The 57,671-nt window shown below is 65.3% G+C and carries 47 protein-coding genes and 1 pseudogene (1 of these 48 running past the window's edge); 27 read left to right on the top strand and 21 right to left on the bottom strand.

Annotated elements, in window-relative coordinates; genetic code table 11:
* Positions 1-621, top strand: the 3' portion of a protein-coding gene (locus QM712_RS23210; RefSeq protein ID WP_415025471.1) for a S1C family serine protease. The gene continues 405 nt to the left of window position 1, outside the view; 621 of the gene's 1,026 nt are visible here — the last part of the coding sequence; its start codon lies beyond the left edge, outside the window; it ends in the stop codon at positions 619-621.
* Positions 622-732: 111 nt separating this feature from the next.
* Positions 733-2,466, top strand: coding sequence for an FAD-dependent oxidoreductase (locus QM712_RS23205; protein ID WP_415025470.1), 1,734 nt, complete (start codon positions 733-735; stop codon positions 2,464-2,466).
* A gap of 256 nt (positions 2,467-2,722) precedes the next feature.
* Here QM712_RS23205 and QM712_RS23200 read toward each other — a convergent pair whose 3' ends face one another.
* Positions 2,723-6,199, bottom strand: coding sequence for an indolepyruvate ferredoxin oxidoreductase family protein (locus QM712_RS23200; RefSeq protein ID WP_415025469.1), 3,477 nt, complete (start codon positions 6,197-6,199; stop codon positions 2,723-2,725).
* A 164-nt stretch (positions 6,200-6,363) separates the two neighbouring features.
* Between QM712_RS23200 and QM712_RS23195 the strand changes: the two genes are divergently transcribed.
* The 3 genes from QM712_RS23195 to QM712_RS23185 all read left to right on the top strand — a co-directional run bounded on the left by QM712_RS23195 (position 6,364) and on the right by QM712_RS23185 (position 10,013).
* Complete coding sequence (locus tag QM712_RS23195; protein ID WP_415025468.1) at positions 6,364-7,317, top strand: hypothetical protein; 954 nt, start codon at positions 6,364-6,366, stop codon at positions 7,315-7,317.
* Between the two features lie 319 nt (positions 7,318-7,636).
* The gene (locus tag QM712_RS23190) at positions 7,637-8,341 is read left to right on the top strand and encodes a cysteine hydrolase family protein (RefSeq protein WP_415025467.1); all 705 of its coding nucleotides are present in this window, start codon (positions 7,637-7,639) and stop codon (positions 8,339-8,341) included.
* Positions 8,342-8,345: 4 nt separating this feature from the next.
* Positions 8,346-10,013: a regulator gene (locus QM712_RS23185; RefSeq protein ID WP_415025466.1), complete on the top strand. Its 1,668-nt coding sequence runs from the start codon at positions 8,346-8,348 to the stop codon at positions 10,011-10,013.
* On the opposite strand, the gene QM712_RS23180 is transcribed toward QM712_RS23185, so the two are convergent.
* From QM712_RS23180 to QM712_RS23130, 11 genes are all read right to left on the bottom strand, one after another.
* Positions 10,014-10,838, bottom strand: coding sequence for a carbohydrate ABC transporter permease (locus QM712_RS23180; protein WP_415025465.1), 825 nt, complete (start codon positions 10,836-10,838; stop codon positions 10,014-10,016).
* The gene (locus tag QM712_RS23175) at positions 10,835-11,773 is read right to left on the bottom strand and encodes a carbohydrate ABC transporter permease (protein ID WP_415025464.1); all 939 of its coding nucleotides are present in this window, start codon (positions 11,771-11,773) and stop codon (positions 10,835-10,837) included. The genes QM712_RS23180 and QM712_RS23175 overlap by 4 nt, the downstream gene beginning before the upstream one ends.
* Complete coding sequence (locus QM712_RS23170; RefSeq protein WP_415025463.1) at positions 11,770-13,092, bottom strand: ABC transporter substrate-binding protein; 1,323 nt, start codon at positions 13,090-13,092, stop codon at positions 11,770-11,772. Before QM712_RS23170 ends, QM712_RS23175 begins: the two co-directional genes overlap by 4 nt.
* A 78-nt stretch (positions 13,093-13,170) precedes the next feature.
* Positions 13,171-13,950 (bottom strand): sulfur oxidation c-type cytochrome SoxA, encoded by a 780-nt coding sequence (gene soxA, locus QM712_RS23165; protein ID WP_415025462.1) that lies wholly within the window; start codon positions 13,948-13,950, stop codon positions 13,171-13,173.
* The gene (gene soxZ / locus QM712_RS23160; RefSeq protein WP_415025461.1) at positions 13,947-14,264 is read right to left on the bottom strand and encodes a thiosulfate oxidation carrier complex protein SoxZ; all 318 of its coding nucleotides are present in this window, start codon (positions 14,262-14,264) and stop codon (positions 13,947-13,949) included. The genes soxA and soxZ overlap by 4 nt, the downstream gene beginning before the upstream one ends.
* Positions 14,264-14,731 carry a SoxY-related AACIE arm protein gene (locus QM712_RS23155; RefSeq protein ID WP_415025460.1) on the bottom strand — a complete coding sequence of 156 codons (468 nt, stop codon included), beginning with the start codon at positions 14,729-14,731 and terminating at the stop codon, positions 14,264-14,266. The genes soxZ and QM712_RS23155 overlap by 1 nt, the downstream gene beginning before the upstream one ends.
* 7 nt (positions 14,732-14,738) lie before the next feature.
* Entirely contained in the window at positions 14,739-15,185 is a 447-nt protein-coding gene (soxX, locus tag QM712_RS23150) for a sulfur oxidation c-type cytochrome SoxX (RefSeq protein ID WP_415025459.1), read from the bottom strand.
* Entirely contained in the window at positions 15,178-16,461 is a 1,284-nt protein-coding gene (locus QM712_RS23145) for an FCSD flavin-binding domain-containing protein (protein ID WP_415025458.1), read from the bottom strand. The genes soxX and QM712_RS23145 overlap by 8 nt, the downstream gene beginning before the upstream one ends.
* Before the next feature lie 42 nt (positions 16,462-16,503).
* A complete protein-coding gene (locus tag QM712_RS23140) occupies positions 16,504-18,687 on the bottom strand; it encodes a molybdopterin cofactor-binding domain-containing protein (protein ID WP_415025457.1) in 2,184 nt (727 codons plus the stop codon).
* A gap of 10 nt (positions 18,688-18,697) precedes the next feature.
* A complete protein-coding gene (locus QM712_RS23135; protein ID WP_415025456.1) occupies positions 18,698-19,147 on the bottom strand; it encodes a (2Fe-2S)-binding protein in 450 nt (149 codons plus the stop codon).
* A 267-nt stretch (positions 19,148-19,414) separates the two neighbouring features.
* On the bottom strand, positions 19,415-20,803 hold the full coding sequence (locus QM712_RS23130) for an MFS transporter (protein WP_415025455.1): 1,389 nt from the start codon (positions 20,801-20,803) through the stop codon (positions 19,415-19,417).
* A 168-nt stretch (positions 20,804-20,971) separates the two neighbouring features.
* Here QM712_RS23130 and QM712_RS23125 point away from each other — a divergent pair, with 168 nt between their 5' ends.
* Entirely contained in the window at positions 20,972-22,033 is a 1,062-nt protein-coding gene (locus QM712_RS23125) for an isocitrate/isopropylmalate dehydrogenase family protein (protein ID WP_415025454.1), read from the top strand.
* Between the two features lie 400 nt (positions 22,034-22,433).
* Here the strand turns inward: QM712_RS23125 and QM712_RS23120 are convergent, their stop codons facing one another.
* Entirely contained in the window at positions 22,434-24,563 is a 2,130-nt protein-coding gene (locus QM712_RS23120; RefSeq protein WP_415025453.1) for a caspase family protein, read from the bottom strand.
* 321 nt (positions 24,564-24,884) lie between these two features.
* Here QM712_RS23120 and QM712_RS23115 point away from each other — a divergent pair, with 321 nt between their 5' ends.
* Complete coding sequence (locus QM712_RS23115; RefSeq protein WP_415025452.1) at positions 24,885-26,900, top strand: autotransporter outer membrane beta-barrel domain-containing protein; 2,016 nt, start codon at positions 24,885-24,887, stop codon at positions 26,898-26,900.
* 87 nt (positions 26,901-26,987) lie between these two features.
* On the opposite strand, the gene QM712_RS23110 is transcribed toward QM712_RS23115, so the two are convergent.
* Positions 26,988-27,989: a helix-turn-helix transcriptional regulator gene (locus tag QM712_RS23110; protein WP_415025451.1), complete on the bottom strand. Its 1,002-nt coding sequence runs from the start codon at positions 27,987-27,989 to the stop codon at positions 26,988-26,990.
* Positions 27,990-28,019: 30 nt separating this feature from the next.
* Between QM712_RS23110 and QM712_RS23105 the strand changes: the two genes are divergently transcribed.
* Both QM712_RS23105 and QM712_RS23100 read left to right on the top strand, forming a co-directional pair.
* Positions 28,020-28,250: a hypothetical protein gene (locus tag QM712_RS23105; protein ID WP_415025450.1), complete on the top strand. Its 231-nt coding sequence runs from the start codon at positions 28,020-28,022 to the stop codon at positions 28,248-28,250.
* A gap of 124 nt (positions 28,251-28,374) precedes the next feature.
* Complete coding sequence (locus QM712_RS23100; RefSeq protein WP_415025449.1) at positions 28,375-29,037, top strand: class I SAM-dependent methyltransferase; 663 nt, start codon at positions 28,375-28,377, stop codon at positions 29,035-29,037.
* Positions 29,038-29,110: 73 nt separating this feature from the next.
* Here the strand turns inward: QM712_RS23100 and QM712_RS23095 are convergent, their stop codons facing one another.
* Positions 29,111-29,494: a YidH family protein gene (locus QM712_RS23095; RefSeq protein WP_415025448.1), complete on the bottom strand. Its 384-nt coding sequence runs from the start codon at positions 29,492-29,494 to the stop codon at positions 29,111-29,113.
* Positions 29,495-29,801: 307 nt separating this feature from the next.
* On the opposite strand from QM712_RS23095, the gene QM712_RS23090 reads away from it, so the two are divergent.
* Genes QM712_RS23090 through QM712_RS23065 form a run of 6 tightly spaced genes read left to right on the top strand, consistent with a single transcriptional unit; the run spans position 29,802 to position 36,256 of the window.
* Entirely contained in the window at positions 29,802-30,674 is an 873-nt protein-coding gene (locus tag QM712_RS23090) for a branched-chain amino acid ABC transporter permease (RefSeq protein ID WP_415025447.1), read from the top strand.
* 2 nt (positions 30,675-30,676) lie between these two features.
* The gene (locus QM712_RS23085; protein ID WP_415025446.1) at positions 30,677-31,819 is read left to right on the top strand and encodes a branched-chain amino acid ABC transporter permease; all 1,143 of its coding nucleotides are present in this window, start codon (positions 30,677-30,679) and stop codon (positions 31,817-31,819) included.
* On the top strand, positions 31,816-32,574 hold the full coding sequence (locus QM712_RS23080) for an ABC transporter ATP-binding protein (protein WP_415025445.1): 759 nt from the start codon (positions 31,816-31,818) through the stop codon (positions 32,572-32,574). Before QM712_RS23085 ends, QM712_RS23080 begins: the two co-directional genes overlap by 4 nt.
* 2 nt (positions 32,575-32,576) lie before the next feature.
* Positions 32,577-33,329: an ABC transporter ATP-binding protein gene (locus QM712_RS23075; RefSeq protein WP_415025444.1), complete on the top strand. Its 753-nt coding sequence runs from the start codon at positions 32,577-32,579 to the stop codon at positions 33,327-33,329.
* Positions 33,316-35,022, top strand: a complete 1,707-nt coding sequence (locus QM712_RS23070; protein WP_415025443.1) for an AMP-binding protein — start codon at positions 33,316-33,318, stop codon at positions 35,020-35,022. Before QM712_RS23075 ends, QM712_RS23070 begins: the two co-directional genes overlap by 14 nt.
* Positions 35,023-35,050: 28 nt before the next feature.
* The gene (locus tag QM712_RS23065; protein WP_415025442.1) at positions 35,051-36,256 is read left to right on the top strand and encodes an ABC transporter substrate-binding protein; all 1,206 of its coding nucleotides are present in this window, start codon (positions 35,051-35,053) and stop codon (positions 36,254-36,256) included.
* Between the two features lie 201 nt (positions 36,257-36,457).
* Here QM712_RS23065 and QM712_RS23060 read toward each other — a convergent pair whose 3' ends face one another.
* The gene (locus QM712_RS23060; protein ID WP_415025483.1) at positions 36,458-37,201 is read right to left on the bottom strand and encodes an SDR family NAD(P)-dependent oxidoreductase; all 744 of its coding nucleotides are present in this window, start codon (positions 37,199-37,201) and stop codon (positions 36,458-36,460) included.
* A 143-nt stretch (positions 37,202-37,344) separates the two neighbouring features.
* Between QM712_RS23060 and QM712_RS23055 the strand changes: the two genes are divergently transcribed.
* The 5 genes and pseudogenes from QM712_RS23055 (at position 37,345) to QM712_RS23035 (ending at position 43,617) form a co-directional block, all read left to right on the top strand.
* Positions 37,345-38,115, top strand: a complete 771-nt coding sequence (locus QM712_RS23055; protein ID WP_415025441.1) for a methyltransferase domain-containing protein — start codon at positions 37,345-37,347, stop codon at positions 38,113-38,115.
* A gap of 198 nt (positions 38,116-38,313) precedes the next feature.
* Positions 38,314-39,315 carry a TRAP transporter substrate-binding protein gene (locus tag QM712_RS23050; RefSeq protein WP_415025440.1) on the top strand — a complete coding sequence of 334 codons (1,002 nt, stop codon included), beginning with the start codon at positions 38,314-38,316 and terminating at the stop codon, positions 39,313-39,315.
* An 89-nt stretch (positions 39,316-39,404) separates the two neighbouring features.
* Positions 39,405-39,920: pseudogene (locus QM712_RS23045) on the top strand (TRAP transporter small permease); the annotation flags it as partial.
* A 240-nt stretch (positions 39,921-40,160) separates the two neighbouring features.
* Positions 40,161-41,444, top strand: a complete 1,284-nt coding sequence (locus QM712_RS23040; RefSeq protein ID WP_415025482.1) for a TRAP transporter large permease — start codon at positions 40,161-40,163, stop codon at positions 41,442-41,444.
* Positions 41,445-41,733: 289 nt separating this feature from the next.
* On the top strand, positions 41,734-43,617 hold the full coding sequence (locus QM712_RS23035; RefSeq protein ID WP_415025481.1) for an alkyl/aryl-sulfatase: 1,884 nt from the start codon (positions 41,734-41,736) through the stop codon (positions 43,615-43,617).
* 180 nt (positions 43,618-43,797) lie between these two features.
* Here QM712_RS23035 and QM712_RS23030 read toward each other — a convergent pair whose 3' ends face one another.
* Entirely contained in the window at positions 43,798-44,868 is a 1,071-nt protein-coding gene (locus QM712_RS23030) for a glycosyltransferase family 4 protein (RefSeq protein ID WP_415025439.1), read from the bottom strand.
* 276 nt (positions 44,869-45,144) lie between these two features.
* Between QM712_RS23030 and QM712_RS23025 the strand changes: the two genes are divergently transcribed.
* Genes QM712_RS23025 through QM712_RS23010 form a run of 4 tightly spaced genes read left to right on the top strand, consistent with a single transcriptional unit; the run spans position 45,145 to position 51,052 of the window.
* The gene (locus QM712_RS23025) at positions 45,145-46,908 is read left to right on the top strand and encodes an ABC transporter ATP-binding protein (RefSeq protein ID WP_415025438.1); all 1,764 of its coding nucleotides are present in this window, start codon (positions 45,145-45,147) and stop codon (positions 46,906-46,908) included.
* A gap of 58 nt (positions 46,909-46,966) precedes the next feature.
* Positions 46,967-49,171, top strand: a complete 2,205-nt coding sequence (locus QM712_RS23020; RefSeq protein WP_415025437.1) for a glycogen debranching N-terminal domain-containing protein — start codon at positions 46,967-46,969, stop codon at positions 49,169-49,171.
* Positions 49,172-49,190: 19 nt separating this feature from the next.
* Positions 49,191-49,706, top strand: a complete 516-nt coding sequence (locus QM712_RS23015; protein WP_415025436.1) for a PRC-barrel domain-containing protein — start codon at positions 49,191-49,193, stop codon at positions 49,704-49,706.
* Positions 49,707-49,729: 23 nt separating this feature from the next.
* On the top strand, positions 49,730-51,052 hold the full coding sequence (locus QM712_RS23010) for an MFS transporter (RefSeq protein ID WP_415025435.1): 1,323 nt from the start codon (positions 49,730-49,732) through the stop codon (positions 51,050-51,052).
* 36 nt (positions 51,053-51,088) lie between these two features.
* On the opposite strand, the gene QM712_RS23005 is transcribed toward QM712_RS23010, so the two are convergent.
* The 4 genes from QM712_RS23005 to fixL all read right to left on the bottom strand — a co-directional run bounded on the left by QM712_RS23005 (position 51,089) and on the right by fixL (position 54,551).
* Entirely contained in the window at positions 51,089-51,790 is a 702-nt protein-coding gene (locus tag QM712_RS23005; RefSeq protein ID WP_415025434.1) for a helix-turn-helix domain-containing protein, read from the bottom strand.
* A 103-nt stretch (positions 51,791-51,893) separates the two neighbouring features.
* Positions 51,894-52,310, bottom strand: a complete 417-nt coding sequence (locus tag QM712_RS23000) for a response regulator (protein ID WP_415025433.1) — start codon at positions 52,308-52,310, stop codon at positions 51,894-51,896.
* A gap of 103 nt (positions 52,311-52,413) precedes the next feature.
* A complete protein-coding gene (fixJ, locus tag QM712_RS22995) occupies positions 52,414-53,031 on the bottom strand; it encodes a response regulator FixJ (protein WP_415025432.1) in 618 nt (205 codons plus the stop codon).
* Positions 53,032-53,033: 2 nt separating this feature from the next.
* A complete protein-coding gene (fixL, locus tag QM712_RS22990) occupies positions 53,034-54,551 on the bottom strand; it encodes a sensor protein FixL (protein ID WP_415025431.1) in 1,518 nt (505 codons plus the stop codon).
* A 206-nt stretch (positions 54,552-54,757) separates the two neighbouring features.
* On the opposite strand from fixL, the gene QM712_RS22985 reads away from it, so the two are divergent.
* The 3 genes from QM712_RS22985 to ccoN all read left to right on the top strand — a co-directional run.
* Positions 54,758-55,591: a universal stress protein gene (locus tag QM712_RS22985; RefSeq protein WP_415025430.1), complete on the top strand. Its 834-nt coding sequence runs from the start codon at positions 54,758-54,760 to the stop codon at positions 55,589-55,591.
* A 34-nt stretch (positions 55,592-55,625) separates the two neighbouring features.
* Positions 55,626-56,051, top strand: coding sequence for an HPP family protein (locus QM712_RS22980; protein WP_415025429.1), 426 nt, complete (start codon positions 55,626-55,628; stop codon positions 56,049-56,051).
* Positions 56,052-56,261: 210 nt separating this feature from the next.
* The coding region (gene ccoN / locus QM712_RS22975; RefSeq protein WP_415025428.1) for a cytochrome-c oxidase, cbb3-type subunit I at positions 56,262-57,671 on the top strand (1,410 nt) is incomplete at its 3' end.

The raw sequence follows: 57,671 nt of genomic DNA, 5'->3' as shown, positions 1-57,671 counted from the left end.
CGGCGCGGGCAACTCGTGATCGCGATCGGCAATCCGCTGGGTTTCGAGTCGACCGTGACCGCCGGGGTGGTCTCGGCGCTCGGGCGCTCGATCCGCTCGGTCAGCGGGCGCACCATCGAGGACGTGATCCAGACCGATGCCGCGCTCAATCCCGGCAATTCCGGCGGCCCGCTGGTGTCGTCGAATGCCGAGGTGATCGGCATCAATACCGCCATCATCAACGGTGCGCAGGGAATCTGCTTCGCGGTCGCCAGCAACACCGCGCAATTCGTGCTGTCGGAGATCATCCGCCACGGCTACGTCCGCCGCGCCTATATCGGCGTGGCCGGGCAGACCGCGCCGGTGCCGCGGCGGCACGCGGTGCTGGCCGGCGTCGAGAACAAGATGGGCGCGCTGCTCGCGCAGATCGAGCCGGACGGTCCGGCCGCGAAGGCGGGCCTGTTGCCGGGCGACGTCGTCATCAGGCTCGACGGTGTCGAGATCAACGGTGTCGACGACCTGATCCGCGTGCTGGATCGCGACCGGATCGGCCGGCGTCTCGCCATGGACGTGCTGCGGCTCGGCCGCCTGCGGGAGATCGACATCGACCCGGTCGAGCGCAAGCCGGCGCGGAGCACGTGATCCGGAAAAGCGCAAAGCGGTCTTCCGATACGATCATGTGCAAAAAATAGAGCGCCGGGCAGGCGAGGCGGGGTATGACGGTGTCATGCCTCACCTTCGGAATTCTGCCGCATGATGCCGGCGCACGAGACCTACGACGTCATCGTCATCGGCGCCGGTGCCGGTGGCATGACGGCGGCGGCGGTGGCCGCAGCCGAAGGCCTGCGCGTGCTCGTCCTCGAAAAGACCGCCTTCGTCGGCGGCACCACCGCGTGGTCCGGCGGCATGGTCTGGATTCCCGCCAATGCCAGGATGAAGGAGGCGGGGCTCTCGGACAGCGTCACCGATGCCGTCCGCTATCTGTCGAGCACGGTTCCTGAGCCCGCGAACGCCGGCTTGCGCGCTGCCTTCCTCGCGCGCGGACCAGAGGCGATCGCGTATCTCGAAGCCAATACCGAGGTGTGCCTGCAGCCGGTGAAAGCCTATCCGGACTATTATCCGGAGCGCCTGGGCGCGACGCCCGGCGGTCGCGTCCTGGAGCCGGTGGCTTTCGACGGCACGCGGCTCGGCGCCGGCTTCGCGCGCCTGCGCGCGCCGCTGCCGGAATTCACGCTGTTCGGCGGGATGATGGTCAATCGTCAGGACATCCCGCATCTGCGCAAGGCCGGGAAATCGTTGCGTTCGACCTTGCGCGCGGCGCGGCTCGTCTGCGAATACGCCTTGCAGCGGCTGCGGGCACCACGCGGCACGACGCTGCATCTCGGCAATGCGCTCGCCGCGCGGCTCTATGCCTCCCTGCTGGTGCGCCGGGTTGAAATCCTCTTCAGCACCGACGTCGAAGATCTGTCGATCCAAGGCGACCGCATCGGCGGCGTCGTGATCCGTCACGGCTCCCGCGATCGGCTGATCACCGCGCGCCGCGGTGTGGTGCTTGCGACCGGCGGCTTCTCGCACGACGCGGGCTTGCGCAAACGCTTCTTCCCGGCCGCAGCGGGCTTGATCTCGGCGACCAGCACATCCGGCACCGGCGATGGGCTCCGGCTTGCGACCGCAGCGGGCGCTGCGCTCGACACGGACGCGACGAGCCCGGCCTATTGGGTGCCGGCCTCGCTGTTTCGTCGTGCCGACGGCAGCCGTGGTGTCTTCCCGCACACGGTGACCGACCGCGCCAAGCCCGGTGTGATCGCCGTCAACGTCGCCGGCCTGCGCTTCGTCAACGAGGCGCTGTCCTACCATGAGTTCGTGCTCGCCATGATGCGCGACGGCAATGGTGAGCCGGACCGGCCGTTCTATCTGATCTGCGACCGCCGCTTTCTCTGGAACTATGGCCTGGGCCGCATCAAGCCGTTTACGCGCAATGTCCGGCGCCACGTGTCCAATGGCGAGTTGGTGGAGGCTGCCGACATCGCGCAACTCGCGGCCAAGATCGGCATCCAGCCGTCCGCGCTCGCTGCGACGGTCGCGGACTACAATGCCGGCGCGAAGGACGGCCGTGATCCCGAGTTCGGTCGTGGCAGCACGATCTATCAGCGGCATCTCGGGGACGCCGCCCACAAGCCCAACCCCTGCGTCGCGCCGATCCTCCGTGCGCCGTTCTTCGCGATGCGGATCTATCCGGCCGATCTCGGCACCGCCATCGGCATGAAGGTCGATGCGCAGGCGCGCGTGCTGCGCGAGGATGGAACGCCGATCCGAGGCCTCTACGCTTGCGGCAACGACATGGCCTCGATCATGAACGGCAATTATCCGGGGCCCGGCATCACGCTCGGGCCGGCGCTGACGTTCGGTTACATTGCGGGACGGCATCTGGCGGAGGGGAGCGCGATGGTCGCGGCGGAGCCAGGCATCGCGGCGACGTCGACCTGACCATCCCCGTTGCTGTCATGCCCCGCGCAGGCGGGACATCGCGTACGTCGTGACCTATCGCTTCAACCACAACGGTCGCGGCGTACTGGATCACCCGGTCAAGCCGAGCGATCACGCTGAACAGGGGCACAGCCGTCCTGCAATCCCGTCATTGCGAGCGTAGCGGCAATCCAGACTGTCTGCGCGGAAAGACTCTGGATTGCTTCGTCGCTTCGCTCCTCGCAATGACGAAGGAGAGAGCGTGGGCTTCTCCTCGCTACTCCGCGGCTGCCGCGAAGCGGCTGTTCTCCAACTCGGCTTCCAGCCGCGCTTTCTCGGCGGCGGCCTGCTTGATGTTGGCTTCCTTGACGTGGCCGAAGCCGCGGATGGTCTCGGGCACGCGCGCCAGCCTTGTCAGCAGCGGGATCTGTTCGGCCTTCAGGGCCGCGCTCCGCTGGTCGACCATCGCGATGTAGTCCTCGATCAGCCTGCGCTCGGTCCTGCGCTCCTCGGTACGGCCGAACGGATCGAACGCGGTGCCGCGCAGGAATTTCAGTTTGTTCAGAACGCGGAAGGCGTGGATCATCCAGCCGCCGAATTCCTGCTTCTGAAGCCGTCCCGTCGTCTTGTCGCGCTTGGCGAAGATCGGCGGAGCGAGGTGATACTTCAGCGTGAAATCGCCGTCGAACTTCTCAGAGACCTTCCTGGCGAAGCTGCCGTCGGTGTAGAGCCGCGCGACCTCGTATTCGTCCTTGTAGGCCATCAGCTTGAACAGGTTCTTCGCAACCGCTTCGGTGAGCTCCGTGGATGCGGGCGAGGCGGCCGCCTCTGCCTTCCGCACCTTCGCGACGGCGACGAGATAGCGATCTGCATAGGCCTTGTCCTGGTAGCTGGTCAGGAATTCGGCGCGGGTCGCGATGACGTCGTCGAGCGACTTGGTCGGTGCCGCGGCCCGGCTCTTGAACTGGAGCACGCTGCGCACCCGCGACATGTCGTGGGCGGCGAGGCGGCCCCAGGTGAAGGCGAGCTTGTTCATCTCGATCGCGGCGCCGTTGATCTCGATGGCGCGGAGCAGCGCCTCCAGCGACAGCGGGATCGCACCCTTCTGGAAGGCGAAGCCGAGCATGAAGGGATTGGTCGCGATGCTGTCGCCCATCAGCGCCGCGGCGATGCCGGTGGCGTCGATGATGTCGAGGTTCTTCTCGCCGATAGCGTCGCGGAGCACGGTCTGCATCGCGCCCATCTCGAAATCGAGATCGGGATTCTGCACGAAGCTCGCGGTCGGCTGCAGGTCGGCGTTGATGTAGGCCTTGGTCACGCCGCGCTCGGCGCGGATCAGCGCCGTCGGTCCGGCGGAGACGATCATGTCGCAGCCGAGGATGACGTCCGCGCCGCCATTGGTGATGCGGACGGCGGAGATGTCCTCCGGCTTCGGTGCGATGCGCACATGGCTCATCACCGCGCCGTTCTTCTGCGACAGCCCGGTGAAGTCCAGCGCCGAGCAGCCACGGCCGTCGACATGGGCGGCCATGCCGAGCAACGCGCCGATGGTGATGACGCCGGTGCCGCCGATGCCGGTGACGAGGATGTTGTAGGGAGCGTCGAGCTCACGGGCGGGCGGCAGCGGCAGGTCGGCGAACAACTGCCCGGAATCGACCGCCGAGGTCTTGATCCGCTTCAACGAGCCGCCATGGACGGTGACGAAGCTCGGGCAGAAGCCTTCGACGCAGGAGAAGTCCTTGTTGCAGTTCGACTGGTCGATCTGGCGCTTGCGGCCGAATTCGGTCTCCAGCGGCTGCACCGAGACGCAGTTGGAGGCTTGGGAGCAGTCGCCGCAACCCTCGCAGACGAGCTCGTTGATGAAGGCACGCTTCGCCGGATCGGGATAGAGCCCGCGCTTGCGGCGGCGGCGCTTTTCCGCCGCGCAGGTCTGGTCGTAGATGATGACGCTCAGGCCCTTGATGTCGCGCAATTCGCGCTGGACGGCGTCGAGCTCGCGGCGGTGATGGATGGTCGCGCCTTGCGGGAAGTAGTTGCCGTCCGGGTACTTGCCCGGATCGTCCGACACGATCGCGAGCCGCTTGACGCCTTCGGCCCAGACCTGATGCGCGATCTGGGCGACGTTGAAGCTGCCTTCGGCCGGCTGGCCGCCGGTCATCGCGACGGCGTCGTTGTAGAGGATCTTGTAGGTGATGTTGATGCCGGCGACGGATGCGGCGCGGAGCGCCAGCAGCCCCGAATGCGTGTAGGTGCCATCGCCGAGATTCTGGAAAATGTGCTGCTCGCTGGTGAAGGGCGATTGCCCGATCCAGTTCACGCCCTCGGCGCCCATGTGCGAGATCAGGTCGGTGCGGCGCGTCGGCATGCTCAGGGCCATGCCGTGGCAGCCGATGCCGGCCATGGCGCGACTTCCCTCGGGCACGCGTGTCGACGAATTGTGCGGGCAGCCGGAGCAGAAGAACGGCGTGCGCGCGAGCTTGATCGGCGCACTCGCGGCGACGGGGTGCTCGAAAGCTTCGAGGCGCGCGAGGCGCTGCTCCAGCACGGGGCTCTGATGGCCGAGCTTGCGCAGCCGCGCGACCAGCGCGGCCGCGACGAGGGTCGGGGTCAACTCGCCTTCGCTCGGCAGCAGCGGCGCGCCGCTCTCGTCGCGCTTTCCGGTGACAGTCGGCCGCTTCGACGCATCGATGTTGTAGAGGATGCGCATCAGCTGGTCTTCGATGAAGCCGCGCTTCTCCTCCACCACCAGAACGTCCTGAAGACCTTCGGCGAAGCGGCGCGCGCCGCTTTCCTCGAGCGGCCAGGTCAGCGCGACCTTGTAGATGCGCAAGCCCAGGTCCTGCGCATCCTTGTCGCTGATGCCGAGATCGGCAAGCGCCTGGCGCAGGTCGAGATAGGCCTTGCCGGTGGCGATGATGCCGAGCCGGGCCGGCTTGGAGTCGAGCACGATCCGATCGAGCTGGTTGGCGCGGGCGAAGGCCTGCACCGCGGCCATCTTCGGCCCGAACAGGCGCCTCTCGGCTTCCAGCGGCGGATCGGGCCAGCGGATGTTGAGGCCTCCCGGCGGCATCTCGAAATCATCCGGGAGCTTGACCTGAATGCGCTCCGGATCGCTGTAGATCGATGCCGAACTCTCGACGGTCTCGCTGATGGCCTTGAAGCCGACCCAGCAGCCGGAGAAACGCGACAGCGCGAAGCCGTAGAGGCCGAGGTCGAGATAGTCCTGCAGCGTCGCCGGATTGATCACGGGGATCAGCGCGGCCGCGAACACCTGCTCACTCTGGTGCGCCAAGGTGGAGGACTGGCAGCCGTGGTCGTCACCGGCCAGCGCGAGCACGCCGCCATGGCGCGAGGTGCCGGCCGCGTTGGCGTGCTTGAGCGCATCGACCGAGCGATCGACACCGGGGCCCTTGCCGTACCAGATGCCGAAGACGCCATCGACCTTGGCGCCGGGAAACAGGCCGACCTGCTGACTGCCCCAGACGGCCGTCGCCGCCAAATCCTCGTTCAGGCCGGGCACGAAGGCGATGTCGTGCTGCGCGAGGTGCGACTTTGCGCGCCAGAGCGCGTGGTCGTACATGCCGAGCGGGGAACCGCGATAGCCCGAGATGAAGCCGCCGGTGTTGAGCCCCTGGAGCCGGTCGCGTTCGCGCTGCAACATGGGCAGCCGAACCAGCGCCTGGGTGCCGGACAGGAAGATCCGCTTCGATTCGAGCTGGTATTTGTCATCCAGCTCGACCTGCATCAGCGTCATTTCGGAAGTCCTCGTCTTTTGCTCGGCGTGGAATTTTGCGCTGCGGGAGGGAATGCGGCTGCGCGAAGCGGATTGTGACAGTCAAGAGCATGGGTGGCCGAAGTCAATATGGCTGGTCGCATCCGTGGCGCTCCTGCTAGTCATGGCTTGTGACGGAGGAAGCCATGACTGCGAATGCGTTCGATACCGAGATCACCGAAACCGCCGACGCCCTGATCGGGCCGTGGCGCCGGCCACGTCAGATGTTGCAGGCGCAGATCTACGACGCGCACAGCTCGATCCACGACGATGCCACCGCGCAGAAGCTCGGTTTCAAGGGCGGCACCATCGAGGGGCCGACGCATTTCAGCCAGTTCGTGCCGCTCGGTGCGCGGCTTTGGGGGCAGGCATGGTTCGAGACCGGCTGCCTGTCCGCGCATTACCGCAGCGTCTGCTACGAGGGTGAGGAGGTCCAGGCTGTCCTGTCGAAGCCGCTGCCCGGCACCAGGCAATGCCAGATCCAGATGGTCAAGCGCGACGGCACGGAAGTGCTCCGCGGTACGGCCTCGGTCGGAGACCCGTCTGCCGCGACCGCGCTCGAGGCACGCCTTGCCGAACTCAAGCCGCTCGCCGATCCCGTGATCCTGCATGATGTGAAGGTGGCGCAGACGAGCAAGCGGCAGTCGGCGCGGATGGCGTTCGACCAGAACATGGGCGACCTCTATCCCTTTTCGCTGCGGCAGAAGCTCGCCGTCATCACCGAGAACTCGCCGTATTATTCGGGCGCGGACAATCCGTGGGGAAAGGCCATCATCCCGATGGAGATGCTGAGCGTGCTGTTCCAGTACCGCTCCAAGGACGATCCGCTGCCGGCCAGGGGACCGGCGGTCGGCCTGTTCGCCGACCAGGAGATCAGGCTCGTGAAGGGGCCGCTCTTCGTCGACGAGGCGTACGAGCTCGAGCGCGAGGTCGTTGCGCTCTCCGGCAGCCGCCGCACCGAGAGCGCGTGGACGAGGACGCGCGTGTTCGACAAGGCGAACGCGCTCGTTGCGACCATGCTGCTCAACATGGCGACGCTGAAGGATTCCTACGCGCCTTATGAGGAAGAGCATCGTCAGCTGTATGGGGCGGGACGGTAGGTCTCGCCTGTCATTCCGGGGCGACGTGAAGCGTTCACCCCGGAATCCATTTCCACTCGTATTACCGCGCGATGGAGTCCTGGCTCGCGACTTTATCGCGCGCCTCGCAATGGCGGCGGAGAGGAAGTCCGGCCGCTCATCCTTTGAGCAACTGCACGTCGCAAAGTCGTCGCACAGCGAATAAGCAGGCGCCCAACTTTTTCCTAAAGCCCTGACGACGCAGCGAATTCCTTTGCGGTTCAGCTCCCACCGCAATTGTACACAATGGCATGGCGCTTGCAGAACTCCCGACAAAGAGAATTCTCGCGGGGCCTGCGTCATGTTGAACTCAACCAAGCCGACACTGGGCGTCATCGGCGCCGAGCCAGAGCCGATCAAGCTCGACTGGTCGAGCACCGCGCTTCTCATCATCGACATGCAGCGCGATTTCATGGAGCCCGGCGGCTTCGGCGAGACGCTCGGCAATGACGTCGGTCAGCTCGCGCGCGCCGTGAAGCCGATCGGCGCGGTGCTGAAAGCCGCGCGTGACACCGGCATGCTGGTCATCCACACCCGCGAAGGGCATCTGCCCGATCTGTCCGATGCGCCACTCGCCAAGGTCGAGCGCGGCGCGCCCTCCTTGCGGATCGGCGATCCCGGCCCGATGGGGCGCATCCTGATCCGCGGCGAGGCCGGCCACGACATCATTCCCGAGCTCTATCCGCTCGACAGCGAGGTCGTGATCGACAAGCCCGGCAAGGGAGCGTTCTACGCCACCGAGCTCACCGACGTGCTGGAGAAATACGGCATCGAAAACCTGCTGGTGTGCGGCGTCACCACGGAAGTGTGCGTCAACACCACGGTGCGCGAGGCCAACGATCGCGGCTATCGCTGCGTCGTCATCTCCGACGGCTGCGCGTCCTACTTCCCCGAGTTTCACGAGATGGGCCTGAAGATGATCAAGGCCCAGGGCGGCATCTTCGGCTGGGTCGCGAGCTCGGCCGCTGTACTGGAGGCGTTGAAGGTTTCGACCACACAGGGGTAGTACCATGAGCACTTTGACGGGAACGGTCGGCAAATCCGGCATCGACAAGTCCGAATTCAAGCCGGTACTCTGGACGCCGGGCGACTGGAACGCGTTCTTCGGTTTCGGTACCAATATCCTCGTCAACATGCTGGTGCTCACGGGGCTGCTGCGCTTCGTGCTGAAGATGCCGGACAGTCTGGTGTTCGGCCGCATCCTGCCCGCGCTCGGGCTGATGATGTGCCTGTCGACCTTCTACTACGCGTTCCTCGCCTATCGTCTGGCGCAGAAGACCGGTCGCAGCGACGTCTGCGCGCTGCCGTCCGGCGTCAGCGTGCCGCACATGTTCATCGTCACCTTCGTGATCATGCTGCCGATCACGCTCAGGACCGGAGATCCGCTCAAGGGCTGGTCGGCCGGCCTCGTCTGGGTGTTCTTCCAGAGCTTCATTCTCATGATCGGCGGATTCATCGCGCCGTTCATCCGCAAGATCACCCCGCGCGCCGCGCTGCTCGGCACGCTCGCCGGCGTCTCCGTCACCTTCATCGCGATGCGTCCCGCGCTCGAAATGTACATGACGCCGCAGATCGGCCTGGTCTGCTTCGCCATCATTCTGGTGAGCTGGTTCGGCGGCGTGAGATATCCGCGCGGCATTCCCGCCGGTCTCGTCGCGATCGCGGTGGGGATGATCATCGCCTGGGGCTCGAACCTCTTCGGCCTCGGTCTCGGCGGCCTGAGCCTGAAGGGCGTCGGTGATGCCTTTGCCAATTTCGGCTTCTCGGTGCCGATTCCGGCGGTCGGCTACGTCTTCTCCGGTTTCGAATTCCTCGGCGTCATCATGGTCACCGCCATTCCCTTCGGCATCTATGACCTCGTCGAGGCCATGGACAATGTCGAGAGCGCGGAAGCGGCCGGCGACGAATACCCGACCACGCGGGTGCTCACTGCGGACGGCATCGTCAGCCTGATCGGCTGCCTGATGGGCAATCCCTTCATCAACGCCGTCTATATCGGTCATCCCGGCTGGAAGGCGATGGGCGGCCGCATCGGCTATTCTGCCGCGACCGGCCTGATGGTGGTCGTGCTGGCATGGTTCGGCATCATCTCGGTGCTGCTGGCGCTCGTGCCGGTGGTCGCGATCTCGCCGATCCTGCTCTACATCGGCATGCTGATCGGCGCGCAGGCGTTCCAGACCACGCCGGTCAAGCACGCGCCCGCGATCGTGCTGGCGCTGACGCCGCATCTGGCAGCCTGGGCCAAGCTTCAGATCGACACGATGCTCGGCTCGACCATGAATGCGGCGACGACCGTCGGCGGGCTCGCGGCCGACAAGGCCGATGCGGTCAAGGCGGCGGCGATCGCAGCCTTGCCGCAACAGGGGGTGTTCTATCACGGGCTCGAGGTGATGGGCGGCGGCTCCATCCTCGGCGGCCTCATCCTGGGCGCGATCGGCGTCTTCATCATCGAGCGCGACTTCGAGAAGGCATCGGCTTTCGCCCTGGTCGGGGCCGTGCTCACCTATTTCGGCTTCATGCATGGCGAAGCCGTCGGGATCGGCGGCGGCTTCGGCGTCACGCCGGCTGTGGCTTTCGCCTATGCCGTGATGGCCGCCGGACTGTTCGCGGCGGGCAAGCTCGGCGTCAGCGAGCATTATGCGGCGCATCCGGAGATGCATGCCGCACCGGCGGAATAGCTATCCGCCCTTGACGGCCCCTGCGGTGAGCCCGGCGACGATCTGTCGCTGGGCGAACACCGTGAGCAGCAGCACCGGCACGGTGACGATCAGTGCGGCCGCGGCGAGCGGTCCCCAGCTCAACTGGTCGAACGAGATCATGTTGTAGACGGCAACCGGCAGCGTGCGCGTTTCGCGTCCCGCCAGCACGATGCCGAAGACGAAGTTGTTCCAGGAGAAGATCACCGCGAGGATGAAGGCGACTGCGATGCCCGGCCGGGCGATCGGCAGCGCGACGTGGCGGAACACCTGCCAGCGCGTGGCGCCGTCGATGAGGGCGGCTTCCTCCAGCTCCATCGGCGTCGTCTCGAAATAGCCGATCATGATCCAGATCACGATCGGCACCGTCACCACCAGATGGATGATGATCTGCGGCACCAGCGTCCCGAGCAGTCCCAGCCACTGGAACAGGAGGAACAGCGGGATCAGGTAGGACAGGCCGGGCGTGATACGGGCGATCAGGATCACGATCGCGGATTTGTGCGCGGCCATGCGCGCGATGCCGTAGCCGGCGGGGACGCCGACAAGCAGCGCGAGCGCGGTCGCGCTGCCGGTCACGATCAGGCTGTTGGTGAAATAGGTCAGGAAGCGGTTGGAAGCGACCACGTCGGCGTAGTTCTTCCAGGCGAAATGTTCGGGAATGAACACGGGCGGGTAGGCGGCGTTGTCGACCTCGAACTTGAGCGAGAGCGAGAGCATCCAGAGGAAAAACAGGATCGCCGGCGACACCATGACGAACACGGCGAGCCAGAGTCCGATCCTGCCGATGATCTGACGCGGGTTCATGCCTGGCTCGCGATCTCGGTCCACAGCATCCGCTGACGCATGTAGAGCATGACGGCCGCGAGCGCGACGATCAGCAGGAAGAACACCACGGCGATCGCCGATCCGTAGCCGAGATCGTAATAGGTGAACGCGACGCTGTAGAGATAGATGTTGATCGTCTCCGATGCCGAGCCCGGGCCGCCCTGCGTGATCGCGAAGATGATGTCGAAGCTCTTCACGGCGTCGATCATGCGGATCATGCCGGCGATGAACAGGAAAGGCATGATCAGCGGCAGCGTGATGAAGCGGAAGACCTGCCAAAGGCTCGCACCGTCGATCTGTGCGCTCTCATAGGGCTCGGCCGGGATCGCAGCGAGGCCGCCGAGCACGATCAGCATGACGAGCGGCGTCCATTGCCAGGTCTCGACCAGCACCAGCGAGGGGATGACGGTTGCGGGATGAAAGACCCAGAGCTGCGGCGGGATCCCGACCAGCGACAGCAGATAGTTGAGCACGCCGAGTTGCGGATGGAACATCATGGTCCAGACCAGCGCGATCGCGACGGGAGTCGCCATCATCGGCATGATGAAGATGCCGCGCAGGAAGCCGCGGCCGGCGAACTTCTGGTGAAACACCACGGCCGCCAGCGTGCCGAGCACCAGCGGCAGCAGCACCGACAATATCGTGTAGAGCATGGTGTGGCCGACCGCTTCGATGAAACGGGGATCGCTCGTCAGCCGCAGATAGTTGGAAAACCCGACGAAGGTGGTCGACGAACCGACCTTCCACTCGTTCAGGCTCATCCAGATGGTGAAGACCCACGGGAAGATGATGATGGCGAGCACGACCACGAGCGCCGGCACCACGAACGGCCAGTAGGACGGCGGCCGCAGCTCCTTCTCCGGCGCGGCGTCGGACCGTGCCGCGGCCGGAGACGATTGTATCAACGCGCTCACGCCTTCTCGCTACGCTCCAGAATCGGACGGTACTGGTCGTTCGCCTTCTTGAGTTCGGCGGCGGGATCGGCGCCCGACAGCGTTGCGGTGAGCGCCGCGCCGACGATGTCGCGGAATTCGGCGACCGGGATCACGACGGGCAGGCCGAGCTTGCTGATCTTGCCGCAATCGATCACGGACTGCAGCCACTCCTTGGTCTTCACGCCCTTCTGGACTTCGGCATCGTTCAGGATCGAGTTGCGGAACGGCACGCCGCCGCCGGCCTGCAGCAGCCGCGCGCCCTGCGTCTTGGAGACGACCCATTGGCAGAGGAGGTAGGCGGCCTCCTTGTTCTTGCTGGCCGCAGCGATGCCGATGCCGTCGCCATAGGTCGACGAATATTGCCCCTTGGGGCCGGCGGGTACGACGGTGTAGCCGACTTTGCCGACGACGCGCGAGGCGGCCGGATCTTCCAGCGGCGGCGCCCAGCCGACGCCGTCGATCCACATCGCGGATCGGCCCTGCGTGAACGAGGCCATCGACTCCATCCAGTTGAAGCCGGCGACGCCGGGTGGTGCCGACTTCGTCAGGAGGGTCTGGTACAGCTTGGTCGCGGCAATGGCCTCCGGACCATCGGTCAGGATGTTGCCCTTGGCGTCGAGGAATTCGCCGCCATAGTTGAGGAAGAAGTTGCTCCACATCGCCATGTTGGCATTGCGCAGGCCGCGCCCGACGAAGCCGTAGGTCCCTTCCTTGGGATCGGTGAGCTTCTCGGCGGCGGCCGCCATTTCGTCGAGTGTCTTCGGGACCGCGACGCCCTTCTTCTCGAACAGCTCCTTGTTGTAGTAGAGGATGAAGTAGTCGACCGACCAGGGCAGCGAGAGCATCTGGCCCTTGTCGTTCCTGGCGTATTGCAGGCCGGCGGCCGAGAAGTCGCTCTCGACGAGATCGGGCGCGGTCAGCGTCGGGTCCTTCAGGTACGGCGTCATGTCGGCGAGCCAGCCGGCCTTCTCGAACTGCCGCTTCTGCACGTGATAGCTGAGATGGACGACGTCGAAGCTCGGCCGGCCCGAGGTCAGTTCGATCACCACCTTCTGCCGCTGCTGCTGCTCGGGGATCTGTTCGGATTCGACCTGGATGCCGGTGAGGTCGGTGAACTCCTTGACGTATTTCTGCAGGTTGTCACCGCGTGGGCCCTTGGCGAGGATCACCTCAAGCTTGGTCCCGGCGTATTTCTTCCAGTTGACCTCGGCGCGCGCCGGCATTCCGGTCAGGCTGAGCGCGCCAGCCGCGGCCGTGCCGGTCAGAAGCGTGCGACGCGAGATTTTGTGGTTGACCACCTCAAGTTCCTCCCTTTGACTCGTTTTGGAGAGGATACTAGCGGCCGTGCCGCGCCTGCCTAGCCCCAATCTGCGGAATTAGGGTCGCACCGCGGGCGTCTCCACAGTCAGGCCGCGCGCCCGCGACATCAGATAGAGCTCGAGAGCAACCAGCTCCGGCGCACCGTAGTCGAAGGCCTGAGCGCGAACGCCGGTCATGCAGCTGCGCAGCCGGCGCTCCAGCGATCCCAGCGTCTGCCATTCCAGCCGATAGAGCGGATAGCCGGTCGGCTGCCCCTGCGTGATCGGCGAGCCCGCGAGGCGCTTGTCGTACTGATCGTCGTGGCAGTTGGTGCAGGCGAGGTTGAGCTGTCCCTCGCGTTGCATGAACAGCGCGTGGCCCTGTTCGACGAAGGGCCTCAGCTGCGGATCATCGCCCGCCGTGATCGGGACGCCGCGCGACTGATGGCCGACATAGGCGGAAAGCGCCAGCAGGTCATGGCTTTCATAGGGCATCGGTGAGGCCTCCTGATGGCGGACCCGGCAGAGATTGATGCGCTGGTCGAGCGTAACGGGACGCGCTTGCGTCTTGTCGAACGCCGGGTAGCGCGCCGCGACGCCCTTCATGCTGGTTCGCGCATCGCCGTGGCAATCCGCGCAGGCTTTCGCCGCACTCCCGGTCTTCGTTATCCAGAGCGCTTCGCCGTCGAGCACGAACAGCATGCCCGGATTGGACGTGTCGTCATCCTGCATGGCCCGCGTCTGTGGCCCCATGAACGAATAGCCCGAGCGGCGCGCATCCGGCTGTATGTCTCCGGCGCTCAAGGCGGGAGCCGTGGCGAACAGCGCCGTGACCGCGATCGCGCGCCAGCGGTTCATTCGACCGTGATCGACGCCGACGCCGTCGACGAATAGCCGTTGTCGCCGACCCATTCGAACTCGAACTTGCCGCTCTCCTTGGCGATCGTGAAAAAGGACAAATAAGGATTGGCCGCGATCGCGGGGAAAAGCTCCGCGCGAAAGATCTCGGCGCCGTTGTAGCGGCAGGTGAAATTCGTGATGATGTCGCGCGGCACGAGCGCGCCGTCGGCGGTACGACGAAATCCGGTTTCCATGATGTGCGAGGTCAAGGTGCGGATCTCGATGACGTCGCCGCGCCTGGCTTTCGCCGGAACGTTGATGAGGGCGGCCATCAGTTCACCTCCTCGGTACAGGCGGCCAGCGTCACGACGACGTCGACGGCAACCTGCCAGAACGTATCGTCGGAGAGGCGCGCAATCGCCACGACCTTCTGGGTATCGGCGAGCCGGATCCGGGTCGAGACCTGGGCGCGGCCGGAGGAGGCGCCGAGATGGAAATTGCCGATGTTCGGCTGCGGATTCTTCTCGTTGAAGACGTGGATGCTCTTGACGTAATCGTCGGGTGTCATCGGACTGGCAACGCTGACCGTCATCGGCACGGTGTTGCCGTTCTCGACCAGGGGCGGAATGTCGAGCTTGACCTTGCCGGTGCGGATCGCGGCTTCGCCGACGACGTTGCGGATCGCGCTGTTGAGCATGGCGGGTGTCGCCTCGAGCGGTCGCAACGTGACGATCGGGACCGTCCCGGCGGCTGCGATGCCTCCGGCCAGACTCAGGAATTGTCGTCGCGTGGCTGGCATGGACGTCCTAGTTCCGAAGTGTTGCAAGATAGGCCACGATGTCCTCGATCTCGGGTGCCGACAGGATCGGCTTGCCGGCGACATTGCGCCCGACGCGCACGAGCCCTTCGATGCGGTAGTAAGACGGCATGATGGTCTGCGCGTTGAAATGCGACGCGTCGACCAGACGTAGCCGCAACTGGCTGACCGTCCAGCGGTTCCCCGCGCCCGCGAGATCGGGTGCGAGGTCGCCCTGGAAACGGGTCTCAGGAAATGGTCCGGAATGGCAGAGGATGCAGGTCGTGGTGCGCGCCAGTACCAGCGCGCGGCCACGCGCGGCATCTCCGGGCGAGCCCGTGAGCGACTCCGGAATGCCGTCGCCGACGATCCTGTAGGAGACAAGCTCATCCGCATGCGCAGCGCAGACGAGAGTGGCGGCGACCAGCGCTGCGATATGGATGGGTGATCTAGCCAAAGCTGTCCGCCGTGATGCTGTGAAACCACCGCTCCGCCTCGACCGCCTCACGCGCGCGAAGCTCGCGTGGCGCGTCGACCGGGCTCGTCATGCCGCCCTCGACCTCGGCAAAGATGTCGCCCTTGGGCTGGTAGTTGCCGGCAAGGGAAAAGCCGTAGCCGGGCGCTACGGTATTGTAGCAGACGCCGGTCAGGCGCGGCACCTCCGGCGGACGGCCGGCGAGCAGGTCGATGATCGCGGCAGCGCAGGCCTTGCCCTGTGCACTCGCGGCCGATGCCGATTTGGGAATGCCGCCGCCGAGGCAGGCGTCGCCGATGACGTGCACGTTCGGAACGAGCTTCGACTGGAACGTGCCGGGATCGATCGGACACCAGCCGGTCGTATCCGCGGCACCGGCGATCTCTGCAATGCGTCCAGCGCGCTGCGGTGGAATGACATTGGCGACATCAGGCGTGTAGTTGCCGAACTCGGTCACGATGGTCCTGGCGGAGGGATCGACCGACGTCACGCGACCGCCTTGGGACAGCGCCACGCGCTCGATCATGTTGCCGTAGAGTTCCTGCCATGCCTTCTCGAACAGCCGCTGCTGCGTGAAATTGTCCTTTGCGTCCAGGATCAGGACTTTTGAGCGCGGCTTCCTGTTCTTCAGGTAGTGCGCGATCAGGCTGGCGCGTTCGTAGGGCGCGGGCGGACAACGGGATGGATTGGCCGGGATCGCGATCGCGACGAGGCCGCCATCCTTCATCGCCTCCAACTGCCTGCGGAGCAGCAGCGTCTGGGCGCCGGCCTTCCAGGCGTGCGGCATCAATTCCGAAGCGGCATCGTCGTAGCCGGGCAGCCCTTCGACGTGAAAGTCGATGCCGGGCGAAAGCACGAGGCGGTCATAGGTCAGCGTCGTGCCGTCGGACGTAGTCACCTCGCGTTGCTGGATGTCGATTTCGGTCGCGGCGCGATCGACGATGGTGATGCCATCGGAGGCGAGCCTGTCGTAGCCGAATTGCTGCGCCTCGATGTCGCGCAGACCCGCGATCACCTCGTTGCTGAACGGGCACGCGGTGAAGACCTTGTTCGGTTCGACCAGAACGACCTGCAACGCCGGGTGTGCGCGCGTCAGCGCACGAGCACAGGCGGCCCCGCCGAAGCCGCCGCCGACCACGACGACGCGAGCCGCGGATTGTGCGCGCGTCAGCGAAGGTCGCGCGAGCGCCGTGGCCGCCGCGGCGATGCCGAGGACGGCGTTCCGCCGTGTCATCCGTCGCGTCGTCATGCGCGTCATCCGGACCGGGCTGCGGCGGCCGGGACCGCCGCAACCCGGCTGTCAGGCGAGGGTGATGTTCTGGTCACGGAGCGGCACCGACCGGATACGCTTGCCCGTCGCGGCGAAATAAGCGTTGAGCACCGCGGGGCCTGCAACGCCGATCGTCGGCTCGCCGACACCGCCCCAGAAGCCTCCGCTCGGCATCACGATCGAATCGACCTTCGGCATCGCCGCCATGCGCATCGAGTCGTAGGTGTCGAAGTTGGTCTGCTCGATCGCGCCGTCCTTCACCGTACATCCGCCATAGAACAGCCCGCTGAGCCCGTAGACGAACGAGCCTGCGATCTGGCGCTCGATCTGCGCCGGATTGACGGCATAGCCGGGATCGGTCGCCGCCACGATGCGATGCACCTTGATCTTGGTGCCGTCGGTGACAGAGATTTCCGCCGCGGCGGCGACGTAGCTGCCGTAGGAGGCGAAGTGAGCGAGTCCACGGAAGATGCCCTGGGGCGGCGGCTTGTCCCAGCCGATCTTGTCGGCCACGGCCTCGAGCACCGCGAGATGTTTCGGGTGGTCCTTCATCAGCTTGCGCCTGAACTGCAGCGGATCCTCGTTGGCGGCGTGCGCAAGCTCATCCATGAAGCATTCGACATAGATGGCGTTCTGGTTGACGTTCACGCCGCGCCAGAAGCCCGGAATGATGTGCGGATTGCGCATGGAGTGCTCGATCAGCAGATTGGGCACCGAATATCCAAAGGGAGCGTCGCCCTTGGCGTTGAGGCCGGCGAAGGTCGCCTGATCCATGCCGTTGACGAGAGCTTCCGGTCTGAGGCTGGCAAGGATCGACTGGCCCGAGATCCGCATGTGAAACGCCGTCAGATTGTTGTCGGCGTCGAAGCTGGCGGTCAGCCTGCACTGCGTGATCGGATGGTAGCGGCCGTGCGTCATGTCCTCTTCGCGCGTCCACAGCAGCTTGATCGGCGTGCCCGGCATCTGCTTTGCGATCAGCACGGCCTGGCGGACATAGTCGGTCTGGCCGCGCCGTCCGAAGCCGCCGCCGAGCAGCAGCTTGTTGACGTCGCATTTGTCGGCCGGAAGCTCGGAGGCCTCCAGCGTGGCGGCGAGTGCCGCCTCGCCATTCTGCGTTCCGCACCAGACCTCGCACTTGTCGGCGGTGTAGAGCGCGGTCGCGTTCATCGGCTCCAGCGTGGCGTGGTTCTGGTAGGGATAATTGTAGGTGGCCTCCACGGTCTTCGCGGCGCCCGCAAGCGCAGCCTTCGCGTCGCCGTTGGAATTGCCGACATAGGCCGGACCGCTGTTGAGGCCTTCCGAGAGCCATTTCGCGATCGAGCCGCTCGAGACTTTCGCGTTCTCGCCTTCGTCCCAGACGATCGGAAGCGCGTCGAGTGCGCTCTTGGCGTGCCAGAAGGTGTCGGCCACGACCGCGACCGCGCTGTCGCCGACCTTCACGACCTTTTTCACGCCCTTCATGCCGACGATCCTGGCCTCGTCGAAGCTTTTCAGCGTACCGCCGGTGACCGGGCAGTCCTTGATCGCGGCGTTGAGCATGCCCGGCAGCTTGACATCGATGCCGTAGACGGTCGTGCCGGTGACCTTGTCCGGGGTGTCGAGCCGCTTGACGCCCTTGCCGATCAGTTTCCAGTCCTTGGGATTCTTCAGCTTGACGTCGGCCGGCGGCGTCAGCTTGGCGGCGGCCTCGGCGACCTTCCCGTACGTGGTGGTCCTGCCCGATGCGGCATGGGTGATGACGCTGTTCGCGGCCGTGCATTCGGCCGCCGGCACCTTCCATTCGTTGGCCGCGGCCTGGATCAGCATCACGCGCGCGGTGGCGCCGCCCTTGCGAACGTAGTCGTGCGAGGTGCGGATGCCGCGGCTGCCGCCGGTCGAGTAGTCGCCCCACACGCGCTTGCGGGCGACGTTCTGTCCCGGCGAGGGGAATTCGGTGGTCACCTTGCTCCAGTCGCATTCGAGTTCCTCGGCGACGAGCTGGGCAAGTCCCGTCAGCGATCCCTGGCCCATCTCGGATCGGGCAACGCGGATCACGACGGTGTCGTCGGGTTTGATCACGACCCATGCATTGATCTCGGGCGAACCATCGGCCGCCCGGACCACGGCGGGGCCGCCGAAGGGAATGTCGAGGCCGAGCGCGAGGCCGGCGCCGGCAGCCGCGGTGCCGATGACGAAGGCGCGGCGATTCATCTGGGGCGAGACATGCTTGTTCATGGTCATCCCCTCACGCGTTCGCGATGGTGTGGATCGCCTCGCGCACCTGCTGGAAGGTGCCGCAGCGGCAGATATTGGTGATCGCCTCGTCGATGTCGGCATCGGTCGGCTTCGGCTTCTCGCTCAGGAGGGCCGCCACCGCCATGATCATCCCGCTCTGGCAATAGCCGCATTGGGGAACGTCCTGCGCGATCCAGGCTTCCTGCACCTTGTGCAGGGAGCCACCCGAGGCGAGCCCCTCGATCGTGGTGATCCGCTTGCCCTCGGCCTCGGCCACCGAAACGCCGCAGGAGCGGGTGGCGGTGCCGTCGATGTGAACTGTGCAGGCGCCGCATTGTGCGATGCCGCAGCCATATTTGGTGCCGGTCAGGCCGGCGTTCTCGCGGATCGCCCAGAGCAGCGGCGTATCCGGCTCGACGTCGAACGTGAAGGTTTTCCCGTTGATTGTAAGATTTGCCATCGCAAGTCCCCTGATTGGCCAATCCACCGATTGGACGCAGGGGTGCAGTCTGTCCGGGAGACTGGAACTGTTCAAATCAATAGTGCGAGCGGTGCCTGCGAAGATTTTTGCGGCGGCGGGAAGATGACGTCGCGACTGGTGTTGCGCCTTCTCCACGAAGCTGGTGCTGGCGCGGAACGTGCCGTCTCAGGCAGACGCGCGGATCGCTCCGGCCAGGCTTGATCGGCCGCGCCAAACGCGACACGTCATCGGCGCGCGGCGCGGCTGCTATTTCACGGCGAGCCGCAGGAAGCTCATGATGCTGCCGAGCGCGGCAAAGCCCGCGCCGAGGGCGAGCGCCATCGTTGCGCCGTTGTGGCCGGCAAGCGCGAAACAGAGGGCGGCGAGCGCCGCGCCCGTGGTCTGGCCGGTGAGGCGCGCGGTCGCGACGATGCCCGACGCGCTGCCGCTGCGGTGCGGCGGCGCGCTTCCCATGACCGCCTTCATGTTGGGGGCCTGGAAGAAGCCGAACCCCATGCCGCAAATGGCCATTCGCCAGATGATGTTGAGGATGCCCGGATTGGCCGGAAGCATCGCGAGCAGCGCCATGCCGATGCAGAGCAGGACGAGCCCGATGCCGCCGAGCAGGCCGACGGGGTAGCGGTCGGCGAGGCGGCCCGCGATCGGCGCCATGATGGCGACCACCAGCGGCCACGGCGTCAGGAAGAAGCCGGTCTCGACCTGCGAACGGCCGAGCACGTCCTCGAAATAGAACGGCAGCGAGACGAAGCCGAGGCCCTGCACGGCGAAGGAGCACACGGCGGTCGCCGCCGACAGCGCGAACATCGGGCGGCTGAACAGATCGATCGGCAGCATCGGCGCGGGATGATCGGCGTGACGGCGCGTCAGGATGAAGCCGAGCACCAGTGCCGTGACCAATTCGGCCGCGACGACGGCCGGCGGGAGATTGTGTGCGGCGCTGCCGATTCCCGTGATGAACAGGCCGAGACAGATGGCGGCCATGATCGCGCCGAGAAAGTCGAAGCCGTGATCCGCCCGCGGCGTCTTCGGCAGCATCGCAAATCCGATGCCGGTTGCGATCAGGCCGAACGGGATGTTGATGGCGAACAGCCACGGCCACGGGCCGATCGCCAGGATGGCGGAGGCGACCGACGGCCCGAAGGTGAAGGCGGTCGCGACCACGAGCGCGTTGTGGCCGAAGCCGCGGCCCTGCATCCGGCCGGGATAAACGAAGCGGACCAGCGCCGTGTTGACGCTCATGATGCCGCTGGCGCCGAGGCCCTGCAGCGTGCGGGCGAACAGCAGGCTCGGCAACGACCATGCGATGGCGCAGAACAGCGATGCGATGGTGAACAGGATGAGGCCGCCGAGATAGATGCGCTGGTGGCCGACGATCTCACCGAGCGCGCCGAGCGGCAGCAGCGTTGCCACCAGCGCGATCTGATAGACGTTGACCACCCAGACAGACTGTTCCGGGCTGACATGCAGATCGGCGGCAATCGCGGGCAGGGCGATGTTGGCGATTGCGGTGTCGAGCGAGGCCATCGCGAGCGCGGTGAAAATCGCAGCGACCGCCCAGCGTCGCTGCGCCTCCGGCAAGCCGTCGGTGACGGGATGGCCGGGCTCGCGCGCGGCGGCAGGTAACGTGATTGTCATTGCCTGCGCTTCTCTCCGGCGGCGTGGCGAATGGGGTCTCCGGCATGTACTACGGCGGGACGGCCTGCCACAGGCATATGCTTGCATGCTGTGTATGCGCCAGGGCCGGGCAATGGCGGTGTGGACCGGCGTATGATGACATGGCGCGGGCAATTCGAGGGGACCATCATGCATATCGTCGTTCTGCCGGGAGACGGAATCGGACCGGAGATCACGGCCGCCACATCGGGCGTGCTGCGCGCGGCCTCCGAACGCTTCCAGCTCAATCTGCGCCTGGAGGAGCATGCGGTCGGGCATGCCAGCCTGAAGCAGTTCGGCACGACCGTCCGGCCCGAGCTTCTCGATATCGTGCGCGCGGCCGACGGCCTCATCCTCGGTCCCACCGCGACCTTCGACTTCAAGGATGAGGCGCGCGGCGAGATCAATCCGTCGCGATACTTCCGCAAGAGCCTCGACCTCTTCGCCAATGTCCGCCCCGCGCGCACCTATGCCGGCAGGCCGGGCCGTCTCGGCGATTTCGATCTCGTCGTGGTGCGCGAGAACACCGAAGGGTTTTATGCCGACCGCAACATGGAGCAGGGCAATGGCGAGATGCTGGTCACGCCCGATGTCGTGATCTCGCTGCGCCGGATCACGCGGCTGTGCTGCGAGCGCATCGCCCACGCCGCCTGCCGTCTGGCGATGAAGCGGCGCAAGCATCTCACCATCGTGCACAAGGCCAATGTGCTGAAGATCGGCGACGGGATGTTCCTGGACATCTGCCGCGAGGCGGCGAGGGCCTATCCGGGCCTCGCGGTCGACGACATCCTCGTCGACGCCATGATGGCGCATGTGGTGCGCAGTCCCGACCGGTTCGACGTGATCGTCGCCACCAACATGTTCGGCGACATCCTGTCCGACCTCACGGCGGAATTGTCCGGCAGTCTCGGCCTCGGCGGCTCGCTCAATGTCGGCGACGGTCATGCCATGGCGCAGGCCGCTCACGGTTCGGCGCCGGACATCGCGGGGCAGGACGTCGCCAATCCAATCTCGCTGATCCTGTCGACCGCGCTGCTGCTCGCCTGGCATGGCGAGAAGAGCGGAGTCGTGCGCTACGAGGAGGCGGCGCGCGCCATCGAGAATGCGGTGGCCAGGGCGATCGGCGAGGGCAGGGCCACGCGCGATGTCGGCGGCAGGCTCGGCACGATCGCGGCGGGCGCGGCGATCGCCGAGATCCTGCAGGCGGGGTAGGCCGCTTCCGCGCGCGCCGTCCGCCTCTCCAAGGCGTCCAGAACAAAACGTCGAAAACAACCCCATGCACAGTAGAAATCGTCTCGCCGCCGGGACGGAATTCGCTCCGCGGCGGCGTTGACACGTCGGGCAAAACACCAGCACGATGCGATCATGGCGCCGATCGGGGAATGGAATCGGCGAGCGCTCCTGGGGCATGCGACCTCCGCTTCCGCCCGTGGGCAAATCACGCAGGCAAATCACAGCGAGCAGGTGATCGCACTTGCGGCAGGCCATCCGTAGGCCGACGTGGTGATCGACGCGAGCTAGGCCCGCTGCGATGCATCAGCGGTGCACAGGTCTTTCGTGACGCGTGATCCCGATCAATCGGAGCTGTCACCACGCGAGCAGGAGACAGGCACTAGAAGCCGACACCTATGATGGCATGGCTTCCCCGGCCGCTGACGATGCTCGGGCGTGCGACGGCCTGTTGTTTGGCACGAGGTGCCGCCGCGTTCGCCGGCTTGGACCGACGATCCTCGCGATCCGCCTGGGTCTTGTTTGATTTGCGGCGCGAGGCATCGTCCGCCTCGTCGTTCGGCCGTGCCCCGACGGGGGCGGAGCAGGCGCCGTTCTCCAGCGTTTCGCCGGTCCTGCATTGGACCGGGCACACCCGCGTCGCGTGCTTGGAGAGTTCGCCGACGAACGCTTCGGTGACGCTGACATTCTCCGCGGTCTGCCCCTGGATCGTCATGTAGCGCCGGAGCGCCTCGCCGGTGGCGGGGGTGAGGACGCCGTCGATCTTGTCGGCGAAACATCCGAGACGAACCAGCTCCGTCTGCGCGGCACGGATCAGTTCAGGTGAGTTCGGTGCGCGCGCGGCGCGCGCCGCCGCTTCCATCCTGAACCTGTCGAGCGTTGCGGACACGAGACCGTTGAGGCGGCCGCAGGTGACGCTGCGGCCGAAGGCCGTCAGCTCGTCGAGGCCCGTTCCGTCGCTGCCTTTGGCGATGATGTCGTCGAGCTTCGCCTGCTCGGTCTTGCAGATGGCCTCGCGAGCCGCTGCGGCCTCCGCCGCCTTGCGCGCCTCTTCGGCCAGCTTCGCCTGTTTCTCCGCGGCCGCACGCGCAGCAGCCGCATCGGCCGCGGCCTTGTCGCGCTCGGCCTGCTCCGCTTTCTGCCTGGCTGCCGCCTCCTTGCGTTCGGCTTCAGCGGCCCTGGCTCTCTGCTGCTCCTCGAGGGCCTTGGCGCGCCGCTCGTCTTCGGCGCGCTTCCTTGCCGCTTCCGCCTCCGCGGCGGCTCTGGCCTTTGCCGCGGCCTCGGCTTCGCGCGCGCGTCGCTCGTCCTCCTCGCGCTTGCGGGCGGCCTCCTGGGCGGCACGCGCCAGTTCGGCGCGCTCCCGTGCCGCGCTCTGCAGGACTTCTGCACGCCGCTGTGCGGCGATGGACAGGGGCGAGTCCGGGAAGCGCCTGATGAAGCGTTCCAGCGCCGCGACGTCGGTGGAGTCCTTGATCTTGTCCCACTCGATGGCGTCCCTGGCCGGCGTGTCGCGACCGGGGGGCGGCTGCGCGGGCAACCCGGTGAGGATCACGTCCGGAGCCTGATGACCGAGCCTTTCGATCTCCGCGCGGGCGAGGTCCGCATGGAAGCCGGTGGGATGATTGGCGAGAAACACCTCCCATGCGCGTCTCGTGCCGATCTTCTGCACCAATTCGAAATCGGCTTTGACTTCGTTGATCGGCGTATCCTGCGGCGTGACCGGTGCCGGCACCAGCGAAATGCTGCCGCCGCCGAGCGCGCCGTAGACGAACGGTTCCTGCCGATTGCCGGTACTCCTCAGCACGTCGTCCCGGACACGTCCGAACGCCAGCCGGACGTCGAGGCCGGGCACCGTGAGGTTCTTCAACACCGCCATCGTGAACGGGCTGTGTTCGCCGTCGCCGTCCTCGGCGGTCGAGCCGGCCTTCGCAGCGTAGGCGATCAGAGTGTCGGTCGAGGTCGGCTCGACCCGACCGAGTCCGGCGCTGACGGCGCGGTTGGCGGATTTGCGTTCGCGCCGCATCGTCGTCACGAAGGGATTGTCGCGGCATGCATCCAGGATGATCAGCCGCAGGCGCCGGGCACCGTCCGCCGACGATACCAGCCGTTCCAGCGGGATCGCCTCGTCCTCGGCGTCGCGATCGGAGGCGAGCCGCGCGTCGACCGGGATCAGATAGTTGATCCCGCCGATCTCCAGCCCGTGACCGGCGTAGTAGACGATCGCGATGTCGGACTGATCCGCCATCGTCTCGAACTTGCGAATGGCGCGCTTGAACTCAAGATTGCCGAGGTTGAGCTGCACGTCCACCGTTTCGAAGCCGGCGTCCTTGAACATCTTCGCGATCGCGCCGGCGTCGCGCGCCGGGTTGGGGAGCTTCGGCACACTCTGATAATTGGCGTTGCCGACGACCAGGGCGACGCGCTTTTCCGCGCGCGCCGCACCGCAGGTCGCGGCCATCATCACGACAGCTGCCCCGATCGCAGTGACCATCTGCATCACGCGCTTGATCATCGCTCTTCCTGCACGGACCGGCGGTCCGCGCATCTGCCTCGAGCCCTGCGGCCGGTGCGCCGGCCTGCTCGAACGTCGACCGCGCCGGCCGAGCATTATCGCTGCGACGTGTCGTTATCAATCGGATCGGCGTTGGTCCCGGCGTGACCGATGGAGAAGTGTGATGCACGTAACAGTCTGTCGCAGGGGTGTCGCATGTGACGCACAAGACACAACCGACTTCTTACCGAGGTGCCTATCCAAACGGGTAGTGTGGGATGGAAAGGAGTCCCTTAGCCATTCAAGTCGGTACTTTTTCGATTCCGTTGGTTGGGGACTGGAATGACGTTTGCTGAGGGTGTGAAATCGAACCTGCTGTCCGGTATTGTCTTTGCAGGTCCCGTCGCCGTGTTGTTGACGTTCGCCTCGGGAGGAGCGGTCGCGCAGGTCGCGCCGACGCCGGCGGCGCCTACGACCCCGAACTGTACGTCGAACACGGTCGGGCCGGTGCTCAACCTGAACACGCTGGCCGCACCGTCGAGTGCGGTCGCGAGCTCGCTGACCGGCGCGATCGGCAACATCAACACCATCTTCCTGACCCAGCAGGGCAGCGCGTTCGTTTCGGCGCCGCCCAATGCCGCTCCCAATCAGCCCGGCGGCGGCGTCTGGGTGCGCGCGGTGGGTGGTGAAGCCACTCTGAAGAGCACCTCGTCCTCGAACGGCACGTTCACGGTTCCGACCAACCCGGGGCAGAACTCCACGGCCACGACGAACTGCAACAACAGCCAGGCCAACAACTTCTATGGCGTGCAGGTCGGTCAGGACGTCGCGCGCCTGAACTGGAATGGATGGAACGTGCATGTCGGCGCGACGGCCGGCTACGTGTCGTCCGATTCCAAGGACAATCTCGCCGGCTTCGGCACGCGGATCGAAGTGCCGTTCGCAGGCGGTTACGTCGTCCTGACCAAGGATCGCTTCTTCGCCGACGTGATGGTGCGGCAGGAGTTCTACAACATGCGCCTGAACGATCCGGCGCTCGGCTTCTTCAACCAGCCGACCAGCGCGCGTGGGATCTCCGTCTCGGCGTCCGCCGGCTACAATTTCGCGTTGGCCAACAACTGGTTCATCGAGCCGTCGGGCGGCTTCGTGTGGTCGAAGACCCGCGTCGACGATTTCACCTCGGGCGGCACGGCCAATCCGGGCATCGCCGGCATCAACTCGGTCGATGACATCACCAGCACGATCGGCCGGCTGAGCCTGCGCGCAGGGACGACCGTCAGCTCGGGCAACATGATCTGGCAGCCGTTCGCCTCGGTCAGCGTGTTCCACGAATTCGCCGATCCCGTGATTTCGCGCTACGCATCGATCAACGCGGTGCAGACGCCGGTCGGCGGCGGACCGCCCTTCAACCCGGCGACCTATCTGCAGACGACCTCGACGTCGCGCGTCGGCACCTACGGCCAGTATTCGCTCGGAATCGCCGGTCAGGTCGCCAATACCGGCTGGCTCGGCTTTGCCCGCGTCGACTACCGCAACGGCAGCAACATCGATGGCTGGACCGGCAATGCCGGCATCCGCTACCAGTTCACGCCGGACATGGTCGCCTCGGTTCTGCCGACGAAGGCTCCGGTCAAGGCCCGCGGCGCGGTGCTGGGCCCGGTGAACTGGACCGGCTTCTACGCCGGCGGCTTCTTCGGCGCCGACTACGGCACCACCGATGTCCGCTTCCCCGGCGCGGCGAACGACGGTTCCAAGATCTGGGCATTCGGACCGATCGGCGGCGCGCAGGCCGGTTACAACTACCAGGTCAATCAATGGGTGTTCGGCGTCGAAGGCGAGATCGGCGCGGCTGCCATCAAGGGCGGCCGGACCTGCGGCACAGGCACCGGCATCGATCCCGTCACGCGGATCGCGATCCCCGGCGCGTTCAGCCCGGCCTCGTTCGCCTGCACCGTCAAGAGCGACTGGGTTGCGACCGCGACCGCGCGTATCGGCTATGCCTATGAGCGGACGCTCTACTACGTGAAGGGCGGCGCCGCATTCACGGAGACCAGCGTCAGCGCGGGTTGCGTCACCAACGCTCCTGGCGGCAATCCGCCCTGCAACAACGTGGCGGGTGTCGCGACCAACGGCTTCGGGACCTCGTCGAGCCGCACCGGCTGGACCATCGGTTACGGTGCCGAGTTCGACCTCGGCAAGAACTGGTCGGCACGCGCCGAGTACGACTATATCGACTTCGGCCGCAAGACGAGCGTGGCCGGAGACGGCACGCTGATCTCGGATCACCCGACCACGAGCCAGGCCAAGATCGGCCTCAACTATCGCTTCACTCCGGGAGCAGTGGTCGCCCGATACTGAACCTCGACCTGGCTGGCAGGTTCGCCGGTGCTGCCGCGTGACGACGCGGAGCACCGGTTTCCTGTTTCGGCGCGTCTTTATGCGGTTCTAGTTCTTCGGCGCGGGCCGATCGGGGAGCGTCGCTTTCGCTCCCGGCCGCGCCGGCTTGGCGACATCGGCCGGCTTCGCCTGCCGCGTCGGGGAATCGGCCAGCGCGAAATCGCGTAGCAGCCGCACTGCGATCCGCACCAGTTCGGCCTGGGTCTTCGCGCCGGTGCGCGCCAGCGCCGCGCGCAGGTGAAAGCGCGCGGTGTGGATGGTGACGCCTTCGGCCTTCGCAAAGCTCTTCAGATCGTCCGCGGCGGCAAGCGAGGCGACGAGACGCGCGGCGCCGTTCGGCAGTCCGAGGCCCTGCGCGAGAATATCCACGGTGGGCGCCGCTCCGATTTCCGGATCATGCACGACCACGGTCGAGCCGACCGGGCCACGCCGTTCCCATTCCGACCGGGTGGAGGGCTGCGGTGCCGGCGCGACCAGCATGACATAGTCACGTCCGCTGCTTCGCGGCACCGTCAGAATCCCGCCGACACCGCCCTTGGCGACGTCGTCCACCAGCGCATCGAAGCGCTGGCGCGCCTCGACATTGGCCGGCAGCGGGCGCCCGTTGCGATCGAGCGCGAACCCGTCGCCGCGTTGCGCGATGGCCCGCATCGCGGCATTGACGAAGAGCGCCGCGCCTTCGTAGCTCAGCAGGATGAAACCGGCCTGCAGGCGGTCGAGCGTGGCCTGCAGCCCGAGGCTCCTTGCATCGATCCGGAAGAACGAGCGGCGCAACTGCAGCGCGCGCGCGATGTGCGGCATCAGCCGTTCGAGCCGCGCGGCGTCCTCATCGTCGAAAGGCCGCCGGTCCTCGCCGCGTATCAGCGCGATCATCGCAAACGAACCCTGCTCCGAATAAAGCGGGCCGCCCAGCGTTTCGACCAGGCCGATCGGACGGAAGAATTCATTGAAGAAGCGGTCCTTCTCGCGCTCCTCGGGCGAGAACATCCGATTGGTGCTCAGTGCCTTGCCGACCGGCTGGCGCAGGTAGAGCGCCGGGGCCGGATCCATCTGCGCGTAGTCCCTTTGATAGCGTTCGACGTGCTGCTCAAGGACCCCCGAGGTCCACACGAAACTGGCGGTTGGATCCTGTGCGTCCACGGTGACCAGTGCGGCACCGCGGCATCCAAAACCTTCCTGGATCAAACGAACGGCGTTTCCGAACTCGTCCGCGTTCGTGACGCCGCGAAAAAGAACATCCAGGAAGCGCTCGTCAGCGTCATTCCCATTCACGCGCGACCAATCCCCAATCAGTCAATGCAAAATCAATGAGTGGCACAAGGCAATTGCGGTGATGCTATCCGTTTGAATAGTTTGTTGCGAATTGTTTCTGGAAGTGCCCTGGGACGTGTTGCCACAGGGGAGCCAACGAGCGTCCGCCAGCCGGAAGGTTCCGATGACCATTTTCGAAGCACTGTCGCCGGCCGAACGCGCGCGCCAACTCGCCAACCCGGAGGGTGCGATCGGGCTTGCCCTCGCCGAATGGTTGAACGACACCAACAGGCAGGCCACTACGGAACTGATCCGGCTTCTGGCCGTGGAGGCGGGGCACCGCGTCCTCGAGATCGGCTTCGGAAACGGACGCGCGGTGCCGATCGTGATGGCCCAGGCGGCGGACGTGCATTACGCCGGCGTCGATATCTCTCCGACCATGGTGGCCGAAGCACGGGACTTCAACGCCGCCCTGGTGCAGGCGGGCCGCGCCGGCTTCGATCTCGCCTCAAGCCATGCGATGCCGTTCGATACCGGGAGCTTCGACCGCGTCTTCGCAATCGGGGTCGTTCACTTCTGGGCCGAGCCGCTGGCCTCGCTCGCGGAGGTGCGACGTGTGTTGCGGCCGGGCGGCCTGATGCTGATGGGATGCCTTGCGCCGGAGGGCGCGCCGGACTTCGCGCAGGTCGAATACGGCTTTCATCTGCGCGCAGCACCCGAGTGGGACGATCTCTGCCGGAGCAGCGGCTTTGCGGATGTCGACGTCCGGCTCCTCGAGATCAGCCAAAGCGTGCCTGGCGGTTCGCCGATCAGGAGATCTTCGATCAGACTACAGGCCCGCGCCTGATGGTGCGAAGCCGCATGCAGCGTTCAAGAACGCGCGCCGCGCAATGCGCGTCGGTGCTGTCGTCAACATCCGATCACAGCGCGAAATAGACGGTCATCGCCATCACGACCAGTCCGAGGACGACGGCGAGCACCAGTTCCGCCTTGATGCCTCCGCCGGAATGCGATCGCGCGTCGTCGATCATCCGGCCGGTCCTGACGAAGCGAAACAGCGCGATGACGATGATCGCGATCCCGATCAGGATCAGCACGAGGCCGTCATAGTGGCTGAACGGGCCCGTGAAACGATCCACCTGCAGCCGGGAGCCGCCATCCAGCTTGCTGGCTTCGGCCATCGTCCGCACGAACAGATTGAATTTCTCGACGACGAAGCCGAACGCGATGATCGCAATGCCCGTCCTGACCCAGGCGAGAAAGGTTCGCTCGTTCGCCGCGTGGTCTGAGTATCGCTCGATCATCGAGATCTCCCTGGAGGTGTTGGAGGTGTTGCCTCTGCCATCGACTGCAATGTTCGCCCGCGAAACCGCGTAGGCCGTGCGAGCAATGTCACTATACCTCTCGTCGAACCGCGACGAGACTGCACGCGGGCCACGCCGGCAACGGTCCGCCGCAAGTCTTGTGGCAAGGCGCTATGCGAGGCGATTGACCACGGCTTGAAGGCTCATTCGATCGTCGCAGTCCCGAGTTAATTAGTTGCTTGACTAACATCATCGCCCGTTCTCATATCGAAAAAAATAGCAGGCGCATCGCGCCTCAGGGACGGAAATGCTGGATTTCACGCAGCAATTGATCAGTGGCGTCGCGCTCGGGTGCGTCTATGGCCTGATCGCGCTCGGATTCGTGCTGATCTACAAGGCGACCGAGGTGGTGAATTTCGCGCAAGGCGAGATCATGATGCTCGGCGCCTTCATGTCGGTCACTTTCATCACGACGCTCGGGCTGAACTACTGGCTGTCGTTCCTGCTGTGCGTGATCGCGATGGCCATTCTCGGCGCCGTCATGGAGCGGCTCGTGCTCCGTCCCATCCTCGGCTATCCGCAATTCTCGATCGTGATGGCGACGATCGGTCTTGGACTGGTGATCCGCGCGCTGGTCGGCATCATCTGGGGCACGGACGATCTGCGGATCGAGACGCCGTTCACCGACGGGGTGTTCAAGATCGGCGCGCTGGTGATCGCGTGGGACGCGCTGTCCATCATCGTCGCGACGATCCTGCTCTGCGCGGCGCTCTACGCGTTCTTCCGCTTCACGCGCGTCGGCATCGCGATGCAGGCGACGTCGCAGAACATGCTCGCGGCGTATTACATGGGGATTCCGGTCAAGCGGATGTTCTCGCTGATCTGGAGCCTTTCGGCGATGGTGGCCTGCGCCGCCGGGATCCTGCTCGCGCCGATCACGCTGATCCACGCCAATCTCGGCTTTCTCGGCATCAAGGCGTTTCCGGCGGCCGTGCTCGGCGGCTTCGGCTCGATCCCCGGCGCGGTGGCGGGCGGCATCACGATCGGCATCGTGGAGTCGCTGTCGGGGTTCTATTTGCCGGAAGGCTTCAAGGACGTCGCGGCCTATGTCGTCCTGCTCGCCGTGCTGCTGTGGAAGCCGCAGGGCCTGTTCGGCCTCAACGCCGTCAAGAAGGTGTAGGCATGGCGCATCATGTCCGCACCGATTACGGCGACAGCGATCCGCTGTTTCCGTCGAAGGCCGCAGTCTTCTGGTATGCCGTGCTGATCGCAGGCCTGATCGCCGCGCCTTACCTGCTGGAATCCTATTATCTCAGCCAGCTCGTCTTCATCATGATCTACGCCATCGTCGGGGTAGCGCTGAACATCCTCTCGGGCCAGGCCGGGCAGGTCTCGATCGGCCACGCCGCCTTCCTCGCGATCGGTGCCTATTTCACCGCCGTTGCGCAGAAGCATGGCGTTCCGCTGGTGCTTTATCTGCCGCTCGCCGGCGTCTTCACCGGAATCGCCGGCTATCTCGTCGGCCTGCCGGCGCTGCGCCTGCACGGAATCTATCTCGCCATCGCGACGCTCGCCTTCGCTTTCATCGTCGAGGAGATCATCGCGCGGTGGGAGAGCGTCACCAACGGCAACGAGGGCCTGATGCTGCAGCCGCCGTCCCTCTTCGGACTGAAGCTCGGCACGGAAGGCTTCTACTACCTCTGCCTGCTCGTCACGGTGCTGGTGATCCTCGCCGCCATCAACATCATCCGCTCCTCGACCGGGCGCGCGTTCATGGCGATCCGGGACTCCGAGACCGCCGCGCGCAGCATGGGCATCGACACCGCGCGCTACAAGACCACCGCCTTCGCGCTGTCCGCCGGCATCACCGGAATCGCGGGCGCGCTCTATGCGCACAAGATGTCGTTCATCTCGCCCGAGATGTTCAGTCTGTCGGTGTCGATCGACTTCGTCATGATCATCATCATCGGCGGGCTGGTCAGTCTCAGGGGCGCGGTGTTCGGCGCGATCTTCATGATCATGGCCGATCCGCTGCTCATCATCCTCAAGGACAAGCTGCCGCTGTGGACCGACATGGTGACGCACGGCCTGTACCTGCCCGACGCCGCGACCCAGGCCGTCCAGGCCGGCGTGCTGCGCGTGGTCAACGCGCCGGGCCTGAAGTCGCTGATCTTCGGCATCATCATCATCGTCTTCATCATCCACGAGCCGCTGGGCCTCGACGGCCGCTGGCAGCGCGTGAAGGCTTATTTCAAACAGTTCCCGCTGGCGCGGCAACGCAGCGCCCGTCCGCCCCGCATGTTCCTGAAGTCCGAGCGCCGATGACCTTCTTCGACGTCAAGAACCTGACGGTGAAGTTCGGCGGCCTCACGGCCGTGGACAACGTCTCGTTCGGAATCAACGAGGGCGAGGTCTTCACCATCATCGGCCCGAACGGCGCGGGCAAGACCACGCTGTTCAATCTCATCAGCCGGCTCTACACGCCGAGCGCGGGCCAGATCATCTTCCGCGACGAGGACGTCACGCGGCTCTCGGCCCAGCAGATCGCCGGGCGCGGCATCGCGCGCACGTTCCAGAACATCGAGCTGTTCGAGAGCGCCTCGACCCTGCAGAACCTTCTGGTCGGGCGCCACCGGCATTCGACCACGCGCGCCTGGCAGGACATCCTGCGCACCGGGAAGGTCCGCGCCGAGGAGGTCGCGCACCGGCGCGCCGCCGAGGAGGTGATGGACGTATTGCGGCTGCAGAGATACCGCGACACCACGATCGGCAATCTGCCCTATGGCGTCCGCAAGGTGATCGAGGTGGCCCGCGCGCTGTGCGTCGGTCCGACGCTGCTGCTGCTCGACGAGCCTTCGTCCGGGCTCAACGTCGAGGAAACCAATGCCATGGCGGAATGGATCCTGGAGATCAACCGCCGCCTGCGCGTCACGGTCCTGATGGTCGAGCACGACATGTCGCTGGTCAGCCGGGTGTCCGACCGCGTGCTCGCGCTGAACTACGGGAAGATGATGGCGCTCGGAACCGCCGCCGAGGTGCAGGGCCATCCCGACGTCATCGCGGCCTATCTCGGGGCATGACGATGGGCAGCACGCAACCGATCCTCCGACTGGCCAATGTCGAAAGCACCTACGGTCCGATCACCGCGATCCGCGGCATCAGCCTCGATCTCATGCAGGGACAGATCGTCACCGTGCTCGGCGCCAACGGCGCCGGCAAGACCAGCATCCTCAAGACCATCTCCGGCGTGCTCGATCCCGTGAAGGGGACGGTCGAGTTCGAGGGCCGGAAGATCCGCGCGATGGAGCCGGACAAGGTCGTGCGGCTCGGCATCAGCCATGTGCCGGAAGGACGCGAGGTGTTTCCGTTCCTCTCCGTTCGCGACAATCTGCGGATGGGTGCCTACATCCGCAACGACAGCAAGAACGTCTCCGACGACCTGGAGAAGGTGTTCGACTATTTTCCGGTGTTGCGCGAACGGCAGAACCAGATCGCGGGGCAGTTGTCCGGCGGCCAGCAGCAGATGCTGGCGATCAGCCGCGCCTTGATGAGCCGTCCCAAGGTGCTGCTGCTGGACGAGCCGTCCCTCGGGCTCTCGCCGCTGCTGGTGAAGGAGATCTTCACGATCATCCGCCGCCTCAACGCCGAGGAGGGCGTCTCGATCCTGCTGGTCGAGCAGAATGCGAAGATGGCGCTGGAGACGGCGCATTATGGCTATGTGCTGGAGGTCGGCCGCGTGGTGATGCACGATACCTGCGCCAACCTGCTGCAGTCCGATCAGGTGCGCGAATTCTATCTGGGTATGCACAGCGAAGGTGGTCATGGGCGGCGCTGAACCCGAGGCCCTGTCGGCACGTCTTGCGGCGGCGCTCGCGGCCCATGGCGGCGCAACGGTGATGCGCTCGAAGCGCTATGGGCTCTGGCAGCCGCTCAGCGGGACCGAGACGGCGGCACGCATTGCCGCGATCGCGCGCGGCTTGCGCGCCTCCGGCCTGCGGGACAAGGACGTCGCGGCCGTCTGCGGCGACACCTGCGCGGATTGGGTGCTGGCCGATCTCGGCATCATGGCGGCCGGCGGCGTCTCGGCGGGTCTCGACGCCGATGCCGACAGCGACGAGCTGGCGCGTCTCGTCGATCTCTTCGGCGTCTCCATTCTCTTCGTCGCCGGGGACGCGCATCTGCACAGGGCGCTCGGCATTCGCGGCCGCTGCCCGGGACTGCGGTTGATCGTCGTCATGCACGACCAATGGGACGATGGCGCGCGCGTGGATCATGTGATGACCCTGGCGGAGCTGCAGGCGCGCGGTGGGGACGCCGAACCCGTTGCCGTACCCGCCGACGCGGCGATCGCGGCGATCGTGATGACGTCGGGCGTCACCGCGCCGGCGCGCGGCGCTTTGCTGACCCAGGCCGCGCTTGGCCGGCAGGCCGCGCGCGCGGCCCGCGAGTTGCAGCTCGGCCCCAGCGACGAGCGCCTGTCGCTGACGCCGCTGCATCACGTGATGGAACGCGTCGTCGGCGTCTACGCCTCGCTGCTGGCAGGCTGCATCCTCAATTTCCCCGAAAGCCGTGAGACCGCGCTCGCCGATCTCCGCGAATTGCAGCCGACCGTCGTGCAGGCGCCGCCGCGCTTGTGGGGGAAGCTGAAATCCGGAGTCGAGCTGGCCGCGGCGGAGGCGACGGCGTTCCAGCGCCGCATGATCGGGCTCGCCCTGAAGCCCGGGAGCGACGGGCCGAATCCGCTTCTGGATGCGTTGGTCCTGGCGCCGCTCCGCAGCCGTATCGGCCTGTCGCGTGCTCGGCTCTGCGTCACCACCGGCGCACCGTCGCGCGCCGATGTCGGAGCCTGGTTCGCGGCGATCCGGCGGCCTTTGACCGATGCCTATGGCCATGCCGAGTCGGGCGGGGCCGTCACGCTCGCGGTGCATCGCGGCGCGTTCAGAACACTCGACGGCGTGACCCTGGAGACGCTCGCGTCCGGCGAGATCCGGCTGCGGTCCGATACACTCTTCGTCGGTTATGCCGGCGAGGGCACGAACGCGGTCCGGGACGGCTGGTGGCACAGCGGCGATGTCGTCCATGCGGGCGCGGCCGGGCAGGCCAATCCCGCCGGCCGGCTCGCGGATCTCCTCGATCGCAGCGGCGGCGCCGCCTCGCTCGCGAGCGAAGCCGATCTCGTGACATCGCCCTATGTCGCCGATGCCTTCCTGCATCGTGACGCGCGCGGGCAGGTGATCGCCGCCGTCCTGATGGACCCCGATCCCGTGATCAAGTTCGCGCAGGACAACAGCATCCCGTTCACGCACTTCCTTAGCCTTTGCCGTTCGCAGGACATCCGCGCGCTGATCGGCCGGGTGATCGCGGAGACCAACACGCGCGCACCCGTCAGGATCGACGACTTCACCCTGATCGAGCGCTCGCTCGGTCCCGGTGATCCCGAACTCAGCGCGATGCTCGTCCTGCGCCGCCGGCTGCTGTGCCGGGAAGATCGTTCCGTCGAAGAAGGCGCCATTTCACAGAGCGCATAACCAGAAGCCCCAGGGAGGATTATCAGCCATGACGTCACGTTTCCTTTTGTCAGCCGCGATCGTCGCGCTTACGGGACTGGCGGCGCAGCCCGCGCTCGCACAGTTCAAGACGCAGGGCGTCACCGACACGGAGATCGTGATCGGCACGCACATGGATCTCTCCGGACCGATCAAGTCGTGGGGTGTTCCGGCTTCGCAAGGCATGAAGCTCGCGGTCGAGCAGATCAACGCCGCGGGCGGCATCAACGGCCGCAAGATCAAGCTGATCCTCGAGGACGACAGCTACGATCCGAAGAAGGCGGTGCTGCAGACGCAGAAGCTGATCGAGCTCGACAAGGCCTTCTCGATCGTATCGGCGATGGGCTCGGCGACCACGCTGGCGCCGATGCCGCTGGTGCAGGGCGCCGGGTTGACGCATCTGTTCCCGATCACCGCCGCCGAATTCACCTTCAAGATGGACCCGGCCAAGCCCGAGGACAGGCTGAAGTTCAACATGTTCAGCCCGTACTACGACACCATGCGGCTCGGCATCAAATACGTGATTGAGCACAACGGCATCAAGAAGCCCTGCATCGTCTATCAGGACGACGAGATGGGGAAGAACTTCACCGACGCCTATTCAGACCAGCTCAAGGACCTGAAGGTGCCGGAGGCAACGCGCGTGTCGTTCAAGCGCGGTGCGACCGACTTCAATTCGCAGGTCGCGCGCATGAAGGCTGACGGCTGCGATCTCGTCGCGCTGGGCTCTGTGGTCCGCGAATCCGTCGGCATCGTCACGGCCGCCAAGAAGCTCGGCTGGACGCCGCTGTTCGTGGTGTCGTCGCCGAGCTACGTGCCGGACCTGCATGAACTCGGCAAGGACGCCGCAGAGGGCATTTTCGGTGTCGGCCAGACCGAGATCTTTTATCCGGATACCGCGACCGGCAAGGTGAAGGAATTCATCGAGGCCTACCGCAAGATGTTCGGCGTCGATCCCAACCTGCAATCGACCTCGGGCTATGACGGCGCCATGGCGTTCGCGTTCTATGCAGGCCTCGCCGGCAAGAACCTGACCACGGATTCGCTGATTGCCGCGATGGAATCGGGCAAGGTCTTCGATGACATCTTCGGCGGCGCGCCGGTGTCGTTCTCCAAGGACAACCATCTCGGCGTCTCCGCGGCGACCATCGGCCAGATCAAGAACGGCCGCTGGGTCACGATCGCGAAGAATCAGTCCTACAAGACCGAGAAGTAGTCGATGACGACGGCGATGCCTGATGGAAGACGTCAGGCATCGCCGCCGGCGCCTGCATGACTTCTTGTGCCCGGCTCTGCGAAGCACGTTGCGCCGCATCGCGTCCGGGATACGAGAAGCGCGGGACGTGGAAAAGGCGCGGTCAGCGGCCGCGCCTTTGCCATTGCTGCATTGTTCGCCTTCGCGCGGGCCCGTGAGGCCTTAGAACTGATACCTCCGCAAGCCGCCATCCACCGGGATCACCGTCCCCGTGATGTAGCGCGCCACCGGTGAGGCCAGGAACACCGCGAGCGCCGCGAGGTCCTCCGGCTCGCCCCAATACCCCACTGGAATTTCTTCCTCCGCGAAACGCTCGCGATAATCCGGCGGATAGTTGCGGCGGATCTGCTCGCTCATGATGCGGCCGGGCGGGATGCAGTTGATGGTGATGCCGTGCTCGCCGATCTCGCGGGACAGGCCCTTGGCCCAGGCATGCACTGCGGCCTTCGCCGCGAACGCCGCGTTGAGCCCTTCCGGCTCGGACTTGCCGGTGATGTTGACGATGCGGCCCCATTTGCGCTCGATCATCTGCGGCAGCAGCGCGTGCGCGATGCGGCGGTAGCTGGTGAAGTTCAGCGCGATCGCCTCGTCCCATTTGCTGTCGGGCGCATCGACGGGCAGGGGACGGCTGCCGCCGGCATTGTTGATGAGAATGTCGACATGGCCGAGTTCCCCGAGCGCGAAGGCGGCGATCTTCTCGGCCGCGTCCTTGGCCATGACGTCCTGCTCGAGCGGTGTGATCAGCCCGCCGCCGACCTCCTTGACCAGTTCGGCGAGCAGATCGGTGCGCCGGGCCACGCCCACCACGCGGACGCCTTCGGCGGCCAGGCCCTTTGCGATGGCGCGGCCGATGCCGATGCTCGCTCCCGTGACGACTGCGGTTTTCGATTTGAGCCCGAGGTCCATGTTCACACGCTCTCTTGTTCGCTTTTCGCGTTTTGGCGTTCATTTCCTGATGTGTCCCGGGTGCGGCGATTTGCCCGACCGGGAGGAGCAGTGGTAACCAAGGGGCCTCGCGAAGGAAATACGAAAAAGAAAAGGCTTGAACGATGGTATGGGATCCGCAGCAATATCTGAAATTCTCGGGCCACCGCCTCCGGCCCGCCATCGACCTGCTGATGCGGATTCCGGATTTCGCGCCGCGCGCGATTGCCGATCTCGGGGCAGGGGCTGGCAATGTCACGAAACTGATCAAGGAGCGTTGGCCGGGCGCCGTCGTCACCGGCGTCGAGGGCTCGGCCGAGATGGTGGCCGCCGGCCGGAAGGCCGCGCCCGACGTGGAATGGTCGCATGAGGATCTCGGCCACTGGCGTCCCGCGAAGCAGTATGATCTGGTCTATTCCAATGCCGCACTGCACTGGTTGCCCAATCATGCGGCACTCTTCCCCTCGGTGATGGAGAAGGTCGTGCCCGGCGGCATGCTCGCGGTGCAGATGCCGCGCAACTTCACCGCTCCCTCGCATGTCCTGATCGGCGAGACCGCGCTGAACGGACCCTGGCGGGCCAAGGTCGAACACCTCGTCACCCCGCCGCCGGTCGAGGGACCGGCCTTCTATCATGACGTGCTCGCGCCGCTCTCGGAGAACATCGATATTTGGGAGACCGAATATCTCCAGGTCCTCGAAGGCGACAATCCCGTGAAGGAATGGACCAAGGGCACCTGGCTGACGCGCTACCTCGACGTGTTGCAGGGCGAAGAGAAGGCGGCCTTCGAAGCGGCCTATGGCGAGCGGGTGGCAAAGGCCTATCCGAAGAATGGAGCGGGGCAGACGCTGTTCCCGTTCCGGCGTCTTTTCATGGTCGCCCAGCGCAAGGGGTAATCGCGCGGCGCCGATGCCGACATGCGCTCGCCCCACAAAGCTGGGCGGGCGCCTGTCGGTCAATACAACACTCGTCAAGACGGTCTGACTGCGTCAAATTGGGCTTAGGTCTAGTTGTTCGTGTGGCCGATTGCTGCCACTACTGAAGCCGGAAAACAAAAAAGAACCCGGTTTCCGAGGTTGTTGGGGAGGTCCTTCATGCGCAAACTGCTTCTTGCGGTCGCCGCGGCCGCGCTTGCTCTGGCTCCGGCCATGGTGCAGGCCCAGAGCCCGATCGTCATCAAGTTCAGTCATGTCGTCGCCAACGACACGCCGAAGGGCAAGGGTGCGCTGAAGTTCAAGGAACTGGCTGAGAAGTACACCGACGGCAAGGTCAAGATCGAGGTCTATCCGAATTCCTCGCTCTACAAGGACAAGGAAGAGATCGAGGCGCTGCAGCTCGGTTCGGTGCAGATGCTGGCACCATCCACCGCGAAGTTCGCTCCGCTCGGCGTGAAGGAGTTCGAGGCGCTCGATCTGCCCTGGCTGTTCAAGGACGACGCGACCTATTCCAACGCGATGAAGGGAACGGTCGGAAAGTGGCTGTTCCAGAAGCTCGAAGCCAAGGGCATCACCGGGCTCGCTTATTGGGACAACGGTTTCCACATGGTCTCCGCCAGCCGCCCGCTGATCAAGCCGGAAGACTTCAAGGGCCTGAAATTCCGTATCTCCGGATCGAAGATCGCCGACCAGTATTTCCGTATCCTCGGCGCGATCCCGCAGATCATGGCGTTCTCCGAAGTCTACCAGGCGCTGCAGACCGGCGTGGTCGACGGCTGCGAGAACACCGCGTCCAACTACCTGACCCAGAAATTCTACGAAGTGCAGAAGGACATCACCGTGTCCTATCACGCGCATCTGCAATATGCCGTCATCGTCAACTCGAAGTTCTGGTCCGGCCTGCCGCCGGACATCCGCACGCAACTCGAAAAGGCGATGGCGGATGCGACCGAATACACCAACCAGATCGCGCATCAGGAAAACGAGGACGCGCTGGCCGAGATCAAGAAATCGGGCCGGGCGACGCTGCACTACCTGACCGACGCTGACCGCAAGGCATGGCAGGATGCGATGCGGCCGACTTATACATGGGCAAAGGGCCGGGTCGGGCAGGAAGTGCTCGATCTGGTCGCCAAGGAACTCGACGTCAAGATGAACTGACGCGTTTTCCGGGAGAGCAATACGAACGGTCGGGAGTGTGCGCACTTCCGGCCGTTTCGCATCGATAGGGGGACTTTGATTTGCTTCGCGTGCTCAATCAGGCGCTCAATCATCTCGAAGAGTGGTTGATCGCGACGCTCATCGCGGCTGCAACCGGCCTGATCTTCATCGCCGTCGTGCACCGCTACGGCGCGGGCGAATCGATCGTCTTCGCGAGATGGGCCAGCGCGCACGGACTGACCTGGCTTGCCGCCCTGGCGCAGGGCCTGTTCACCTTCCTGTCGGAGCTCGACCTGTCCTGGGCGCAGGAACTCTGCATCTACATGTTCATCTGGATGGCGAAGTTCGGCGCGGCCTATGGCGTGCGCACCGGCATCCATGTCGGCGTCGATCTCCTTGTCAACCGGCTGCCCGAGCATTCGCGCAAGCACGTGATCCTGTTCTCGCTGCTGTGCGGCGCGTTGTTCACCGGCATGATCGCCGCTTTCGGCGCCTCCTTCGTGCGCGAGATGTTCCACACCGGCCAGCAGTCGAACGACCTCGAAGCGCCGATGTGGTTCGTCTATCTGGCGATCCCGCTCGGCTCGGGCCTGATGTGTTTCCGCTTCCTGCAGGTCTCGTGGTCCTATTACTGGACCGGCAACCTGCCGCATCACGACGAAGCCCACGTCGATGGCGTGGAAGCCGATGTCTCGCCCGCGCTGCATCCGCAACCCGCGGGCGCCGCCACCCGCGCCGCCGCACGGAAGGTCTCGCCGCTGGGCGTGATCCTGATCATGGCGCCGATCCTGATCTTTGCGCTGTGCCTTGCCGAGAAGACCGGAATCATCCTGCTGCCGCACTGGATGCGCGCCGTCACGGTGTTCGCGCTGCTGATCGCGCTCATGCTGACCGGCATCCCTGTCTCGATCGCGCTCGGTCTCACCGTGATGACGTTCCTGTTCACGCTGACCACGGTGCCGATCGAGGCGGTCTCGATGAAGCTCTTCACGGGCATCGAGGGCTTCGAGATCATGGCGATCCCGTTCTTCATCCTCGCCGGCAATTTCCTCACCCACGGCGGCGTCGCGCGACGGATGATCAACTTCGCGACGTCGCTGATCGGCCACTGGCATGGCGGACTGGGCCTTGCCGGCATCGTCGCCTGCGCGATGTTCGCGCTGGTCTGCGGTTCGAGCGTGGCGACTGTCGCCGCGATCGGCGCGATCGTGCTGCCCGAAATGGTTCGGCACGGCTATCCCATGCGTTTCGGCGCCGGGATCATCACTGTTGCGGGCTCGCTCGGTATCCTGATGCTGCCGTCGATCCCCAAGATCGTCTACGCGGTCTCGACCAACACCTCGATCGGGGCGCTGTTCGTCGCCGGCCTGCTGCCCGGCATCCTGCTGACGACCATGCTCTGCATCGTCACCTGGTGGCTCGCGCGCAAGCGCGACTATCCGCGGCTGCCGAAGGCGAGCTGGGGCGACACGGTCCGGACCTTCCGCGAGAGCATCTGGGGCTTGATGCTGGTCGTCATCATCATCGGCGGCATCTACAGCGGCCTGTTCACCGCAACCGAAGCGGCGGCAATGGCTGCAGTCTACTCCTTCGTCATCGCCGTGTTCGTCTACAAGGCGATCAAGTTCTCTGAGGTGCCGCGGGTGCTGCTGCGCGCCGCCAACACCAGCGCGATGCTGCTCTACATCGTCACCAACGCGGTGCTGTTCTCCTTCGTGCTCTCCAACGAAAACCTGCCGGCGACGCTCGCCGACTGGATCGCAGCGCAGAATCTCGGCTGGGTCGGCTTCCTGCTCGTGGTCAACGTGCTGCTGCTGCTCGCCGGCAACTTCATGGAGCCGAACTCGATCATCCTGATCATGGCGCCGATCCTGGCGCCGGCGGCCAAGAAGCTCGGCATCGACCTCGTGCATTTCGGCATCGTGATGGATGTCAACATGGAGGTCGGCCTCTGCCATCCGCCTGTCGGCTTGAACCTCTATGTCGCGTCCATGATCGCGCGCATGCGGATCACGGATCTGGCAGGGGCCGTGATGCCGTGGCTGCTCACCATGCTCGGCTTCCTCGTCATCGTGACCTATTGGCCCGATTTGACGCTGTGGCTGCCGCGCGTGCTCGGCATGCACTGAGTTGCCGCACCCTCTCCCCTGTGGGGGAGGGTGGCCTCGCGGTCGCAAAGCCGGGCGAGCGGGCATCTTTCCCCGAGCGCCTCTCACGACTGAGTTTGCGCAGCGATACCGCTGATCCGGCGCTTCGCGTCAGCCCCTCCGGCGAGCGGAGAAGGGAAATACATTTCTGCTGCCTCCACTGGCGATGGCAATCGCCCATGAGATGCGATTAGATGCCGCCCGACAGGCCGGGAGGACAGACATGACCGAGGCATCCAGCTTAGAGCCGAAGGACGCAACGCCATCCGTCATCGCGCAGCAGGCGGCGATGTTGAGCGCGCTGCCATTTTCCGACACGCGGGATTTCGACGACGCCGCGCGCGGCTTTCTCGGCACGATCGAGAACGCGGAGATCACCAGCCCGCAAGGACGGACGGTCTGGAGCCTGAAGCCGTATGGCTTCCTGTCCGCCGAGCAGGCACCGCCGACCGTCAATCCGAGCCTGTGGCGGCAGTCGCGCCTCAACATGCAGCATGGCCTGTTCGAGGTCGTGCCCGGTGTCTACCAGGTGCGGGGTCTCGACATCGCCAACATGACGCTGATCGAGGGTGATACCGGCGTCATCGTCGTCGACACGCTGACCTCGATCGAAGGCGCCCGCGCCGCGCTCGACCTCTACTACAGCCATCGCGGCACGAAGCCGGTCGCAGCCGTCATCTTCACCCACACCCACACCGATCACTGGGGCGGCGCGCGTGGCGTGCTGGAGGAGGACGCGCTCGCCACCGGCCGCGTGCCGATCGTCGCGCCGAACCTGTTCATGGAGCACGCGGTCTCCGAGAACATCATCGCCGGCCCCGCGATGCTGCGCCGTGCGCAATATCAGTTCGGCCCGTTCCTCGCCAAAGGTGTGCGCGGGCAGGTCGATTGCGGCCTCGGCAAGTCGATGGCGGCGGGCAGCGTCGCGCTGCTGCGCCCGACCGACCTGATCATGGCGACCGGGGACCGGCGCGTGATCGACGGTGTCGAATTCGAATTCCAGATGGCGCCGAACAGCGAAGCCCCCGCGGAGATGCATTTCTTCATCCCGCGCTACAAGCTGCTGAACCTCGCCGAGAATTGCACGCACAATTTCCACAATCTGCTGCCGTTCCGTGGCGCGGATGTGCGCGACGCGCTGGCCTGGTCGAAATATCTCAACGAGGCCTTGCGGCTGTGGGACGGCAAGGCGGAGGCGATGTGCGGCCAGCATCACTGGCCGGTGTGGGGGCGCGAGCGGATCGGCACCATGATCCGGCAGCAGCGCGACCTCTATAAATTCGCGCATGATCAGACCATCCGGCTGATGAACCACGGGCTGACGGCCGCGGAGATCGCCGAGACGATCCAATTGCCGAAGAGTCTCGAGGGCGCCTGGCACGGCCGCGGCTATTACGGCCACATCCGCCACAATGTGAAGGCGATCTATCAGAAATATCTCGGCTGGTACGACGCCAATCCGGTCAATCTCGATCCGCTGCCGCCGGTGGAGTCGGGCAAGAAGTATGTCGAGTATATGGGCGGCGCCGACGCGATCCTGGCGCGCGCGCGGACCGATTTTGCCAAGGGCGAATTCCGGTTCGTCGCGCAGGCGCTCGGACATCTCGTCTTTGCCGAGCCGGACAACGCGGCGGCGCGTGCGTTGCTCGCCGACACGCTGGAGCAACTCGGTTATGCCGCCGAAAGCTCGACCTGGCGCAACGCCTATCTGTTCGGCGCCCAGGAGTTGCGGCAGGGCATGCCCAAGACCCCGGCGCGCCCGCCGATGCCGCGCGAGACGCTGGCGGCGCTGCGCACCGAGCAGCTCTGGGACGTGCTCGGCGTCCGCCTCAACGGCCCGAAGGCCGAGGGCAAGCACATCGTGCTGAACTGGAGCTTTTCCGATACGGGCGAGACCTTCGTGCTCAATCTGGAGAACTGCGCGCTCACCTACACCGAGGGCGTGCAGGCGGGCGGGGCCGATGCCAGTTTCACGCTGGCGCGCGCCACGCTCGATGAGGTGATTGCGAAGCTGACGAGCTTTCCCGAGGCGGTGGCGGCCGGCAAGATCAAGCTCGCGGGCAATCCGATGCGGCTCGCCGAGCTGATGGGGCTGATGGACGAATTCCCGCGCATGTTCGAGATCGTCGAGCCTAAGCGCGCGGTGGTGACGTAGCGCACCATCGCCTTCTCGTCATTGCGAGCGTAGCGAAGAAATCCAGAATCCCTCCGCGGAGAGACGCTGGACTGCTTCGCTGCGCTCGCGATGAAGTCTTGATGGGGTGGGGCGGGATGCCAACGGCCGGGCGCCTTGAACAGGCTGCGCCCGGCCATCGCTCTTGGAAGAACTCGCCCGCTACTCCGCGCTGCTCACCAGCTTGATGCGCGGCGACTGGGTTTCGGTCAGGCCGCGATAGGCCGCCAGATAATCCAGCGCCATTCGCCGCGCGGTGAAGCGCGTTTCGAACTGCTTGCGGATGGCGGTGCGATCCAGCTGTGCAAGACGATTGACGACACCGGCCGCGCTGATCACGTCCTCGACCACGAAGCCGGTGAGGCCTTCATCGATGATCTCCGGTACCGAGCCTCGGTTGAAGGCGACGACCGGCGTTCCGCAGGCCATCGCTTCGATCATCACGAGGCCGAACGGTTCCGGCCAGTCGATCGGCAGCAGCAGGCCGAGCGCGCCACTCAGGAAATCCGACTTCTCGTGATCGCTGATCTCGCCGATGAAGTCGACCAGCGGATTGTTCTCGATCATCGGACGGATCAGCTCGTCATAGTAATCCTGGTCGGCGCGATCGACCTTGGCTGCGATCTTCAGCGGTATGCCGCAATGGGTCGCGATCTTGATCGCGCGATCGACACCCTTTTCCGGGGCGATGCGGCCGAGCACGGCGAGATATTCCTGCTTGGCCGGCTTCGGGGTCAGCAGGTTCTCCGGCAGGCCGTGGTGAATCGTCGTCACCCAGTTGGCCTGCGGCACCGGCCGCCGCTGCGCATTCGAGATCGAGATCACCGGGATCTTGGAGAAGGTGTTGAACACCGGCTGATGCTCGGGCAGATCGAGCCGGCCGTGCAGCGTGGTCACGAACGGGGTCGGCTGACGGTAGAACAGCGACCACGGATAATAGTCGAGATGGAAGTGGAGGAAGTCGAACTCCTCGTCGTCGCATTTCCGCCGGACGCGCTCCAGCATCACCATGTGCAGTGCATTGGGATCGCGCACGGAACCGTCGAGGCGAAGCGCTCTCGGCCAGAGCGCATCCAGTTTTGCCGACGTCTGCGAGTCGCCGCTTGCGAACAGCGTCACGTCGTGTCCCAGGGCAACCAGCTCCTCCGTCAACCAATGCACCACCCGCTCGGTGCCGCCATAAAGCTTGGGTGGAACAGCCTCCGTCAACGGAGCTACCTGCGCGATGCGCATCTCACCATCTCCTTTGCGATCATGATCGTTGAAACCCCCAGCGTGTGCGGCACCGGCAATGCCAGCCAAGGGAACGTTCCCGCAGTTGCGAAGTTCCTCTCACCAATCGTTACTTATTCGACACGTCACGCGCTCTGTCTCGATGCTGCCATCACATCTTCTCAGAACGTCCGCATCCGCATGACGTGATGGCTGCGCCCGGGAACCGAGGCGAACTGATCGATGTTCAGTCGGTCAGCAACAAAACTGGAAACATCACGACGGGGTTGCAGTCATATGGATCAGCTTTCCGGATACGCGCGCAGGCCATTTGCCTTTGTCTTGCGCTATCTTAAGCGGCGTCTTGCGTCGCATTTGGTGATCCTGACCGCAGTCGTGGCAGCCGTTGCCTGCTCGGTGGGCACGCAGTACGGCGTCAAATCCCTCGTCGACAGTTTGTCAGCGGGAACATCGCATGGTGGGAATGTATGGCTGGCATTCATTTTTCTCATGTCGCTCATCGCCGCTGACAATTTCCTGTGGCGCATCGCGAGTTGGACAGCGAGCTTCACCTTCGTCCGTGTCACCGGCGATCTGCGGCGTGACATTTTTCGTCATCTGACAGGGCACGCGCCGAGTTACTTCTCGGACCGTATGCCGGGCATGCTCACCAGCCGCATTACCGCCACATCCAACGCCGTCTTCACGGTCGAGAACATGTTCGTCTGGAATGTGTTGCCGCCGTGCATCGCCACAGTTGCGGCCATCGCACTGATTGGAACCGTGAGCCCCTATATGGCACTCGGTTTGATCGTGATCGCGGGCGGCATGGTGATCGCGATGTTCCACCTGGCCGCTGCCGGCAAGCCGCTGCATGACGATTTTGCGGACAAGGCGGCCGTGGTCGACGGCGAAATGATCGACGTGATCAGCAACATGCCGTTGGTCCGCGCCTTTTGCGGCATCGGTCACGAGCACGAGCGTTTCGATGCCACCGTCAATCGGGAACTCACCGCGCGTGGCCGAAGCCTCCGATACCTGGAGAAGCTCAGGCTCACTCACGCCGGCGTGACTGTCGTCCTGACCGTCGCGCTGATGGCCTGGGCCATCACCCTTTGGCAGCAGGGCGAGGCGACCACCGGCGACGTCGTGCTGGTCTGCACGCTCGGCCTGTCGATCCTGAATGCCACGCGCGATCTCGCCGTGGCCTTGGTCGACGTTACCCAGCATGTCGCGCGGCTGACCGAAGCCATCGCCACGCTACTGGTGCCGCACGAACTGCGCGACCATCCCGAGGCGGAGCCGCTGGTCAAGAGCGGCGCGGCGATCGCCTACAACAACGTGACGTTCGGCTATCCCGGCAGCGAGAAGATCTTCGAGCGGTTCAGCCTGCGCCTGCAGCCCGGCCAGCGCGTCGGCCTGGTCGGACAGTCCGGCGGCGGCAAGTCGACATTGTTCACGCTGCTCCAGCGCTTCTACGATGTCGACGAGGGCAGCGTGACCGTGGACGGACAGGACGTCGCGATGGTCACGCAGCAGAGCCTGCGCGAGGCCATCTCCGTGGTCCCGCAGGACATCTCGCTATTCCATCGCTCGATCCGCGAGAACATCCGCTACGGCCGGCCGAATGCGACGGACGATGAAGTGCTGCGCGCGGCGATCGCGGCGCGCTGCGATTTCGTGGAGAGCCTGCCCGACGGCCTCGACACCATGGTCGGCGACCGCGGCGTGAAGATGTCGGGCGGCCAGCGTCAGCGCATCGCGATCGCGCGCGCCTTCCTGAAGGACGCGCCGATCCTGCTGCTGGACGAAGCCACTGCCGCGCTCGACAGCGAATCCGAGGAAGCGATCCGCGAGGCGCTGACGCGCCTGATGCGCGGACGTACCGTGATCGCGATCGCGCACCGTCTGGCGACGCTGCGCAATTTCGACCGCGTGGTGGTCCTGAGGGCCGGCAAGATCATCGAGGACGGGGCGCCGGACCGGTTGATGCAGACCCACGGGCCGTATCGCGAGCTCGTGACGCAGGAAATGAGCCGGCTCGCGAAGTTCGCGGCATAAACTCAACGTTCGCGTTTGCGTTGGTTGCGTGTCGACACAAGGCGCAGGGGAGCAGCTCATGGCAGCCGAAGCCGTAACCCAGATCATTTCCGTGTCCCAGACAGTGGAAGCGGTCGCGGAACAGTCGTTCTACATTCCGATGACGGGCCCCGCCGCGCGGCCGCGGCGTTCGCTCAAGCACGACGACACCTTCATCGTGCTCGACAGCCATGGCGACATCGGCGCCTCGGCGGGCGGGCCGGACGGCCTGTTCCATCACGACACCCGCTATCTTGCCCGGCTCGAGCTCGTGCTCGACGATCTGCAGCCGCTGCTGCTGGGCTCGAATTTGCGTGACGACAATTCGGCGCTGACGGTCGATCTTACCAATCCCGACATCTATCGTCAGGGGCGGATCGTGCTGCAGAAGGATCTGCTGCACATCGTACGCACCATCTTCCTGTGGCGCGGCACGGCCTATCAGCGCATCGGCGTCCAGAACCATGGCGAACAGCGGGCCAGCTTCGAGCTGACGCTGCTGTTCGACAACGATTTCGCCGACCTGTTCGAGGTTCGCGGCGAGCGGCGCCCGCGCCGCGGTATCGGCGCGAGCCGGCTGCTGGGGCCGACCGACGTGCTGTTCGAGTATCGCGGGCTTGACGACACCGAGCGCACCACGGGCCTGCACCTCGACCCGCGACCGTCCCGGCTCTCGGTGAATGCGGCGACATGGGAGCTCGAACTGGAGCCGCACGAATCGAAGTCGCTGTTCGTGGCAGTGTCCTGCAACCGGCCGCTGACGCAGAAGCCCGCGCGGTTCTTCGCCAGTCTGCTGGCGCATCGCCGTGAGATGCGCCAGTCGACGATGGGTGCCGCCAGCGTCGAAACCTCCAACAACATCTTCAACGAGGTGCTGTGCCAGGCCATGGCCGACCTCAACATGCTGATGACCGAGACGCCGCAGGGGCGCTATCCCTACGCCGGCATTCCCTGGTACTCGACCACGTTCGGCCGCGACGGCCTGATCACCGCGCTGCAGATGCTGTGGATCGACCCGCGGGTCGCGAAGGGCGTGCTGCGGCGGCTGGCGTACTTCCAGGCCACCTCAGTCGATCCGCTCGCCGACGCCGCACCCGGCAAGATCCTGCACGAGATGCGCGGCGGCGAGATGGCCGCGCTGCGCGAGGTGCCGTTCGCACAGTATTACGGCAGCGTCGATTCGACCGCGCTGTTCGTGCTGCTGGCCGGACGCTATTTCGAGCGCACCGGCGACGAGAAGACCCTGACCGAGCTGTGGCCCGCGATCGAGGCGGGGCTCGCTTGGATCGACGGGCCCGGCGATCCCGACCAGGACGGCTTCGTCGAATACCAGCGCGCCACCGAAAAGGGGCTAGCCAACCAGGGCTGGAAGGATTCCTACGACGCGATCTTCCATGCCGACGGCCGGCTCGCGGAAGGCAACATCGCGCTGGCCGAAGTGCAGGGCTATGTCTTCGCCGCGAAGCATCTCGCCGCGCGCTGCGCGCAGCGGCTCGGCAAGCTCGACCGCATGAAGAAGCTCGAAGCCGAGGCGCAGGCGCTGGCGGAGCGCTTCGAGAACGCGTTCTGGTGCGAGGAGCTCGGCACCTACGCGCTCGCGCTCGACGGCAAGAAGAGGCCATGCAAGGTGCGGACGTCGAATGCCGGGCAGGTTCTCTTCAGCGGCATGGTCCGGGAAGACCGCGCCCGGCAAGTCGCCGCCGACCTGATGCGGCCGCATTTCTTTTCCGGCTGGGGCATCCGTACGGTCGCGCAGAGCGAGGTACGCTACAATCCGATGTCCTATCATGATGGCTCGATCTGGCCGCACGACAATGCGCTGATCGCGCTCGGGCTCGCGCATTACGGGCTGAAGCATGCGGTGGCGCATGTGTTCAAAGGGCTGTTCGACGCCGCGACCTACATGGATCTGCGCCGTTTGCCCGAATTGTTCTGCGGCTTCCGGCGCGAGAAGCGGCGCGGTCCGACGCTCTATCCCGTCGCCTGTGCGCCGCAGGCCTGGGCCAGTGCGACGCCGTTCACGCTGCTGGAGGCGGCGCTCGGGATCGAGTTCGATGTCGCGCGCAGCGAAATCCGGCTGCGCAATCCGCATCTGCCGGCGTTCCTGAACGAGGTCATCCTGCGCGACCTGCATCTGGGTGATTCCAGCGTCGATCTACGGGTCAGCCGCCACGGCGACGACGTTGCGCTGGAGGTGCTGCGCACGCGGGGCCGTATTCAGGTGTCGATCGTGCTGGCGCGCTAGCGGCGCGCAAGGAGGGTGCATGCGTTCCGTTGGGTTGTTGATCCTGGCTATGGCTATCGTCGCGGGCTTGACGAATGCTGGCTCGCGCGCCGCGGATGATCAGCCTGCGCCCCAGAGCGAGGTGAATGTGCCGGCGCCGCCGCCGGCCTCGACCGTGACGGTCACGCCGAAAGACGCCGCGCCGCCGCCGTCGGTGACCATCATCGGCGCAAGCGACGTCCACGGCGTGCTGGGCCGTGATGTCCGCAGCGCCGCGGACGAGGACATGGGCCACATCGTCGACGTTCTCGTTGACCGTGATGGTCATGTTCGCGCCGCCGTCATCGATTTCGGCGGCTTCCTCGGTGTCGGCAGCCGCAAGATCGTCGTGGACTGGAACGCGTTGCGCTTCGGCAAGATCGCCAACAAGAAGGACAGCATCACCCTGGAACTGACCAAAGCGCAGGTTGCGGCCGCACCGGAGTACAAGGAGGAAACGCCGATCGTCGTTCTCGGTGCGTCGGGCAGCTTGCAGCCGCTACAAGCAGTTCAGTGAGGCGCGAGGAGGGCTGGGCGCCTGTGTTGTTGTCGAAAAAGCCGAATCGTGCAGTCGACGATCGCGGTGGCCGCGTTGAACAGGACGACGTTGCCGGCGCGCCGACGGCTGCGGCCATTCCGGCGCCGTCGCGCCAGAGCCTGCGCGGTCTCGACTGGTTCATCTTCTTCCTCGCCGACGTCCAGACCGGATTTGGCCCGTTCATCTCGGTCTATCTGACGACGCAAAAATGGACCCAGGTCGAGATCGGCCTCGTGCTCTCGATCGGGGGGATCGTCGCCCTGATCGGCCAGATGCCGGGTGGAGCGATCATCGACGCCGCCAAATCCGAGCGGCTGGTCGCGGGGCTTGCGATCGTGACCATCGGCTGCTGCGCGCTCGCCTACGCGGCGATGCCGATCTTCCCCGTCGTGGTGGTCGCTGCGACCCTGCATGCGGCGGCGAGTTGCGTGCTCGGACCGGCGATCGCCGCGATCAGCCTCGGTCTCGTCGGTCCATTCGCGATCGGCGAGCGGCTCGGCCGTAACGCCCGTTTCGCGTCCCTCGGCAACGGCGTTGCCGCCGCGGTGATGGGCACCGCCGGCTATCTGCTGTCGAGCCGCTCGGTATTCCTGGTCACTTTCCTGCTCGCGATTCCGACGCTCATCGCGCTGTCGCGGATCCGCGAGCATGAGGTCGACATCGCGCGTTGCCACGGCGAGATGCCGCGCGAGTCGAGGGATCGCGGCGACACCAACATATGGCATCTGATCCGGCAGCGACCGCTCGTGATCTTCGCGCTCAGCGTGCTGTTCCTCCAGCTTGCCAACGCGGCGATGCTGCCGCTGATGGCAAGCGCGGTGACGGCGCGGTCGAGCCAGTGGGCCACGGTCCTCGTCGCCGCCTGCATCATCGTTCCGCAGGCGATCGTGGCGCTGCTGTCCCCGCTGGTCGGGCGCAAGGCCCAGACCTGGGGCCGGCGGCCTCTGCTGTTGATCGGGTTCGCCGCTCTGACGATTCGCGGCCTGCTATTCGCGACGGTGCGAGATCCCTACGCGCTCGTGCTGGTGCAGGCGTTCGACGGTCTCACCGCGGCCGTGTTCGCGGTGATGATCCCGCTGATCGTGGCCGATGTCGCCTTCGGCAGCGGTCATTTCAACCTGGCACAGGGCATCGTCGGCACCGCGACCGGCATCGGCGCATCGCTGAGCACGGCGCTTGGTGGCTATGTCAGCGACAAGTTCGGCAACGCCACCGCCTTCATCGGGCTGTCATGCGTCGCCGCAACCGGGCTCCTGCTGATCCTGCTGGTGATGCCGGAAACCCGGCGCACGCAAATGGTCGCGACAAGGGAATTGGCCGGCTGAACGCATCCAGCCGGCCAAATGGGGAGAAGAAGAAAGTCAGGCGTCTAGATTGTGCAGCCGCTGACGGTTGCGCAGGACGATCTGGCGGGCGCCGGAGAAGCCGAGGATGCCCTGGGCGTGAAGCTGCGACAGCGCGCGCGACACGGTCTCGAGCGTGAGGCCGAGATAGTCGCCGATGTCGCGGCGGCACATCGGCAGCGCCATCATGCCGGCGACGGCGAGGCGGCGGTCCATTTCGAGCAGGAACGTCGCGACGCGCTCCATCGCGGTCTTGCGGCCGAGCAGCAGCATGTGGTCCTCGGCATGGCGCAACTCGGAGGCCGTCATGACCCAGAGCTTGCGGGCGACCTGCACGTCGGCGCCGGCGGCCTTTTCGAGGCTCGCGCGCTTCACCAGGCGCACTGTGGTGTCGATGATGGCTTCGGCGGCGAGGCGGTGGGTCGGGCCGGATTCGAGCCCGAACACGTCGCCGGGCAGATGGAAGGCGCCGATCTGGCGGCGGCCGTCGGAGAGGAGCTTGTAGCTGCGCACCGCCCCGGTGACGACCTGGTAGACGTATTCCGACGGTTCGTCCTCGCCGTAGATCTCCTCGTCCTTGCGGTAGGAGAACTCCGTGGCGACGAGGCCGACATGGCCGGTGATCGCGCCGAACTGGTCGGAGACAGGCTGGGCAGGGGCAGCCCTGCTGCCGCCGATCTGGGTCTTGATCGCCTGGGTGTTGAGCGTCTGGGTCAGCATCTGCGCCATCTCCGTTGTGATGACGACGTGCTACGCGGTATCGGGAGGCGGGGAAATTTCGAGCGATATCTTAAGGAGGTCTACCTACGTAGAATCCCGTAGGTCAGTTGCCGCGCCGGCCCTGGATGGCGTGGCGGATGCGCTTGACCAGGTTTTCGTCGAGAAGCGGCTTCAGGATCACGTCCCTGACGCCTGCCGCGGCGGCCCGGGCCGAGATGTTCCCATCCGGATAGCCTGTGATGAGGATCACCGGTGTTTCGCTGTCGGACTGGCGCAGCCGGCCGGCGAGCTCGATGCCGTTGATGTCGGGCATCTTGTAGTCGATCACATAGCAATCCGCGCCGGGCGTGCCGCTCGCATTGAGGAGCGCCGTCGCGTTCCTGAAGGTCCGCACGGCAAAGCCGTCGGTTTCCAGCAGGAACCGCAGGGAGCCAAGCACGGCGGCGTCATCGTCGACCACGTAGACCATGGGTGTCGCGAACGACGCGGGCCGCTGGTGGTGCGAACCGATCTCGATCATCCCGCTTGGCTAGCACAGCCGAAACCGACGATCTTGACTTGGCTCAATACGGTTTGGCTCAATCCAACCCGGTTCAATCCGGCTTGGCTCGATCCGTGCCGGTTCAATCCTTGAGCATCCCGGCGCGCATCGCCAGTCGTACCAGTTCCGACAGGCTGTTGGCCTGCATCTTGGTCATCACATTGGCCCGGTAGACCTCGATGGTGCGCGGGCTGATGTCGTATTCGCGGGCGATCAGCTTGTTGGAGAGGCCCGCGATCAGGCCCTCCATGACCTGGCGCTCGCGCGGGCTCAGGGATGCGACGCGGGCGGCGACGTCCTGCGCGATGGCCTCGTTCTTGGCCGCCGGCTCGGCCTGGCGGATCGCGGATTCGATCATGGTGGTGAGGCGATCGTCTTCGAACGGCTTCTCCAGGAAATCGACGGCGCCGAGCTTCATCGCCTCGACCGCGAGCGGCACGTCGCCATGGCCGGTCATGATCAGGATCGGGAAAGGGCTGTGCTGCGCCTTCATGCGCTTCAGGAGCTCGATCCCGTCGAGGCCGGGCATCCGCACGTCGGAGACGACGCAGCCGAAGGCAAGGCCAGGCAGCGTATCGAGGAAGCCTTGCGCGCTGTCGAACAGCGTGACGTCGAAGCCGGAAGAATCCAGCAGGAAGTTCAGCGAGTCCCGCATCGCCTCATCGTCGTCGATGACATAGACATGGCCCTTGGTCGTCATGATCAGTTCTCGTCGGCTGCGGGCAGGGTGAAGCGGAATGTCGCGCCGCCCGATGCGTTGCTCTCGGCCGTCATGCGGCCGCCGTGAGCTTCGATGATCGAGCGGCTGATCGACAGTCCCACGCCCATGCCGGTTTCCTTGGTCGTGAAGAAGGTCTGGAACAGGTTTGGAATGACGTCGTCCTGGAAGCCGGAGCCGGTGTCGGACACCGTCACCTCGATCATGTCGTCGGCCGCGAGGCGATTGGTGACGACCAGTTCGCGTCGTGGCGACTGCGCCATCGCTTCCAGCGCATTGCGGAACAGATTGACGAGGACCTGCTGGATCTGCACCCGGTCGGCGAGCACGAGATCGGCGCCCGGATCGAGATTGAAGCGCAGCTGCACGTTCTGCTCGCGCGCGCCGGCAAGCCCGAGCGCGCCGGCCTCCTCGATCAGCTTGGACAGGCTCTCGACCCGCTTCTCCGATTCGCCGCGGGAGACGAAGTCGCGGAGCCGGCGAATGATCTGTCCGGCGCGAAGCGCCTGTTCGGCAGCACGGTCCAGCGCGTTCTCGATCTTCGGCGTGTTCGGATCGCTGCTGCCGGCAAGCAGCCGCCGCGATCCCTTCATGTAGTTGCTGATCGCCGCGAGCGGCTGGTTGAGCTCGTGGGCGAGGGCGGAGGCCATCTCGCCCATCGCGGTCAGCCGCGAGACGTGGACGAGTTCGGACTGCAATTCCTGGAGCCGGGCCTGGGTCTGCTGGTGCTCGGTGAGGTCGCGGACGAATCCCGTGAAATAGGGCTCGCCGCCCGACTGCATCTCGCCGATCGACAGGTGCATCGGAAAGGTCGTTCCGTCGCGGCGCCTGCCGGTGACGATGCGGCCGATGCCGATGATGTGCGGATCGTGCGTCGTGCGATAGCGTGCGATGTAGCCGTCATGGCGCGAGCGGTCGGGCTCCGGCATCAGGAGGTTGACATTCTGGCCGATCGCTTCGTGCTCGGGCCAGCCGAACAGGCGTTCGGCGGCCGTGCTGAAGAGCTGGATGGTGCCTTGGCCGTCGATGACGATCATGGCGTCGGGAATGGTCTGGAGGATCGAGCGCAGGTGGCTCTCGCGGGTGCGCAGGGCTTCCTCGACCTGCTTTTCCTCGTCGATATCGAGGAAGATGCCGCTCAGATGGTTCGCATTGCCGGAATCGTCCCGAATCAATCCGGCGCGGGCGCGGATCCATTTGCCCCGCCCGGACGTGCGGGACACCCGGAACGAGACGTCGAAGCCGCCGCTGCGGTCGGTCACGCGCTTGATGTCGTGCTCGACCCGTTCGCGGTCGCCAGGCTCAAGACGTCCCAGGAAGAGATCGAAGGTGACCTTCTGCTCGCGGCTGAAGCCGAACAGCTCCTTCGCCGCGTCGGACCACTCCAATTCCCACGTCCGAAGGTCGAGATCCCAGGTGCCGACGCCGAATCCCTCGATCCGGACCCGGAAATGCTCGCCGCGACCGTCGTCTTGCGGATGGGTCACGTAGGTCGGCGGCACGTCAACACTCCAATCGCTTTGGCGGCGGTCCGGTCTCCGCCACCACAACGGCAATTTCGCCCAAGGCTCGGCCGGAGGCAAGTTCGGCCGGCTGATTCCATTGGCGGATTTCCCGCGGACGGATGCCCGGCGGTTTGATCTATCTCATCCCGCCCGGCGATTGCGTAGCTAGATTCCGCGACAGTTCATAGCCGTGGGGAGTCCCGATGACATACGCGACCGTGATGGTCAGCCTGGCGCTCGACCAGTCCAACGAGGCGCGTCTTCAGGTCGCGGGCGAACTCGCCGACCGCTTCGAGGCGGCCATCGTCGGGGTCGCCGCAGCCCAGTTCGCGCCGCCGCTCTATTTCACCGACGGCACCGAAGCCCAGGGTCTGATCGATCAGGGCGAAGCCTCCGTGAAGCGGCGGCTTGCCGATCTGGAGGCGCAATTCCACGCGGTGACGAGATCGCGCGGCGGGCGCGCGGAGTGGCGCAGCGCGCTGGATTTTCCGGCGCGGTTCGTGCCGGCTCAGGCGCGATGCGCCGACATCGTCGTCAGCGGCGGCCATAGCCCGGCTTTCTCCGATGCCTTCGCGCTGGCGAGCCCCAGGGATCTCGTGATGCAGGTCGGCCGGCCGCTCCTGGTCGTCCCGGACAAGGTGAACTGGCTCGATCTGCGTAGCGTGCTCGTGGCGTGGAAGGATACGCCGGAGGCGCGGCGGGCCGTGGCCGACGCGGTGCCGATGCTGCGCAAGGCGAGGAATGTCACCATCGTCGAGATTCCCGAGCGCGACGACGACGATTCTGCCGTGACGTCGCGCGTCGCGGACGTGGCGGCCTGGCTCACCCGTCACGGCGTCGTCGCCACCGCACGCACCGCGGAGGGCGTCCGGAGCGAAACCGCCGCGGAGCAATTGGAGAGGACTGCCGGGAATGTCGGGGCCGGTCTGATCGTCGCGGGCGCCTACGGTCACTCGCGGTTTCGCGAGCTGATCCTGGGCGGCGTCACCCAATATCTGGTCACTCAATCGGCTCGTTGCGTGCTGCTGTCGCGCTGACGGCCGGACGAAGACCCATCGATGAGGATGCGCCGTGTACAAATTCCTTGAGCAAACCGTCGACGGCTACATGACGCGCAACGTCAGGACGGTCAATCGCGACCTCGACCTGCTCGAGCTCAGCGCCATGTTCGAGCGTGACGATTTCAACAGCTATCCGGTCGAGGACGACGGACAGATCGTCGGCATCGTCACCAAGTTCGACATCCTCAAGTGCTTCGCCTTCACGCCGAGCCAGATGCTGCCGCGTTATCACGACCTGATGAGCCGCAAGATCGGCGATGTCATGACGCCGGAGTTCATCTATGTCAGTCCCGATACGCGGTTGACCCGCGTTCTCCAGATCATGGTCGAGCACCGGATCCGGAGCATCATCGTCCTCGACGGCGCACAGAAGCTGGTCGGCATCGTCGCGCGCGAGGACGTCATCGCCGCACTGAAGGCGACCGCGAACGACTGACGATCGCCCCGCAAATGGTGGGATAAAGGCATCCGTGGTTTCACGGAAGCGATGCATCGCCGTGCGTGCGGGGCCGGCACAAGCGATTGATATCGCTTTCCGATCGACCCGCGTTCCAGATTAACAGAAATCCATCTGTCTTGATTTCAATCAATTCCCCGCGAGGGTGAATGTGGTTTCTGGCCTCGTGTTCTTTCAGAGAGAATCCGCATGAGCCAGCCCTCCATCTCCAAATCCATGACCATCGGTGAAAGCGGCCTGGCTGTCGTGTTCGCAATCACCGCCTTCCTCTGTGTGATCGCCTCGGCCAAGGCGCTCGACGCACCTTTCGCCTTCCACGCCGCGCTCAGCGCGGCGGCGAGCCTGGCTGCGGTGTTCTGCATCCTCAACCGTTATTTCGACCGTCCCGCGGCGCTGCCGCCGGCAGAGATCAATGGCCGCCCCAATTACAACATGGGACCGATCAAGTTCTCCTCCTTCATGGCGATGTTCTGGGGCATCGCCGGTTTCCTCGTCGGCCTCATCATCGCCTCGCAGCTGGCGTGGCCCGCGCTCAACTTCGATCTGCCCTGGACGAGCTTCGGACGGTTGCGGCCGCTGCACACCTCGGCCGTGATCTTCGCCTTCGGCGGCAACGTGCTGATCGCGACCTCCTTCTACGTGGTGCAGAAGTCCTGCCGCGTGCGCCTCGCCGGCGACCTCGCGCCCTGGTTCGTCGTGCTCGGTTACAACTTCTTCATCCTGGTCGCCGGCACCGGCTATCTGCTCGGCGTCACCCAGTCCAAGGAATACGCCGAGCCGGAATGGTACGCGGACCTGTGGCTGACCATCGTGTGGGTGACGTACCTGCTCGTCTTCCTCGTCACCGTCATCAAGCGCAAGGAACCGCACATCTTCGTCGCCAACTGGTTCTATCTCGCCTTCATCGTGACGATCGCGGTCCTGCATCTCGGCAACAATCCGGCGCTGCCCGTCTCGGTGTTCGGCTCGAAGTCCTACGTCGCCTGGGGCGGCATCCAGGATGCCATGTTCCAGTGGTGGTACGGCCACAACGCGGTCGGCTTCTTCCTCACCGCCGGCTTCCTCGCCATCATGTACTATTTCATCCCCAAGCGCGCGGAACGACCGATCTATTCCTACCGGCTGTCGATCATCCATTTCTGGGCGCTGATCTTCCTCTACATCTGGGCCGGTCCTCACCACCTGCACTACACCGCGCTGCCGGACTGGACGCAGACGCTCGGCATGACCTTCTCGATCATGCTGTGGATGCCCTCCTGGGGCGGCATGATCAACGGCCTGATGACGTTGTCGGGTGCATGGGACAAGCTGCGCACCGACCCCGTGCTGCGCATGCTGGTGGTCTCGGTCGCCTTCTACGGCATGTCGACCTTCGAAGGCCCGATGATGTCGATCAAGGTGGTCAATTCGCTCAGCCACTACACCGACTGGACCATCGGCCATGTGCACTCCGGCGCGCTCGGCTGGGTCGGCTTCGTTTCCTTCGGCGCGCTCTACTGCCTGGTGCCGTGGGCCTGGAATCGCAAGGGCCTCTACAGCCTGAAGCTGGTCAACTGGCACTTCTGGATCGCGACCCTCGGCATCGTCCTCTACATCTCG

It is taken from the genome of Bradyrhizobium sp. (genome assembly GCF_047605465.1).
Taxonomy (GTDB): domain Bacteria; phylum Pseudomonadota; class Alphaproteobacteria; order Rhizobiales; family Xanthobacteraceae; genus Bradyrhizobium.
The sequence above is the reverse complement of the archived record's forward strand: the minus strand, read 5'-3'. Positions and strand labels throughout refer to the sequence as shown.

Bases quoted from the DNA above. Each gene is read 5' to 3' on its own strand.
- QM712_RS23080 (WP_415025445.1), top strand. From the start codon at position 31,816: ATGACCTTCTTCGACGTCAAGAACCTGACGGTGAAGTTCGGCGGCCTC.
- QM712_RS23130 (WP_415025455.1), bottom strand. From the start codon at position 20,803: ATGACAATCACGTTACCTGCCGCCGCGCGCGAGCCCGGCCATCCCGTC.
- QM712_RS23155 (WP_415025460.1), bottom strand. From the start codon at position 14,731: ATGCCAGCCACGCGACGACAATTCCTGAGTCTGGCCGGAGGCATCGCA.
- QM712_RS23195 (WP_415025468.1), top strand. From the start codon at position 6,364: ATGACTGCGAATGCGTTCGATACCGAGATCACCGAAACCGCCGACGCC.
- QM712_RS23070 (WP_415025443.1), top strand. From the start codon at position 33,316: ATGGGCGGCGCTGAACCCGAGGCCCTGTCGGCACGTCTTGCGGCGGCG.
- QM712_RS23115 (WP_415025452.1), top strand. From the start codon at position 24,885: ATGACGTTTGCTGAGGGTGTGAAATCGAACCTGCTGTCCGGTATTGTC.
- QM712_RS23005 (WP_415025434.1), bottom strand. From the start codon at position 51,790: ATGCTGACCCAGACGCTCAACACCCAGGCGATCAAGACCCAGATCGGC.
- QM712_RS23065 (WP_415025442.1), top strand. From the start codon at position 35,051: ATGACGTCACGTTTCCTTTTGTCAGCCGCGATCGTCGCGCTTACGGGA.
- QM712_RS23030 (WP_415025439.1), bottom strand. From the start codon at position 44,868: ATGCGCATCGCGCAGGTAGCTCCGTTGACGGAGGCTGTTCCACCCAAG.
- QM712_RS23025 (WP_415025438.1), top strand. From the start codon at position 45,145: ATGGATCAGCTTTCCGGATACGCGCGCAGGCCATTTGCCTTTGTCTTG.
- QM712_RS23120 (WP_415025453.1), bottom strand. From the start codon at position 24,563: ATGATCAAGCGCGTGATGCAGATGGTCACTGCGATCGGGGCAGCTGTC.
- QM712_RS23090 (WP_415025447.1), top strand. From the start codon at position 29,802: ATGCTGGATTTCACGCAGCAATTGATCAGTGGCGTCGCGCTCGGGTGC.
- QM712_RS23205 (WP_415025470.1), top strand. From the start codon at position 733: ATGATGCCGGCGCACGAGACCTACGACGTCATCGTCATCGGCGCCGGT.
- soxA (WP_415025462.1), bottom strand. From the start codon at position 13,950: ATGAACCGCTGGCGCGCGATCGCGGTCACGGCGCTGTTCGCCACGGCT.
- QM712_RS23060 (WP_415025483.1), bottom strand. From the start codon at position 37,201: ATGGACCTCGGGCTCAAATCGAAAACCGCAGTCGTCACGGGAGCGAGC.
- QM712_RS23200 (WP_415025469.1), bottom strand. From the start codon at position 6,199: ATGACGCTGATGCAGGTCGAGCTGGATGACAAATACCAGCTCGAATCG.
- QM712_RS23180 (WP_415025465.1), bottom strand. From the start codon at position 10,838: ATGAACCCGCGTCAGATCATCGGCAGGATCGGACTCTGGCTCGCCGTG.
- fixJ (WP_415025432.1), bottom strand. From the start codon at position 53,031: ATGACGACCAAGGGCCATGTCTATGTCATCGACGACGATGAGGCGATG.
- QM712_RS23075 (WP_415025444.1), top strand. From the start codon at position 32,577: ATGGGCAGCACGCAACCGATCCTCCGACTGGCCAATGTCGAAAGCACC.
- QM712_RS23185 (WP_415025466.1), top strand. From the start codon at position 8,346: ATGAGCACTTTGACGGGAACGGTCGGCAAATCCGGCATCGACAAGTCC.
- QM712_RS23100 (WP_415025449.1), top strand. From the start codon at position 28,375: ATGACCATTTTCGAAGCACTGTCGCCGGCCGAACGCGCGCGCCAACTC.
- QM712_RS23000 (WP_415025433.1), bottom strand. From the start codon at position 52,310: ATGATCGAGATCGGTTCGCACCACCAGCGGCCCGCGTCGTTCGCGACA.
- QM712_RS23050 (WP_415025440.1), top strand. From the start codon at position 38,314: ATGCGCAAACTGCTTCTTGCGGTCGCCGCGGCCGCGCTTGCTCTGGCT.
- QM712_RS23055 (WP_415025441.1), top strand. From the start codon at position 37,345: ATGGTATGGGATCCGCAGCAATATCTGAAATTCTCGGGCCACCGCCTC.
- QM712_RS23140 (WP_415025457.1), bottom strand. From the start codon at position 18,687: ATGAACAAGCATGTCTCGCCCCAGATGAATCGCCGCGCCTTCGTCATC.
- QM712_RS23125 (WP_415025454.1), top strand. From the start codon at position 20,972: ATGCATATCGTCGTTCTGCCGGGAGACGGAATCGGACCGGAGATCACG.
- QM712_RS23040 (WP_415025482.1), top strand. From the start codon at position 40,161: ATGCGCGCCGTCACGGTGTTCGCGCTGCTGATCGCGCTCATGCTGACC.
- QM712_RS23135 (WP_415025456.1), bottom strand. From the start codon at position 19,147: ATGGCAAATCTTACAATCAACGGGAAAACCTTCACGTTCGACGTCGAG.
- QM712_RS23085 (WP_415025446.1), top strand. From the start codon at position 30,677: ATGGCGCATCATGTCCGCACCGATTACGGCGACAGCGATCCGCTGTTT.
- QM712_RS23095 (WP_415025448.1), bottom strand. From the start codon at position 29,494: ATGATCGAGCGATACTCAGACCACGCGGCGAACGAGCGAACCTTTCTC.
- soxZ (WP_415025461.1), bottom strand. From the start codon at position 14,264: ATGGCCGCCCTCATCAACGTTCCGGCGAAAGCCAGGCGCGGCGACGTC.
- QM712_RS23020 (WP_415025437.1), top strand. From the start codon at position 46,967: ATGGCAGCCGAAGCCGTAACCCAGATCATTTCCGTGTCCCAGACAGTG.
- QM712_RS23110 (WP_415025451.1), bottom strand. From the start codon at position 27,989: ATGGATCCGGCCCCGGCGCTCTACCTGCGCCAGCCGGTCGGCAAGGCA.
- QM712_RS23190 (WP_415025467.1), top strand. From the start codon at position 7,637: ATGTTGAACTCAACCAAGCCGACACTGGGCGTCATCGGCGCCGAGCCA.
- QM712_RS23145 (WP_415025458.1), bottom strand. From the start codon at position 16,461: ATGACGCGCATGACGACGCGACGGATGACACGGCGGAACGCCGTCCTC.
- QM712_RS22985 (WP_415025430.1), top strand. From the start codon at position 54,758: ATGACATACGCGACCGTGATGGTCAGCCTGGCGCTCGACCAGTCCAAC.
- QM712_RS23015 (WP_415025436.1), top strand. From the start codon at position 49,191: ATGCGTTCCGTTGGGTTGTTGATCCTGGCTATGGCTATCGTCGCGGGC.